This is a genomic window from Bacillus sp. AK128 (genome assembly GCF_053903075.1).
On sequence record NZ_CP096379.1, the window covers coordinates 2527501 to 2585171 of the forward strand.

A 57671-nucleotide genomic window follows, 5' to 3' on the forward strand; every position below is an offset into this window, starting at 1 on the left:
CGCTTCCAGTTGGGTTTACCTGCATCCAATACTTTTTCAATAATCTTTGTAATAGTAAAAGGAATTGCGAAGGCTAATGATGCGTAAAGTATATCTCTAGTATCCGGAATCATAATGTTCATTAATTCTCTCATTTTTCCTCCTACTCGAGAGTGGATTTAATTATTGCACCACTCCTAGTGATTGTTACATCAATGTTTAGATCAATTTCACTTTGAGAAAAATAATTTTCTCCGCTATCCCAATCGTCTTTTAAATCTATCCACTGGTCAGGATAGTTAATACTAACCTGTTTTGCAAATCCAAACACATCCGTTTTCAAATCCTTTTGTACTTCTTGTACAGCTAAATCAACAAATTCACGGATTCGATTTTCAACCCCTTCTTCAATTTTTTTAATAACCTTTTGATCTAGTAGATCTATTGGGGCATAAGATTCCGGGATGGAACCATTCGTTCTTATATCAACCTTGAAACTTATATCATCCTGATTATTTAACCTAGGTTCGATTTTTGTTTTCACTTGATCAATTTGGAATACAATATGCTCACCATCAACCTTTGCTTGAAGAAGTCCTCCTTTGATTTCTCCCGTAATAAAATTAACACCTTCCGTTGCCTCTTCTCGAATGAACCCGATTAGTTGATCTTCTTTTCCATTAATAACTGCATGACCTGTAATTTTAACTTCATCCTTATTGAATTTAGAAATCATCTGAATCATATAACTATTTGTTCCTAATAATTCTTCATGGAGATCCCCTATTCTAGTTGGTGGAATCATTCTAGAATTTTTATAATTATTTTTTGAAATAGATTGTATATACATAGCAGGCAGTCTTTCGTTTTTTGGTTTTAACTCTAAAATGTCTTTTGCTTTACCTGGTGTAATCATGACCTGTATCCCTCTTCTCATTTCAGGATAACGAAGAAAGAAATCTAAGACATCTGGGAATTTATCTGATTTTGCAACAGATTCAGAGATTACAATAAGTTTTATATGCTCATAAAACGGGGAGCGACTTGTTCTTGCAGCAACTGTTCTTACCATCTCAAATAGAGTGCTTCCTTCAGATTCAATATTTTCAAATGCGGATTCTGCTCCTTCCCCGCTACTAGACCCGCCTCCACTCATGGCACCTGGAACGACAAATTGCTGGGTTAATTTTAATTTTGTTTCACCGTCTATTTTCTCTCCATCTTCTAAATCAATCCCAACACCAATTACAAACCCACGTTGTTCAATTTCAATAGAGTCCCAGCAACCTGTATTAATTAGTAAAATGCTAAAAATCAAAACCAGTTTTATTTTAACCATTTTGATCGACCCCTTTTATTCGTTGGACCGTATATAAGAAAACTGGGAATATGACACCATAAAATAGCCCTATTGTTGCAATAAATTTGCCTAGTAGCTGAATTTGGTTTGTATTTTCTGGAGTCATAGCAATCAAATAAATAATTGGAGACAAAATAAAAATTAACTTGTTTTTATTAATGTTAAAAACTGAACGAAGTAAATGAATCACAATATCTAGTGCCATAGAAGCTGTATTAAATAGTGTCATAATCCAAACAGTGAAGAAAATAGATTCGAGTCGTTCAAGAAACCCACCAGGTGCCTCTATTTCCTTTGCCACTTCAATAGTAGGATATGTAATTTGGGCAGTTGCCATATTTCCAAAAACACCAACTGCTATAGTAAAGATAATCAGATAAAGTAGAACCGGAATACCAATCCCTATCATAGTCATTTTAGGTGCCACTTTAGGATTCTTCATTAAGCCAATGTAAACAAGAATAACGGTATAACCTATATAAGAAAAAACCGTTTCCTGAGCCGCCTGCAAATGTCCTGAAAGTGGCGTTGTAAATGTAGGTCGTAGATTATCGATATCAAATAACGTGATATTAAATGCCTGAACTAGTAAAGTAACGAACAGAACAATAGGCAAAAACATCATGTTTAAACGAATGATTGCAATTCTAGAACCGAGTACTGCGTATACAACCACTAAGATAAATACTAGAGCAACTGCTTCAATTGGTGTTTGATCAAACATATAGAGCTTTGAAATATTGGCAACCACTCTCGCTTCAAGTGAACAAGTAACTAAAAATGTGAATGCTAAAACGATGGTCAGAAAATATGCTACTGGTTTAGTAAGTGATACAGAGCAGTATTCAAAAAATGTTTTTTTACCGTAGATTGAAATCGTTTTTGCTAAAAGCCATCCAAAAATAATAAAGAAAACACCTGCTGATAGAATGGGAATCCAGCCATCAAAGGTTTTCGTATGAGTTGTAACTAATCGAGGTAAAGTTAAGATTCCAACCCCAATTGACATGGAAGAAATAATATAGACTAGTTCTTTCCCGCCAATGTCAGAATCCGCATACTCAAAGGGTTTCATACTTATTTCCTCCCTTTCATACGAATGTCATCTCCCGTTTGCATATATTTCGGCCTTTTATTAAAAAACGTGAGTGGTGCTCTAATTACAAGATCCTTCCAATCTCGGTAGAAGCTTGGGGCAAATGGAGCGGTGTAAGGAACCCCGAAAGATTTCAAATTTGCTAAATGAATATTAATCATAATATAAGTTAAGATGATTCCATAAAAACCAAATACTCCTGCTACTATAAGAAAAACAAAGCGCAGCATTCTAATTGAAATCGCAAAAGAATAAGTGGGGATCACAAATGTAGATATGGCGGTGACAGCCACAACAATAACCATAATGGGACTTACAATCCCTGCACTTACAGCAGCCTCGCCAATAACTAACCCACCAACAATCCCAACTGTTTGGCCAATTGGCTTCGGTAAACGAACCCCCGCTTCACGTAAAATCTCCATTGTAAGCTCCATAAAAAAGGCTTCAAATAAGGATGGGAATGGAACTCCTTCTCTTGTTGAAATAATAGAAAAAGCGAGTTTTGAAGGAATCATTCCTGGATGAAACGAGACAAGTGCAACATATAAGCTTGGTAAAAATAAAGCAATAAAAGCACAAAAATAACGCAACATTCTTATTAAAGATCCGATATACCAACGTTCATAATAGTCCTCAGGAGATTGTATGGTTTCACCAAAGGTTAAAGGAGCAAGGAGTACAAAAGGAGTACCATCAAGTAAAATAGCAATTTTCCCTTGAGTCAAAGCCGCTGAAACTTTATCGGGTCGTTCTGTATTTAACATCTGTGGAAACGGTGATAAAAAATTATCTTCAATCGCTTGTTCTACATAACCTGACTCTGGGACATCATCTAGATCAATTGACTGGATTCTTCTTTTTACTTCCTCTACAATTTCCGGATGAGCAATTCCAGCTATATAGGCAATGTTTAGATCTTTTTTAGAACGAGTTCCTACCTTAAATGATTCAAAACGAAGGTTAGGATCTCTAATTCTCCTTCTAACAAGCACGGTATTCGTTCGTATATTCTCTGTAAACCCATCTCTCGGTCCCCGTACCAATGCCTCTGTAATGGGCTCTTCAACTGATCGGCCTTCCCACCCCTTTGTTCCTATAATTATTGCCTGATCTATTCCCTCAACTAAGACAGCCGTATCTCCAGACAAAATATCTAACATGAGCTTGTCCATAGTAGAGACCAGCTTTATGTTAGAAATATTTAAAACTTCATTTTTTAAATGATTTAAAAATTGTTCAGAAGGTGATTCAGCTTCCTTTAATTTCCCGAGCTCAGTCTGTAAGTTTTTGATAATATATTCATTTACCGTCACTTTATCGATTAATCCGTCAAAGTACACAATTGATAGTTGATAATTTCCTACTGTCAACTTTCTAATAACCAAATCAGTGGGAGAATCCATTAGTTGGTCAATTGTGTTTAAATTATCTTCTAATATAGAAGTTAACCGGGGTTGATTTGGACTTTCTTGGTCAGTGTGGTTCTTATGTTGTTGCCATGATGACGGGTTCCTTCTTCTAAAAAAACCAAACAAGTAAAACACCTCATATTAGAAGAATTTATTACCACTACTATTTCCAAGATTATCAAGATTATGCACCTCTATTTTCAACTTAATAGAGTTAAATATAAGGCTCTATAAGGAGTTAGGTAGTCTTAATCATGGAAAGTAAGTCGAAAGATATACAAACAAAAAAGGTGTAGAAAATCATCCGGATTTTCTACACCTTTTTCAGTTATTTACAATTGAGCGAACTCATCCACAAGATCACTAAAAATAGCTAATGCATTTTGAATCGGCTCAGGCTTTGTTAAATCAACACCTGTTTTCTTCAAAAGCTCTAATGGATAGTCAGAACTACCACTTTTCAGGAAGGTAAGATAGTTTTCTAATACTTCCTGATCACCAGAGAGAATTTTATCGGCAATTTGAATAGCTGATACATAACCAGTTGCATATTTATATACATAGAATGGACGATAAAAGTGTGGGATTCTAGACCATCCATACTTAATCTCAGCATCTAGTTTAAGAGCGTCCCCGTTGTATACTTGGAATATTTCTTCATAAATTGAATTGAATACATCAACATTTAATGGCTCTTCTTTTTCTGCTTTTTCATGAGTTAGTTTTTCAAACTCAGCAAACATAACCTGTGTAAAGAATGTACCTTTGAAACTGTCCATGAAATAGTTTAATAAATATTTTTTCATTTGAATATCAGTTGTCGTTTTTAATAAATAACGAATCAGTAAAATCTCGTTTACAGTTGAGGCAACCTCTGCAACAAATATGGAATAACCTGCACTTATTTGAGGCTGATGCTTACTACTGTAATGCGAGTGCATGGCGTGACCGCATTCATGAGTTAGCGTAAATAGGCTACGAATATCGTCCTGATGATTTAATAATACATAAGGATGAACACCATATACTCCCATATTATAAGCACCCGAACGTTTAGCAGGTGTTTCTCTAACATCAAAATAGCGCTTTTCTCTAAAGCCTGCTAATGTAGAGACATAATCTTCACCTAGTGGCTCTAGGCTTTTTAACATGGTTTCATACGCTTCATCGTAAGAAATTTCTTTTTCAACACCTTGAACTAAAGGAACATTCAAATCGTATGGACTTAATTCGTCAAGGCCGAGTAACTGCTTTCTAATTTCTGTATATTTGTGCATAGGTGCGATATGAGCCTTTGTCACTTCAATTAGGTTCTCATAAACTTCCTTAGGAACAACATCAGCAAAAAGAGCCTTATCTAAAGCAGAAGGATATTCTCTTAGCTTGGTTGTTATAACATTATTTTTAATAGCAGAAGCAAGTGTTGCAGCTATCGTATTTTGCTGTTCAACATAAGGCTTATAATATGCTTTATAGGCTTCTTCACGCTTTTTTCGGTCTTCACCTTTAATGATTTTTGCGTACATACCACGAGTCAATTCTACTTTTTCACCCTCGTCATTTGTCACTTCACCAAACTTGATATCAGCGTTGTTGAGCATTCCATAAATCTTACTTGGTGCCGAGAGAGCTTCACCCATTAAGGCTAAAACTTCTTCCTTTTCTTTTGTTAGGACATGCTTCTTATAACGGTATGCCTCGTATAAATCTCTTTCGAAATAGTTTAGACCATCAGCTTCTTCTATGTATTTCTTTAAGGTTTCTTCATCTAGACTCAGTAAAAATGGCATAAAGAAAGAACGGGCAGCGCTAACCTGTTGACCTAATTGACTTGCTTTATCACGAAGAACCTGAGCCGAGGTGATACGGGTGTCTAAATCATTTTGAAGCATCCCATATGCAAAGAGCTTCCGATAAATAAAGCTAATTTCCTCTTCAAGTTTTAAGTAGCTTAACAATGACTCCCCATTTTGAATATTGCCATCGAACTCTTTAAGTTTTTTAGTTAAATTTACAACCTGATCATAGTCTGCTTGCCAAGCAGATGAATCCTCGTAAATGTCTTGGAGTCTCCAAGTTTCTTCTATTGGTACAGCTTCTCTTGTTTTGTATGTATTCATCTTTATTATCCTCCCTCTAGTTGAATTATTAACATTTTCTTATTATACGCCATTTTCAAGAATTTTGTATGAATTTAGAATTCATAGTTATCTGTTATTGAAATCTCATAGATTATCTGCTCTGCACCGAACCTTTCTATTTTTTCCTTAATCGTCATCCCTAAACCTTCCAAAAGTCTACAGGAAGCAATATTAGCCGATTGTGTTTCTGCTACTAATCTAGTAATCTTGAGTTCATTATACGCATAGGTCATCACTCTCTTAATCGTTTCACTTCCATATCCACTACCCCACCACTTTGGTAGAAGTTGATAAGACAGTTCTTTCGATTTACCATCATGATGTGTGTCTAATGAGAGTAAACCGATAAATTCAAAACTTTCCTTTTCTTTAATGATCAAGTAAACTTCATCTTTAGAAGCAGCCATAAGCTTTTCATACCTTTTTATGATTTCCTCTCTTTTTAAAGGCCCACCAAGATACTTTCTAACTTCTGGGTTTTCTTGAAGGTTTATTACACTCTCAACATCAGCTTGCTGTGGTTTTACTAGAATACAGCGTGTTGTCTGTAGCATATGATTCCTCCTATTAGACTAGTATTATTTTGTATAATTGATTCAGCATCATAACAAAAGCCATACTCCCTATATAGAGACTATGACTTGTCAATTATTCATTCTCTTTTGAGTCTACTTGATAATGCTCGTTTAAGTAAGGATTCTCAGTTGTTGCGAAATTCACCGATTGTAGACTCTGCTCCGGATCCATCCCGTAATATCCTTTTAATTGATCGTCTACAAGCTCTCCACTTTTAAACATTGGTTCCTTTTCCTTTTTCATAACTTCGCCACCCACTAAAGTTTTTATTAGTATGTGCCGTTATGTAGAAAAATAATGAATTTCCATAGAATTTAATTATGTCCTTTTCACAAGAGCAAGGTTATAACGAAAGGTCTCCTCTGCAGAGTAAATTTTGTAGCCGAGATTTGGACTATAATCTATATAGATGGTATCAGGTAGATGTTTTTCGCTCTCTTTTGAAACTAACACCTGAATTCCTTCTATTTGAAAAGAAGAATCATCGATGTGTTTTTTATCAATGAAAAGATGATACTCTACAAATACTGCGCAGCTCCCTATAAATATGGCTTCTATTCGGATTCCCTCATTTTCCTGTAAACTAACCGAGTTAAATTGTTGAATTGCTAAAGGCTTTAATACAACTTCCATCTCAATCAGTCCTCCTCCCATTTAAAGAGATGCTTTTGTTAAATGTTCAAATCCATTCCGATATTCTTTTATTTTATTTGAAAGCTTGGTAATTAATCCATTAAAACCTTCTGAAAGTTCGTGTGACACCGTTATGTCTACTGAATGGAGCAGCTTAGCGTACTGTACTAAGTGATGTAGTCTTAAGAAAACTGGAATTAACTTAATTTGATTATCGTCAATAATTTTAAACCTGGAGTAACCTCTTAGAAAAGCTATAAAGTCAGGGTGTTCAAGACTTACTTCATCAACAAATAGGTCTCGAAGTGCATAAGCAATATCGGCTGCGCTAAAACTAGTTATGCTATCATCAAAATCAAGTATGCTAATACCCTTTTCACTCCAACATAGGTTATCTAACTCAAAGTCATAATGTATTAGTCCAGAGCTTTCTTCGTTCGTTTGTAATTTAGTTAAAGTTTCGTTTAAAAAGTGCAACTCTTTTGTTGCAGCATCATCGTCTTCTAGAAGCGTGTGTTCAACAAATACTAATTGATCCCTCCAACTATGCCTTTCTACCTTTATGGAGTCGGGTACTGTTTGGAACGAAGAATGTAGTTTCCCAAGTGCTTCTCCCCATTTAACATAGTCATCTTCAGTTAATTCGTTCATTTCTTTATGCTCTCCAGGTAAAGCTTCAAACACAACTCCATAAAAAGTACCTTTTGAAGTGACGATCTCTTCCACAAAATTGCCATGATGAGATAGAACCGGAACTGCCACATCTATTGATTTTCTTTTTAAGTAGGTCAAAAGATTGATTTCTGATTGGATTTGCTTGAGACTTCGCTCACTAGAATCATTAAATCTCAAAAATCTTCTAACTCCATTTTCCTTAAAGATAAAGAGAAAGTTTGAGGAAGCACGATAATAGTAAACTGACCCGTTATCATATTTCCAATTTTTAATGATTTCTTCTTCGACAAAACGACTACGCCACTCAGAATCTACCGTTTCTAATATCTTGTTCATGACACTAAGCTTCATCATTATATTTCCCCCTCATTCTTTCTTAAAAGTGTTATGTAAATTGATTATAAAAATTAATTATAATTATTTTAAGAGAGAAAAGCCCTCTAACGGCAGTCAATCTCTGAGTAGATCGATGATGGCACAAACAGCTCGCCTTGAAATAGTCCGTTTATAATTTCATCCATAGAAATCGAGTAGGCATTTAAATATGTTTGATTATTCTCTGATTCATTAACTTGAACTGGACCTGTTACATAATAAGATTTCCCGCTTGGATCTTCAACTTGCAAAACCACACCTTGTTTACATGACTTTACTAAACTCAACTCATCCAACCAATACAAACCATCTGGAGATAAGTAGCTTGATACAAAGGCTGTGTCAAGAACAGTAAAGGTGGTAACTTCCTTTTCATCAATTATAGACTTTATCGCTTTTACTAGTTCCATTGAATCAGTATTATGTTTGTACTCCTTGGCAAAAGGATAAAGAGTGGAGCAAGCAGACATAAAGAATAATAATGAAAATATAATTCCTACAACCCTCTTCATCCTGTTAGTATTACGAACAATTAGGGTACATAACAGAACGGTAATGATTAAAACAAGGAGAAATAAAAAAGTAAACAGATTAGGCTCCTTAAATAAATAGATGATAAAGTCACCTACTCCAAAATTTGTTTTTTTAAATGGAAGACTATCAAACATTTATAACACTCATTTCTACTATTTTCTATGACCATAAAACAGCTGCCTAATTATCACGCTAGCTTACTACTATTCTTATAATTTATGATTACAGAAAAATGGAAAATTTTCAATAAACAAAATTGGTATTGAATAATTGTTTGATTTCATTAGGCTAAAATGAAGGAATGTTGAATAACCAAGCTTTTTTTGCTCACCTTGGCTAATTTCAATATTTACCCAATAAACGGCTCCTGCGTGATATTCTCTGCAAGATTATAGTCCTTCAACATTATTGTTGTGTATTTCACTTTTTATAAGAAAAAACCATACTCTTTTTAAAGAGTATGGCATATACAGTCAATGATTTGAATCAGGAACTTCAGTAAAGAATTTGTGTCTATTTGGAATATCTATAAAAGACTTTAGAAATCACAATGGCAATACTAACCCCTACTAAATAAAATAATAATAATTTTGGGTAAGACATAGTAGGTGCTAAATAAAATAATCCAATCTTTTCAAATAGGGGTTTGATCATAAAGGAGAAAATAATAGCAAGTCCTAGCATACCGATATAATAAATAATCCCTTTTTTATGAGTATATTGATGCATAAACATACAGGTGATTGGAAGCAAGGACCCGTCCAGTGAGAAATTGGATACAAGATAGGGTGTAACCTGATAAGGGTATCCCCATAAGCCCTCATTAATACCATATACATCTATATATATAGATATGGAGTGAATAGTAAACCCAAAGAATCCGATTTCAAATATTCTTTTTCTATCTATAAAAATTGCTAATAAAATTAGTGGAATAATGAGAATCGCTATGTTTACCCAAAACTCCCATGTGTGAAAGCTAGAGTATTTCTCCCAATATTGATGAAATAAACTTGAAAGCTCCATTCGCTTATCAACAATTTCATGAAAGGTTTCCTGTTGTTTCATCGATCTCACTCTTTTCTATAGGCACATTAATATCATCCAAAGTTATTCAAACATGTAATCCTATTTTGTTCAATCTAAGAAAAAATAACCAAACTAAAAGTTAGAAAAACCCTTCTACAAATACCAACAGATGCTCGATCCAACTATAAAAGGTATTAAAAGACCACTCCAGTTATTTACAATAGAGTGGTCTTAATTATTAATTTGCTATATGATAGACACTTCTTAGCAATAACTGATCCTTAAATTCCTGTGCAGTTAGCTCATGACTTAAGCTATCTTTATTAATAATAATTCGCTTTATATCCCCTGCTGATAAGTCAAAATAATTATCACTAAATTTACAATCCGCTTTTCTTAATTCGAGCTGAATATATTTCGTAAAATTTTTCGAATTTACGGTGAGTTCGAAGTTGTTTTCTTCTTCTATAAGTTCAAAGCTTAACTCAGGATCAAGGAATTCAAAATGCTTTGGTTTTATAAATAATATTGTGCTTGTACTAGTTAAATCCCCGCCTGTAAATAGCTGACATTCTAAATAAGTACTTTTCAAATCCCTTTCCGTTAACATTTCATCAAATGAGAGTTCTGTACACAACTCGGCTGATAAGGATTTAACTGTAACGTCTATACTTCCCTGATGAATGATCTCAGACGCATTTGAACGAAGCTTCCACTCGACTCGGCCATTCACATCTTCCATTGTATCATTTGTCAGATAGATTTCTGCCTGTTTGCCCATTTCTTTTATTGATAATAAAAGCGGCGAATAAAAACGTTTCGCAAAATAGTGGAGTGCTTTCCATCTCCCGTAATAATCAATGCTTGACCATGAAGCAACCGGCCAGCAATCATTTAACTGCCAATACAATGACCCCATGCAACGTCCACGATTTCTTCTCCAATGCTCTACACCATATTTAATTGCTTCTGCTTGAAGTAATTGTGAGGCATATAACAAGGAATCAAAGTCCTTTGGATATAAGAAATTTTCTGATAGGTAGAATAAAATCTTTCCGTTTGCAGCTCCGTTCTTTTGGTGTTTCTCCATTACATAAGAAAAGATATTACGATCCTCGGGAAGGGTAAAACTATTAATGGTCTTAAGAGAAGGAAACGACTGAAAACCAAATTCAGAACAAAAGCGGAAAAAGTAATCTTGGTATTCTGTAAATGGCTTTAAGCCATGCCAAACCTCCCAATAATGCATATCCCCTACATCTGGATTTCTTGGTGCATCAAAGCTTCCGCCTGAAGACGGAGAAGAAGACCAGTAAAAGGTTTGTGGATCCAGTTCTTTCATAAGAGCTGGGATAATATATTCAAATATTTTTATATAATCAGCTTTTCTATTAGGTTGATTGTTCGGAAAATCACCCCAATAAACCCAAGCTTCCTCTATTTCATTATTACCACACCACAACCCAAGACTTGCATGGTGTCGAATCCGTTTCACATTATCTATCACTTCACGCTTTATAGTCTCTTCAAAATCATCATTCAACTCATATACAGAACAAGCAAACATAAAATCCTGCCAAACAATGATTCCATACTGATCACAAAGGTCAAAGAAACGATCATCAGGATAATAGCCTCCACCCCAAACACGAATCATATTAAAGTTAGCTTCAACACAATCTCGGATTAGTTTTTCAGTCTTTTCATAAGTGACCCTTGCTAATATATTATCTTCAGGAATATAATTTGCACCCATTGCAAAGATGGAAATACCATTAACTACGAATTCAAACGATTTTCCCCATTGATCTGGTTCATGTCTCACTGTAATCGTACGAAGTCCTATGTTGTATTCCTTCTGATCAAGAACATGATCTCCATGTTTCATATACACTTCTATCTTATATAACGGTTGTTCTCCGTATCCATTGGGCCACCATAGTTTAGGATCTGTTATATGGATCGAAGCAGTCCCGAATTCATCCATTGTTTCAGTCCATATCTCCCCGTTCGGACTTATTACTTTTCCTTCAACTTTATAATTACCTTCATTGTATGTTTCAGTTGTAGCCCTTATATTTAGCCATACACTTTCACTTTCATGCTGCTGGGTGATATAGACATCATCTAGCCTTCCAACATTCCAAGCTTGTAAATAAACATTTCTCCAAATACCAAGGTCTGGAATTTTCGGCCCCCAATCCCACCCAAACATACTATGTGCCTTTCTGAGATGTGGATATCCATCTACTGCGTCTTTCACACCCCATAATGGTAATTCCTTTTGCTTTTCTTTTATGTAATGAAGTGGAGAGCCAAGTTCAACAACAAGTTCATTTTCTCCTACTTTCAAGAAATTTTTACAGTCAATTTCATATGTTCGGTGCATATTATCAGTTTCAGCTACCAAGTTCCCATTTACAGAAATTTTCGATAAGGTATCTATTCCTTCAAATAGGATGGCCACTTTATTATGTTTGAGCCACGTTCCGTCAACTTCAAACTTTCGAGAATAAATATAATCTTTAGAGGCAACTTCTAATCCAGTATCCTCATTTGCTCTATAAAAAGGATCGTCAATGATATTATGTGTTAAAAGGTCATTCATTACTGAACCAGGAACAACAGCCTTTTTCCAGACGTGTCCGTGTGCTTCTTTCATCTGCCATTCACCATTTAATATAAGTTTTTTCATAGAAACATCCTTTTTTGCATTATTTAAATTCTTTATCTAATTAGTAACACTTTTTACTACAAAAAATCAAAGGCTATCCAGTTTGGTTTTGTAAATAGTTGTCACCCATATGTTCTATATGATTTAATCTTCCTATAGGTCTTGTCCACCTATTACATGCTTCTTTGAGAGGAAATAACCCTATGCAAGTAAGTAATGATTTTTTAAAAAAATTTATAAAATATAGTGCAGTAGGAATCATTAGTACTACCATTTATTTTCTATCAGTTTTTATACTAGTAGAAGGGCTTTACTTAAACCCTGTCCATGGGGCTGCTCTTTCGTTTGTCATTATGACGATTGTCTCTTTTCTATTAAACAAGCGCTTTACCTTTGGAGGTCTATTTACTAAAACGCAGTTAATACGATTCTTTACAGTATCTATGATTGGTTTTATTCTTAACTACCTTATTATGTATACGGTTGTGAATATCCTTTCCCTACATTATTTTATTGGAGAATTGACGACAGTACTCATTATTCCGATTTTAAACTTTACACTGAATTATATGTGGACATTTAAATAGCTCAAATAAAAAGACTGACAATTATCTTAGTTGTCAGTCTTTTTTCCAAAGCTTTAATATCATTTTATAACTTACCATACTCATTTTCTGATGACAGCCACCTTGTCACTTCTTGTATCGGTTTCCTTTTACCTGGTGGAGCATCTCTTTTAGGATATCCAAGGTAAAGGAAACCCAACACGTCTCCCTTATCGCTTATCCCAAACAACTGTTTCATCAGTGGATCATAGGCTGTTTTACCTGTTCTCCAGATTCCAGCTAATCCCAGGGCATGTGCTGCTAATAACATGTTTTGTATGGAGGCGTATACAGCCCCATATTCCTCTTGGGCAATCACCTTGGAATCATCACTAGGCTCAACTCCGACAGTAATAATAAGCGGTGCACGAAGAGGTTTTCCTCTAGTACTGTTTAATTTCTTTTGGCTGGCCTCACTTAAAGGATCGTCCATAGATATCTCTGCAATTTTAGCAAGAACCTCTCCTAGAGGCTTCCTACCATCACCAGTTAGGACAAAAAACCTCCATGGCTCTGTTCGATGGTGATTAGGTGCCCAAGTTCCAGCTTCTAGGATTTGTTCAATTACTTCTTTCGGTACTGGGTCATCCGATACAAGCCCCGTGCTTCTTCTTGATTTAATAATATCTAAAAAATCCATTGTAGATACCTCCAGTTAAAGTTTTTTTCATTTCTTCATTTTGACTTTTAACTATTCAGGTATGGAAACAGCCTTTAACGCTCCTACATGGTTTCAAGATGCGATGATCATGTAACGATTACTTAAAAATATATGTTAAGAAATCAATGAAAATGCTACTTCAACTAGGCAAATAGCATTAAGTGTATGTTTATTTCAGACCTAAAGGTTTTTGTTTACTAAATCATGCTGAAAAGCATATACAACTGCTTGTGTACGATCCTGAACGTCTAACTTTGACAAAATATTACTCACATGGACTTTAACCGTTTTTATAGCGATAAATAATTGGTCAGCTATGTCTTGATTAGTCTTCCCTTCTGCAATCAATAAAAGAATTTCGAATTCACGCTCTGTTAACTGATCATGAAGGTGCTTTATAGGCTTTTGGCGCATTTTCGTCATAATTTTACCGGTTACCTCCGGTTCAAGAATCGTTTGTCCGGCAAAAGTGTCTCGTATGGCGTCAGCTATTCCACTCGCCTTTGACGTTTTTAACATATAGCTTGTTGCTCCAGCTTCAAGTGCTGGGTAGACTTTGTCGTCATCTAAGAAGCTGGTAACAATGATAATTTTAGCCTCTGGCCATAATTCAATAATTCTTTTCGTTGCTTCGATTCCATCCATTTTCTTCATGACGAGATCCATTAAAATAATATCAGGCTTTAGTTCGAGAGCTAATTCAACAGCTTCCCCTCCATCGGCAGCCTCTGCCACGACATCAATATCTGACTGAGCAGATAAATAAGCAGACACACCAATTCTTACCATCTCATGATCATCTGCAAACAACACCCTAATCATTGTTACCCACCCCTTTCTTTATGTATGGAACCTTGACCTCAAGCCTGGTTCCTTGATTTTCAAGACTTATAATCTTTAAGGAGCCACCAACCTCTAATGCTCTTTCTTGCATGTTTTGTAATCCGTAGGAGCTTGTTTTCTCCTCTTCAACTTTAAAACCAATTCCATCATCAGCAATCCTCAAAATGACATTATCATCCCGATTAATTAACATTACCTGTATCGAATTTGCTTTTGCGTGCCTGAGTGCGTTTGAAACTGATTCTTGAAGAATACGAAACAATTGATCTTCAACACCTTTATCCAATTCTATAGATTCAACCTTCGCCACAATATCCATTGGTACTTTTTGAGTAAGCTCAGATAATAATTCTTCAATTCCCTCTTTCAACGTTTTCCCCTTCAAAGCAACAGGTCTTAAATGAAGGAGAAGTGCTCTCATTTCCATTTGTGATTGATGAATCATATTTTCCACCATTAATAATTGTTTGCTTATTGGTCCTCTTAGTTCAATATTGGTTTCATTAATCGCTGACATCATCATGGAGGCAGCAAATAATTGCTGACTTACTGAGTCATGTAACTCACGGGCAAGTCTATTACGTTCCTGAACAACCACTTCCTGTAAACTTTTCTCTCGTTCATTTGCTCTTTCAGTTGCTAACCGCTGAGATAGCTCAGCCTGCTTTATGAATTTATCTTCAAGTTTCACAAGCTGTTCGTGAATCGACACTACTTCATAAGCAGTCTCTGAATTACTCCTTGAAACCTTTTGACCTCTGATAATCTCCTCGAGATTCCCCTTAATCTTTAGTAGTTTATCATTCCAATATAAACCCATTGAGAAACCGCTAATTAAGCCAATTGCAATAGTGATCGTACTTATTACCATCCAATATGGGATCCCATAAACATTTGCATTCCAAAGCTCTGTCCAATTCCAAAATGGAAAAGCAATAAAGGTGCCAGTTAACAACAAAATTGCGCAGATAGTTGAAATTGAAAGACCATACAAAACCTGTTTGAACACTAGTGTCATATTCTCTTCACCTCAATATCGCCTGACCAGATAGAGGTGAGTATTTTAACACGTGGTTTCTTGATGTTATAGCCTTCAGTTTGATAGATGATTGATTGATTCATTAGTCTTTCGTGATAGTTTCCAAATACATTAGCGCGCCCCATTAAAGAGCTGTGAACAATACATACTTCCACTTCATAGGGTACATAAATGGTCATATTTCCAACAAAATGTCTAATAGAAATGATAGATTCATCCGGAAGAACTGTATTGCTTAAATCGATAATCCGATTTCCAACTCCTCCATGGATATTAATATCACTCCATCTATAAGCTTCATCACTAGTTTTCAAATCTCCAAAAATACGTTGTTGTAAGAGTGGTTCAACTTTAAGTAATGGCTCATTGATTTCTTCTAGAGTTCCTTTATGATAGTTATCAAAATAAGGAATAATTTTTTCGGGTGTCTTTTGGGAACGAGTGTAGTGGATTAAGAATAAAATAATTGCTGCAATAAACAGAAAACGAAAAGCAACCATATTAAGAACAGTGATAAGCAATAGGATCAGACCACTCCAAAATAGGATCTTTGCCCATAGTTTTTGATATCTTTTCCATCCAAGATAAGTGAGTAGAGAAGAAAAAATTAGTGTTACAATAAGACCTCCATTTGAAAATGAAAGTTCAACAACTAGGAGGATGACCGCTATGATCAGTAACTTATTGATAGTTTCTGTTGTTAGTCTTTGTAGCATAAGGTGTCCTCCTTCTCTCAGATATAATAATAATCAACTAAAAGACGCAGCTCCCCTGCGTCTTTTCTTCTAATGTTAGAATACCATATTTTTAGTTCGTTGTTACTTCTTCTTTCTGTTGTCTTTCAAGTTGGGCAATTTTACTGTCAAAAGAAGAACGATAGTAGGCATTATTTACTTTTTGTTCCAAATTCTTAATGTACTGATCAATTTCATTGAATCGTGAATAGGGTTGATCTGCTGTTTGATCCATAACATGGTTAATCTGATAATGTGCTCTCGCCATATTCTCCCGACCCATTAATTCCATTCGTCTTAGCTGCATATCTTTTAGACGATGCTTCATTTCTTCATATTTTTGCTCTAGGATGGTCAGCTGAGCACTTGCTTCTTTGAGCATCTCCTTCATACGAACGGATCTTGCTTGATACTCTTCGTATTCTTTAATGGCAAAGTTATATAAGTCTTCCTCTCCTGCCTTTTGCGCAATTTCAGCTTGGTGCTTCCGTTTTGTTGTCATTTCTAAAGCCTGATTATATTCCTTTGTAAATTCCTCCTTTAATCGATGTTGTCTATCCACTAATTTCCGAACTTTCTCGGTTTCATGCTCACTTTGACGTAAATATTGGTTAAGTTTTGCAATTGGATTTTTTTCTTCCTTTTCATCGATTAATTCATGAAGATCTGCTGATACAGTTTCCTTTATTCTCTTAAAGATATTAGCCATTTTTATCTCTCCTCTGTTTTTACTTAGTTAATTCAGCCCATTGTTTTTCAAAGTTTGTAAAAGGATCTTCTTTACTCTCTCCTTGATGCAACTCATCATCTTGTTTCTTCTTTTTCCATTCTTTATAGATCATGTAAAGGACGTAAGCAGCTGCTATTCCTACTACAGCATAGATGTTTGAAACTACAATACTTACCACAATTAACCCTGTTATGATCCAAACAATTTTTTTGAAAGTTGACTCTGTTTTTCGAAACTGTTTGAAAATAACATAGAGTAACCATACACTTACTCCTAATAGAATCATTGGCCCTAAATTTGCAATTAGAATGGCAACTGCAATTAGAGCTGCTACGAATAATAAAAACTTCTTCATTGTTTTTTCCTCCTTTCTGTATCTCATGTTTACATTCTATCTCCTTCTAAGCTTCGCTATAATGAGCTAGAGCTATATTTCAACTAAGACTTGGGGCGTATTTTGAACTAAGCTTGAATGCTACAAGCTCAAAAAAAAAAGAACCGACACAAGTCGGCTCCAGATTTAATAATGAAAAAATTATAATTTAAACTTTCTGACCAAGCTATTTAGATCATCAGCTAGTTTTGAAAGCTGTCCTGCGTTTCCTGCGATTTCTTCCATGGAACTATTCGTCTGTTGAACAGAAGCAGAAGTTTGCTCAATACCTGCAGCCGATTCCTCTGACACAGCGGCAATATTTTCGATTGATTGATTCATCTTTGAACTGTTCTCCGTAATAGTAGACAAATTGCTTGTTACTGTTTGTATACGGCTAATCATCTCTGATAAAGAAGAATTAATTTCACCGAACGTTTTTCCAGTTAATTTAATCTGTTCAGCTCCTTTTTCCACCTCAGAATAACCTGATTGTAGAGATGTTACGACCTGACTCGATTCAGATTTAATACCATTTACAATATTTGTGATATCAGTAACTGAGCTTGATACCTGTTCCGCTAACTTACGAACCTCATCTGCTACTACTGCAAAGCCTTTCCCCTGCTCTCCAGCACGTGCTGCTTCAATTGCTGCATTCAAGGCTAATAGGTTCGTTTGTTCAGCAATCGCTTTAATAACAGCAATTAACTTAGAAATTTCTTGTGATTGCTCATCAAGACCTTGTACTTTCTTAACGGCTTCTTGGACAATTAAATCAATTGCTGACATCTGTTTAATAGAGGTTGTCATTAACTGATTACCATCATTCGTTAATTGTAAAACTTCATTTGAAGAGCTTGATATTTGTTCACTATTACTGTTTGCTTCCATGATTTTCGTCACTAAATCTGACATTGAATAAGAAAGCTCTGAAGCAGAATTAGCTTGAGTTTCAGAACCAGAAGTTAACTCTTGGATGGTGGAAGCGATTTGGTTACTTCCTTCTTTTACTTCACTTGATGATCTAAATAATTCATCACTATGACTCGTTACCTTTTCTGAGGCATTTACGATGTCAATCACGATCGACTTTAAATTGTGAACCATCTGATTTATATTAATCGCTAATTGACCGATTTCATCCTTTGAAGAAATCTTTAGTTCTTGAGCAGACAGATCATTGCTGGCTACTTGTTTCACATGTTCAGTAATATTGATGATGTCTTTAGATACTTTATTACTAAATGAGTAAGCAATAAAACCTGACAATAAAAGTAAGAGAGCAATAATAATTATTTGATTTCTTACGTCAGCTACCATTTCTTCCTTATACTCAATCTCTTTTGCTGAAACAAGTGCATCTATATCATCAATATAATTTCCTGTACTTATAATATATCCCCAAGGTTCAAATAGCTGAGAATACGCACGCTTAACCACAAGGTGATCTACACCCGGCTTTTCCCATACATATTCTGAAAAACCGTTATTCTCATTTTGAGTAGCTGCTGAAATGATATTTTGAATTAAGTATGTTCCATCTGGATCTTGAATATTTAAGCGATCATTTCCCTCTGTATCTGGTGCAACTGGATGAGCTATTAGTACCCCTTCTGTATCATCAATCCAAAAGTACCCTGATTCACCATACTTTAGTGCTTTTACTAGTTCAGCTCCTTGTTCTTTAGCCTCAGTCTCGGTAATTTCACCTGACTGATATCTTTGATAGGCATCATTTAGTAATGAATAAGCAGTTTCAACTTGATTTTTTATTTGTGTATCATAGTTTTGTAATAGATCCTGCTGGTAATCTTGGATTCTAGCTTGGTTTTGATTGAAGGAAGTAATGATGTTATAAGCCCCAATCACTCCTACTAGAATTAAAGCCAATACTGAAAAGATTAACAATAACTTGTGCTTAAATTTTTTCATTAGATCCAGTTCCCCTTGTATGTTTTTTCTAGTCTGTTTGTTTAACGCTTTCAGGATTAAACATTCATTACATTTCTCCTATTTCTTAGTATAGTAATAAACCTACAAAATAAAATAGGAATGAATTCCTATAGACGGATTGTTGTGTGCAAATAAAAAACGCCTCTAAGTAGAGACGTAATTAGGGATATAAATAGTTTAAGAATATGCTTTCTAAAAATGGCCCACTATTCATTATCATACGGACAATTTGTACCAATCAGTCTGACTGAATTGTCCACTTGACATCAAAACCTCCTTTAATCTCATTGCCTTTCAAGACAATCTTATATACCCCATCCTTTTCTGCTTTCATGCTATATTTGTCTTTACCTGTTTCATTCAATCCCATGAAATGATTATCTTCGTCAACTACTCTCATTCCATGTCCTCCTCCATAAATCTACTCCTTTCGACTCATCTGTTTTTATACAATCTTTATTAATCTTGATCCAAATCATCATCAAGGAAGGACTTTTTCGTTTCAGAAACTCCATATTTTTTCTCTAAATATCTACCAATAATAGAACTGTTAATACCTCTTCTCACAGCAGTCTCAATAACAATATATAAGATAAATAGTGAAATAATGTAAACAAATATAGCCTGACCTATTAACTCCATGCAAGGACCCCCAAACTAACCTTATAAAGCAGGCACCATCCAAATATAAGGATATACCTTACTTCATTTGCACTCTTATAAATTTGTCCTTACATATATTTCAACAAAAACATTATTACTCCTTCACTGAATCTTACTTTCTTAAGATTCATCAATACAATTCGGTTCATCATTTATATCTTGTTGTCTACTCGAAAGTTAAATTAACTGTTGGATTAAGTTTCTTTTTTTATCTGTAAAACAGAACAATCCACTAGTTATCTACTAACTAATGGATTGCCTAATTAAATGTTTATAGTTGTTCTAAATATTTTACAGGTAGATACCCTTCTTCATCGGTAGACTCAATTCTTACTCTTGCTTGTAAATAATCTCGTTCTAACACTTCTACCTCGGTTTGTTCTTCAATATATAAGACCTCACCATTTTCTCTCATTTGCTCTATGTTTTCATATTTAGACTCTTCTATATAACCGTACAGATTATCGTAACCTTCCTCATTTAAAGGTAATAGGACATCTCGGACAATGATGGCTTGTTCACCTTCATCAATATAAATTTCCTGTACTTGATTAGCTGCTTCATTAAGTTCTTGATTCATTTCATCAACCACTGAAATTAACTCAGAGCCAATTATTTCAGATGTTTGCTCCATTTCCTCTTCTATTTCCTTAGCCTCATCTTCTGTCACGTAACTGCAACCTGAGAGTAGTACGATTGCTAGAACAGTTAGTAGTGTATATTTCATTTCTTGTACCCCTCCTTACCTATCTATTTCACTGTTTGTCTCATTTCTAAACGTCAAACCTTTCAAATTGTTGTAAATGAAATTCGAAAAATTAACAAATACTTTAAGTAGCAGCTCTGTAACATATGCTAGCTTTCCTTGCATATGTGCTTAATAACATCTCATCTGCCTAGGTAATTCGACTAATTTTAAGGAGGAAAATATGAAGAAATTAATCGTTGTACTTTTATTTTTACATCTTTCTTTAACTGCTTGTGGAGTTGCAAATGAGAATAATCTAACGAATCAAGAGGAGGAAAATAACATTCAATACAATCCAGTTCGATATGAAGGAATAAATGGTGAAATGGATAATCCTAATGACGGCTTTGGAAATTTTTTGATGAGCGATCCTAACGATCCAGGAACAGATAATACAACCATTATTCCGGACCCCAATCCATTTGATGAAAATGAATAACAATTAACACTCTCTTATGTAAACAGCTAGTTATAATTTGTATTCGTTTTAAAATACGCTATCTAGGAAAGGAAAAATGGATTATAATACCAGTACACTTAACACGGGGGAATGTTGATGGATGTGATGATGATTTTATCGTTTTTAGGGGTAGCTATTATGTTAACACTAATGCCTGGACCTGATATTTTGTTTGTCATTGCACAAAGTATTTCACAAAATAAACGAGCAGGTATTGCAACTGCTTTAGGTCTTTGTACGGGACTTCTTGTTCATATTACGGCTGCTACTCTCGGAATATCCGCTATGATTTATCAATCAGCTATTGCTTTTACGCTTGTAAAATATGCAGGTGCTGCCTACTTATTATATTTAGCTTGGCAAGCCATTAAAGATAAAGAATCCAACCTATTAATCGGAAACCAGAAAACCCTCAATTATTTTAACTTATATAAAAAAGGGATTTTAATGAATATCTTAAATCCAAAGGTTTCCTTATTCTTTCTTTCCCTTTTACCACAATTTATAAATAAAACGATCGGACCTGTCCCTTACCAAATGCTTTTTCTCGGCGTACTTTTTATGGTTCAAGCCTTTTTAATTTTTACATTTGTAAGCTTATTCTCAGATAAGGTTCGCGACATACTATTAGGTAAACCATGGATTTCCAATAGAATGAACGTAATAAAAGGTGTAATTCTTTGTTTTATAGGGTTGCAAATTGCTTTTAGTCAAAAGTAGTAGAAGTTGGGACATAAGTATTTCAGCCAGTGATAAACCCGAACTATTAGGTGATATTTTGATGTATCTTTCACCTACTAGTTCGGGTCTTTATTTGTGACTTTCAATTGGTTTGTTGATATTGCATTCTATTTTTTAATTACTAGTGGAATGGAGCGGAAGACACTCGACTCCTGCGGGAGATAGAGGAAAGGCTGAGACCCCGCAGGCGTAGCTTGTCTAGTTGCAGTGCCCAGCTCCTCGAGGTCAAATAACCCTACATCAAGAAATGGGAAAGAGCACCCTTTTCTTGATGTAGGAACATTTGCTTGTCGGAGCTAACCGGGGCACTTCCACTTTTCAATGAGGAGGCTCAGATTCCTCCCCGCGGAAAGCGAGTGTTTGCAGCGCAATGGAACAACCATGTTCATCTAGCTTAACTAGTTTATTAGTAATAAAGTAAACGAAAACAGTATAAATTTGATAGTAAACTAATTTAGAGATTGTTCGGCTTTGAGACCGGTGTATCAGGTTTTGTCCCAGCCCCTTTCCAATTTAAATACAGAATAATTAATTCAAGTCTTCATTTGAGTTTGAATTCTTTTCACCATTCAAACACCAGGCTCTTTTTAGTAGTTGGATTCCCTCTTTAATTTTTTCCTCACTAAGTCCACCAAACCCCATTAATATTCTCGGGCTCATATCACCTTTTAGTTCATGATAATAAATGGAAGTTGGAAAAACCTTTACCTTGAATTCCTTTGCACTCTGAATCAACTCATCTTCTGACATATTATTATTGATTTGGACAAGAAAATGTAACCCCGAATCTTCACCGATAATTTTAATTTTATTTCCAAAATTCTCTTCTATATTTGTTAGGATCGCTTTTTGTCTTCTTCGGTAAATTGTCCTCATTCGATTTAAATGAGATTCCCAATGGCCTTTCTTCATAAAATAATATAATGTTTGCTGATGAAATCTTGAGACTGTTTGTTTATAGATTGAGAAATGTTCATGATATCTAGTTAGTAAGTCGTTAGGCAAAACTGCATAGCTTATCCGAATAGAAGGGATTAAGGACTTTGAAAAGGTTCCTAAGTATACAACTCGATTATGATGATCCAATCCTTGTAAGGAAGGTATTGGCTTTCCTTTATAACGGAATTCCCCGTCATAGTCATCTTCAATAATATAGCCCTTGTTCTCTTGTGCCCATTTTAAAAGCTCCATTCGCCTTGTGATGGGCATTATTATCCCAGTTGGGAATTGATGAGAGGGAGTTACATAAGTAATCGTAGCTTTACTTTCTACTAATTTATTAATATCTAACCCATTGCTATCAAGTGGAATTGGTTTAAGGTCTACACCTTGATCCTTAAATACTTCTCTAGTGCGGTGAAAACCTGGGTCCTCCATTGAGTATGTAGCATCTCTTCCAATGATCAATGTCATTAAACTTATTAAATATTGGGTCCCCGCTCCAATAATAATTTGGTCGGCAGAGCAGCTTACACCACGTGATTGATACAAATATTTCTTTATCTCTTCTCTTAACACATATTCACCTTGGTCATCTCCACTAGATAAAAGCTGACTCTGTTCTTCATATAGAGACTCAACGGTTAGTTTTCTCCAGGTTGTATATGGAAAATATTCAACAGCAATTTTACCATGACTAAATTCGACCGAATACTCGTCTAGTCTTTCCTCCCTATTTCTTGAATTCGGAAAAACGTCTCCTTGAATGTTCGAAGATAGGTGCTCCTCTAACTCCACTACAAACAACCCAACTCTTGGTTTGCTTTCTATATACCCCTCTGCAAGTAATTGCATATAGGTCGTTTCAACAGTATGTTGACTAATGGATAGGTGATTTGAAAGCTTTCGTTTGGAAGGTAGCTTCATCCCAGGTTTAATTCTTCCATGATGAATCTCTTGTTTTATATATGTATAGAGCTGCAAATAGAGTGGTTCCGGTTTTGAGTGATCTAGTACTGGTGTTATTTCATTCATTTAACCCTCTCCCTTTTATTTAAACTGGCATGGTTATTTTAACTAAAACTGGCACTTTTTCACCGGTCAGTCATCTTCTATAATCAATTTATTAGAAAAACTTGGTAACCGTCAAGCCAATTTTTTCAAGAGTAGGAGGAATTCAACATGACAGAAATTATTTATAAAAAAAGCAAGATTACCAGTCAGGAACTTGGAGACCTTTTTAAGCAATCTGGACTCAATCGACCCTACGAGGATTTAACCCGTTTGGAGAAGATGATCGACAACGCTGACCTGCTCATAACAGCTTGGGATCAGAACAAATTAGTGGGTGTAGCTAGAGCACTTACAGATTTTTGTTATAGTTGTTACCTATCTGACTTAGCTGTTCATAAAGAATACCAACACCAAGGTATTGGTCGGAAGCTCGTAGAACTGGTGAAAAAAGATATTAGCGAAGAGGCTACACTACTTTTACTAGCCTCATCAATTGCTATGGAATATTATCCTCATATCGGATTTTCCAAAGTGGAAAATGGATTTTTTATTCCGAGAAGTAGGTAACGCTATTTTTTGCTCTCCCACATCCGTACGTATTGTGTATAAAAAAGGGAATCCCCCTTTTTTATATACTTTTTATGGAAGCATGAACAGGCATATTTAGTTGTTAGTTCATTCTTGAAATTGGTTCCACTATATCCTTAAAGAAAAAATGAAAACACTTACAGACAAATTATTTTAACTATTTACAATATTCGCCAAAGTGGGTACTATGTCATTATACCTATTAAACATGACGGAGTGGTCAATTTGAATGAAATCCAAAGGATGAATGCCAAAACATTAAAGCAAAAGAATAATATTATGTTTTACTCTTTCTTATTTTCAAGTCTAGTTGCAATCCTTTACACAATTTTAACTAACGATATCTTAACTACTATCATTTACTCTACTCAAATTACACTTTTTATTGCTAGTTTTGTCCTATTAAGATATTCATTAAAAAAAGAAGAATGGTTTCCCTTCATAAGTTTGGTTTTAATGCTAACCGGAACATTTATGATAATAATTTTAAAGGGTGGAAGCCCTAATCAATACCAAATCCTTTCCTTCTTTTTAGTTTATTTTGCTATTCCTTTCAACCGAAAGTTATTCTTAATTGGTTTCTCTTTAGGATTGGTAGCATTTATTTCTAATTTCCTTCTAACTAGTGACCCTTATACAAAAGAAGCCTTTCCTACTGGATTGTTAACCTATCTCCTTGCAGGCCTTGCGCTTTGGTACTTAATTAAAATTAGTGGTGGCCAACAAAGAACGGTCGAAGATTTACTCAAGAATGCTGAAGAAAGCGCGATTGAAAAACAGGAACAAAAGAGATTATTAGAGGTAGAAGTAGCTAGTATAACTGAAAAAATCAATAAAATTAATAGACAAATGCAACAAAATTCAGAGTCTCAAAAGGAAATGAATGTTGCCATACAAGAGGTCGCTGCAGGCAGTCAGACTCAAAATGTCCAGGTCTCACTTATCTCTGAGCATGCTACTTCCAATGTTGTTGCCATGAGTAAAATGGAGATCGTAACAAAAGAGCTTTATTCTGATTCCGAGTACACTCAAAATATCGCTAAAAATGGTACCGAAAAAATGAAAAGCTTTCAGGAAGAAATGAATGTTCTAACAATGCTTATTAATGAACTTAATATTACCTTTGAAACTTTAACCCACAAAATTCATGAGACAAATAATTTGGCTGTAACCATTAAGGATATTACTGCTCAAACTAACTTACTTGCTTTAAATGCAAGTATAGAAGCTGCAAGAGCTGGGGATGCAGGAAAAGGATTTTCCGTTGTAGCTGAAGAAATTCGAAAATTAGCAGAAACAACTAAATTAACAACTGAAAATATTACCCGAAACCTTTCAGATGTTAATGAAACGAATTCTATTGCACTAGAGAAAGTATCAAGTAGCTCTAAAAAGTTTAACGAAAGTATCAAAACGACAAATGAGATTGCCTCTTACTTTGGTGAACTAAATGAAACTGTAAACCATTTAAATCAAAAATTTGCTAGCTTTGAACATTTTATGAATGATGTTAAAGTTAAATCAACGGATGTTGAAGCATCTACCTCTGAGCTTGCTTCCATTATTGAGGAGGCTTCAGCTGGTCTTCAAGAGATGAGCTCAACGATCGAGACAATCAGTAGTGATCATGTTCAGATTGCTAGCTACATTGAAGAATTAGCTTCAAGTGCTGAAAAAATAAAAGTTAGCTTTAACAAATAATAAGGCTAGTTTCTTAACCCACATGAAAAGATCACCTTTTACTTAAAGAAAGGTGATCTTTTTCTAGGCTCTTTTCTAACTTTGTTGCTTTCGTGACATTTAGTTTGGGTATACTACTCCCGTTAAACTCTATGTGAGTGAAATCTATAAGATCGTCACCAATATTGTTAGCACTCCCGTAACGATAACAGAGGGTGAAACGAATAATCTTTTAAATCTTATCGAAACTTCCAATTCTACATCCTCATTAGTTGAAACCACTGAAAAAAAAGGACTCGCTAACAGCTTATGATACAGGGCATTCATCCATACATTCATAAACAGGATAAAAAGAATCAAGACTACCCATTTAAGCCATAAAGGTAGAATGAGAATAGCTGAGCATGTTAAAAAGGTAAGCTGTAAATAAGTAAATAACAATGTTCGATCCCGAAAAAAACCTTTAATTAAGAATTCTAGCAAACCATTTTGCTGGTTTCTCTTCTTAAATATCTTACCTGATTGTCTCCAAAGAATTAGTGGTTTTTTAGAATGATAGGAAGGTACCTTTTCTACTTCTGTTGAAAAGTTCAAAATTAGCTTCATATACTTAACCTTCTCGAGCTCTTCTATCTCTATTTCTCTCATAAACCAATGTTTTTTACTTACGATGTATAGCATATGGAAAACAATGATTACTATGGTAAACAACATGCTCATGTAAAAAGGTACAAAAGGGTAAATCACAATAGATACAGTCAAAATAACTGCTAAGCAAATCCACTTCACAATGCCTTGATTCATCACCTTTTTTATAGTTAAGAATACAAGCGAACTTGCCATTACATACACAGCTATATCCACAATTTCTTGAGGGGAAAGATCATAAATCCCTTTTAGGATTGGTAAAACAATAACCATCAAACAAGATACTGTAAGTAATTTCTGTATGAAAGTATACCAAAACCCTAACATTTTGAGTGTTTTTAGGGTTTTGGGCCTTTGAATTAAAAATAATAAATCTGCATTCATTATAAATGTCCTAAAATTACCCATGAAAGAAACTAAAAGTAATAGGATGATAATCATCATTGCTGGTAATTCTTTACTCCAATATAGGTGTACATTCTCCCAAAGATCTTTATAGAAAAGACAGCCAAATATAATAGAAGGTATAGCCATATAAAGGATAACTGTCCAATCCAGTACAGAATGAATAACTCCCCACTGTTCCCTCCAAGAGTTGATTATTCTTTTAAAAAATAGTCTTTTACTTGACATAGAAATCACGCTCTGTACAGACATCAAAGCAATCAAATAAAGAACCTGTAGATAAGCCACTTCCTTTACGAATTTCTTCTAAGGTGCCTTGCATGATGAGCTGTCCATTCGATACCATGACAAATCGGTCACAAACCTTTTCAGCTGTATCTAAAACATGAGTAGACATTAAAATCCCTGCTCCTCTAGCTTTTTCTTTATTTATTAATTGTAATAAGTGTTTGACGGCTTTTGGATCAAGTCCCATAAATGGCTCATCAATAATGTACAAATTCGGTTGCTTTAAGAAGGCTAAAATAATCATGCACTTTTGCTGCATTCCTTTAGAAAAGCTATCTGGAAAATGATGAATAACATGAGAAAGCTGAAACTCTTCCAGTAACTCATTTGTTTTTTGATAAAATCCTTCCTCTTTGACAGTCATTGTTGATAATAAAAACTCAATATGCTCCCACAAAGTGAGTCTGTCATAAAAAATAGGCCTTTCTGGGATATAAGCAAAATCCTCAGCGTTCACCGTACCCTTGACATGACTCATAATTCCTAATATGGTTTTTATGGTTGAACTTTTACCCGCACCATTAGGTCCTATTAAGCCGACCAATTCACCTGGTTTAATCGAAAAGTCAATATTTCTTATTACTGGTTGTTCATTTTGATAACCTGCTTCCTCAATCTTGACCTTTAATAACAAACTCTTCTCCCCCGTTTTGGTAGATATGTACATATACGTTTGTAAGAAGAAACCGTTTCAAATTTTTTTATATAGACCTGGTTTATGTGTGTTGTAGTTCTTATAGGAAATCAATTTGTTTCCAACCAAATGCTATTTCCTTAAGAATTTTTCCATCCATTTCAATATTCATCTTGTCTATGATTTGACCACCTAAAGCTTGATAAAACAAAGTAGATGGATTATCTTCAAGAACCCAAATGATCATCGAATAAATCTGTTTTTTATGTAAATCTTGTACAACCGCCTGTATTAACTTTCTACCTATTCCTTTTCTTTGAGCATGCTCAAGCAAATAGATCGCGTATACTTCCCCATCATAACCAGCATATTCTTTGGACCTTTCTTTCCCACCAGAAGCAAACCCAACGATCTCTTTAGAATCATTCAAGGCCACAAAAACGCCCCCACCTGGAATTACTGTTTTCCAAAGATCTTCACGACTTCCGTAAGATAAGTTGCTTAAGTACTCAGCACTCATGATATCTTTATAGGTAGATTTCCAGCTATCTACATGAACTTTGGCAATAGCCGGAGCATCTTCTACTGTTGCAGGTCTAATCTCCATTTTACTCTCCCCTTTTTTGTATAATATTACCATAAAAACAGAAAACTATTAATATATTATAAAGGAACCTTATCACCTTCTATAGAATTACTATAATAAAAAACTATTAAAATTTCCAAAGGAGGTTTTCCGTTGAACCATACCCTTTTGTCCGAACAATTTAAAAAGTTTGCCCAAACTGAATGTAGAGGATCAAGTCCTCTTTATGAGCATCTTGCCATTGAAATATCAAATGATCAAGAAATACTTAAACTATGTGAAAATGCTAGGTCAAAACCCATTCCTAACTTATTGTTCGCTGCTGTCCATTACTTATTGTTTAAAGGTAATCAACACCCATTACGTAGGTTTTACCCAAGTTTACAGCAACAACCTATAGATTTAGCCTCGTCGTATCTACCATTCAAGGATTTTTGTAGCATGTACAAAGAAGAAATAACGATGATTTTAAAGTCTAAACTTGTCCAAACAAATGAAGTTAGACGTTGCACCTACCTATATCCTAGCTTCTGTCACATCTATTCTATTATTAATAAGCCGTTAGCTTTAATTGAAATAGGTACAAGTGCAGGATTTCAGCTTTTATGGGATAAATATCGATATCGTTACGGAACTGATCACGTTTATGGAAATAAGGATGCTATGCTTGAACTTACAGCAGATATAAAAGGTGATATTTCTCCGGCTTTATTTCCTGTAAGCCCTCCAGTTGGTTTGAGGATTGGAGTTGATTTACATTTAAATGACGTTAGAAATAATGAAGACTTTTTATGGTTAAAAGCACTTATATGGCCTGAACACGCTGAGAGAATTAGATTGTTAGAGCAGGCTGCTTCTTGTATAAAAGAGACTCCTGTAAATTTAATTGAGGGCGATGGAATTGATTTACTATCTAAAATAGCAGCTGAAATCCCTAGCGAGTATACCATTTGTATCTTCCATACCCATGTTGCAAACCAATTCTCTGTAGAAAGTAAACATAAGCTACTCCAAACTATTAAGGAGATTGGTAGTTCCCGTGAAGTCTTCCATCTCTATAATAATATTTGGGACCAAAGGCTACACCTAGATTATATAGTAGACCAAATTGAATACGAAAATATCATTGGTAACACTGAAGGTCACGGTCGTTGGTTTACTTGGGAACTATCAAAAAGCGAGATGTAAAATTCTCGTTTTTTTAATTGCCATATGTATTTAAATTTTGGATCTTAGACCTAAGCTTTGATTTGTATCAGAATGTGAATTTTATAATCAATAACAGGATTTAAAACCCGCTGCCATCCATTTTTCATCATTATAATACTTGGACAATCACCTACTCAACGCTTTTGAATACACTATTAAAGCGTCTAGGAGGTGAAAAAAGTAATGGGCTTATTAACAGACATTCAACTGGAAAATCTTGAACCACACTCTTGGCAGAATAAAGCTTATCAAGAATTTAAAACAAAGTTGGAGAACAAAGAAAAACCCTTTCCGTGTATTCCAGCCACTCAAGGACATTCTCTTCAACATTTTAGGTATGGATTTATTGGAGATCCACGTGAACCTTCTACTTTATGTGAGCTTGCATTACTATTAAAAGAATATACAAAAACATCAAGGAGCTACGGGAAATATACCTCCCTGATTGTATTTTATAAAACACCTGAAGCTTTAAAGGCTTCATATAGTGTAGAACAGTTCGAAGAGATATTTTGGGAACATTTGAACGAAATTAGTAAACTGGATGAAATGGATTGGCCTACACATATTCCTTTGGATCCGAATGATCCATTATGGGAATTCTGCTTTCATAATGAACAATATTTTATGTATTGCGGTACACCTTCACACCAAAATAGACAAAGTAGACACTCTTCTTACTTTATGTTAGCTATAACACCTCGATGGGTACTTGAAGAATTCCATGCAAAACCTGCGTTGGCTAACAAAATAAAGCCGCAAATAAGAAAAAGACTTGAAAACTATGACTCTATTTCAATTCATCCTGACTTAAACAGTTATGGTCAAGAGAATAACTTTGAGTGGAAGCAATATTTTTTACATGATGATCACTCATCTCTGTCCAAATGTCCTTTTCATAAAGCATTGGGTTCTTTTGATATGAAGGATAAAAAATAGAGCTCTTCTGTGGGAAGGCTCTATTTTCGTTTCTGCGATTGACTAAAGCAATTACTTATACAAAGCTGTATTTTAATGTACCCATTAAACAAGTCATGGATTGGTTAATCACAAGCTTTTATCTTCTCTTTCGAAAGCCTTCTTCCTCTAAGTATTGTTTTGCTTCATTATAGGATGGGAATGTACCATCCAAGTTTCTACCTGCATAAACATTCCACATATCTTCCTCCAGTATTACAGTTAGAGAGTGTTTGTCCGCATTCATCCATGTCTCTTCTTCAAATTCAGTAGTAATTGTTGCTTCTGGTTCGACATGTATAGATAATGATTCAATCGATTTTTCTATGACTGTACGCAGTTCATCTTCAGTGAAGTCTCTGATGTTAGTCATACCTTTATCGTCCATCTCATAACCATCAATTAATTCTGTATAAACATAGCCATTTCCGTTTGGATGTAAATGATAGACTACATTCTTTCTGTCACTACCACTTTCTTCAAAGTGAAAATTCACCCTTTTTAATGACACATCCTTACGAACTAATTCTGAGAATGATTCTATTACGCTTAGTTTTTGTTCAAATGTTAACATAATTCCTCCGATGGTTTATAAATTTACCTTTAAATATTATAGCATTATACAGGAATACTCCAAAATGAATTGAAGCTCTACATACTCTTTCCTTCTTAAAAGAACCATAAAAACCTCTCAAATTATGAATTAGTGGATAACTACTGCTTCTCTACACTGGTCTACTTAAGAGTCGCATTATTAATTAGAACGATTTATTTTCCGTAAACTTAAACAAATTCCCTCCACCATCCCGAGGAGACACTTTCTTTTTCGTTTAGAAGAACAGTTTCACCTATCTTGGGGGTAATCAATTCAACGTCCTCTATTGTTGCTTTTATACAGGCACGCTCTATTGGATCTTTCCATCCATGGAAAGCAAGTGTAAATGCTCCCCAATGTGAAAGGAACATCTTTTTACCTTTAACATCCAAGTGAGCTTGTACTGAATCTTCTGGGACCATATGAATAGATGACCATCGATGATCATATTGCCCCCCTTCAATTAGAGTTAAATCAAAAGGACCATACTTCTCTCCGATTTGTTTAAAATGTTCCCCATATCCTCCATCACCACTAGTGTATAACCTTGAACCATTACCGAGTATCACCCAACCAGTCCATAGAGTAGATTCTCGGTTCAGCATTCCTCTTCCAGAAAAGTGTTGAGAAGGAACAGCAGCAATCGTTAATCCCTCAAAGCTATGTTCATCCCACCAATTCATCTCAGTGAACTTGTCACTTGTAACTCCCCAACGCAATAGATGTGCTCCCACCCCGTATGGAACAAAGAAATGTTTCACTTTTTCTTTAAGTTTAAGTATGGATGGATAATCCAGATGATCATAATGATCGTGAGTAATAAGGACAGCATCAATAAAAGGTAGTTCATCGATAATTGGTAATAAATCTTGACTATAGCGTTTGCTTCCAACAATTGATAGTGGTGAAGGTGAAGGACCGAACATTGGGTCAATCAATATCTTTTTACTATCTATACTAATTAAAAATGATGAATGTCCAAACCATGTAATGCTATCTTCATCTAGCATTACCTGCTCCCAATTTATAGGTGATATCGGGATTATTTTACTGGGCTTACGTTTCTTTTTTCCTATCATTGAATCTTTCATAAGCGACATGATTGTATGAACGCTCATTTTCATGTCTGTTGGGGCTTGATTGATAAACTTACCGTTTCGATAGTTTTTAAAACGATGGTAAGTCTGCCGATCCTCTTTACTAATCTTTCCACCAAAGGTTGGATGGTTTAGAAATAGTATTGTTCCGACCATTAATATGAGTAAAAATAATATAAACAGCATGGCAAGTACCCCTCAAGTAATGTTTTTATACAAATTATACTCTTTCTAAAAGGGAATCAGTTACTATTATGCAAGTTATTTATCTTCAATATAATAAGTACGGAATGGTTACATGATTGTCCGATTAGGAAAGAAATAAAAAAACCCTTGAACTGTTAATCGAGGGTTGTCGGTTCTTAATAATTTGTAGTCACTGAAATGAATTTAATACTCACTTTCTTTTTCGAAATACGGCTTATTTACAAAATAGTACATCCAACCCATAAACACACTTCCACCAATTAAATTCCCAATTGTAACAGGTACCAAATTGTATATGACTCCATTGAATGAGATTGTCCCTGGATGATCTAAAACAAGAGCAATCGCGAAGGTACACATATTGGCAATGCTATGTTCATAACCCGAGATAAAAAAGCAAAATACAAATAGAATCATGACAAAAAGCTTTGCTCCTTCTCCTTTTAGACTCATTGGAATAAAGAATGCAAGGCAAACGAGCCAATTACAAAGGATCCCTCGGAAAAATAATTCTGATATAGGGGTTTGCATTTTTTTCTCAACTACCGTTAATAAAAAACTATTGACTGTAGTTGCAGAAAAAAGTCCTGTTGTATATATAAGGAAGGCGAAAACAATTGCCCCTATAATATTTCCTATATAGCTAACCGTCCATAACTTTACAACCATAGACCAGTTCATTTTCTTCCGATAGGCAGCATAGGACATATAAAAAGTGTTACCAGTGAACAAGTCTCCTCCTCCATAGGCAATCAAAATGATTGCTGTACCAAAGGTGAGCGCTGCAATTGGGTAGGCAAATGGAGAATGTTCGGTATAAAAATAACCACCACTCCTGAAAGCCACAATAACACCAATCCCAACAAACATACTTGCAAGTGCAGATCTAAGAATATAGTGAAGTGGATTGGTTTGATATAGGTTTTCCTTTTTTTTCGCAAGCTTTTCAACCTCGGATAAAGCATTAATCTCCATAGTAAGTGACCAATCTCCCTGCTTATAGATATCTATTGGTTTACTTCATTAAAATGTGGACTTAATATATCCTTTAAAACCGTTGAACTATGTTTAAACTTTTGATGTTCTTCTTCACTTAATTCTAATTCGATAATTTCACGGATTCCTGATCGATTTATAATGGCAGGGACACCGATGTAAACATTCTTTTGACCATATTCTCCGTCAAGATGAGCTGACACTGTTAACACGCTATTTTCATTATGTAAAATTGCTTTCGTAATTCGAACAAGCCCCATTGCAATACCATAATAGGTAGCACCTTTTCCTTCAATAATCTGATAGGCTGCATCCCTGACATTGATAAATATCTCATCTAGATCTTCTTTTTTATACCTGTCATTGCGATTCATTAATTTAAGAACAGGTATGCCTCCAACATCTGCTGCACTGTAAACGGGTAACTCACTATCACCATGTTCCCCGATAATATAAGCATGAACATTTTGAGGGGCAACTTTAAAGTAATCTCCAAGTAAAAATCTAAACCTAGCCGTATCTAGGATGGTACCAGAACCAATCACTCGTCCTTTTGGCAAACCACTGTATTTCCATGTGGCATAGGTTAAGATATCGACTGGATTTGTAGCAACTAGGAAGATTCCATCAAATCCACTTTCCATGACATGTTCAACGATTTCTTTAAATATTTTTAAGTTTTTATCAACTAATTGGAGACGAGTTTCACCTGGCTTTTGATTAGCTCCTGCACAAATAACAACTAAATCAACATCTCCACAATCTTTGTACTCACCAAAGCGGATACTAAGTGGATGAGGAGCAAATACCTTTCCATGATTTAGATCCATCACATCGCCCTTTGCTTTTCCTTTATTAACATCGATCATAATCAGCTCATCGCCAATCCCTTGATTCATAAGGGCAAATGCATAGCTTGACCCAACAAATCCAGTACCAATTAAAGCAACCTTATTGATTCTTTCCCTTGTCAATATGTTCATCCTCTCGAGTAAGAATTAATCTGTAAAGTAATAGAGAACATCAATATGTTTACCTATTGTTATAAAAACATGCTTTGGTAAAAATTTTTTAGTTATTTTTTTTGCAACAAAAAAAGATAGTAGGATCCTTTTTAATCCTACTATCTTTTTTATTTATGAGTGAATTGCTTTTACTAGGGTTCGACTAAATTGTTTCTTTTGTATATATATAAGTCGTCCTGATAACCCAATACCTGCAGCTAATAACCCAACCGTTAAACCAATCCAATATCCTGCAGCATCAAGACTTGTGTAATTGGCTAAAAGATATCCAACTGGTAGGCAGATCAGCCAATATGAGATTAACGTCATGATAAAAGCAATATTCACATCCTTATATCCTCTTAACGCGGCCTGCGCAGTAGCTTGGAGTGCATCTGCCATTTGGAAGAATAATGCATAAATCAAGAAGCTTGCAATTAATGTGATAACCTCTGGTTCATTTGAGTATAAACCTGCCACCTGATATCTAAAAATGACGACTAACAGACCTGTAACTAAGGCGACTATAATGGATAAATTGATTCCCAACCAACTATATGTCTTCGCATCTTTGTAACGTCCTGCCCCAACCTCAAAACCAACGAGCACCGTTAGGGCCATAGATATACTAATCGGGATCATATATAGAAATGAGACAATATTAAGAGCTGATTGATAGGCTGCAATTGTGGAAATAGCGTACTGACTAATTAATATGGTCACTATTGCAAACATGCTCGTTTCAAAAAAACTCGATAGCCCCATTGGGACTCCAATTTTTAAAATTTCTTTACTCTTTTTCCATGTAAATGATTTTAAATCTGTTAAAGATAAATAAAGAGAGAATGGTTCCTTTGTTTTGACGATAAGAGCAGTAATAAAAGCGATCATCCAGTACGTAATCGAGGTTGCATATCCTGCACCAGCACCACCAAGTTCAGGAAATCCCCACTCCCCAAAAATTAACACATAATTTAAGATAAAATTTACGGGTAGCGAAAGTAACATAATAATCATGACTACTCTTGTTTCACCAAGAGCATAAATAAAGGACCTAAGTACGTTAAAAATAAACAATGGAATAATTCCATAGCTAAGACCCACTAAGTAATCAAAAGCAATCGTTTGAACCTCTGGAGCAGCATCCATTAATCCGAGTAAACCATCTAAAAAGAGATAACCGAGTAATATAATGATAGATGCAATAATGAGTGCAAGGTAAATTCCGTGAGAAACAATGGAAGAAACCTCCCTTTTCTTTTTCTCTCCAAAACGCTGTGCTGCAATAGGTGAAACCGCTAGTAAAATGCCACTTAACCCTATAAACACTGGACTCCAGATTGCAGAGCCAATTGCTACTCCTGCCAAATCAGAAGGGTTATATTTTCCGGACATGATTGTATTAAAGAAGACCATTGAAAACATTCCGAGCTGTGTAATTAAAATTGGGATTAGCAAGAATGTAATTTGGTTTATTTTCCCCCTTAGGGTGTCTGTTTGTTTCATGGATGATAAACTCCTAGTTTATTAGATTGAAAACTTCATTATAGTCTATAAATAATAATATTGCTTGCTATAAGATTTTTCCAACTCTCTTTTTTTATTGCGCCGTATAACCTCCATCTATTGTACAAGCTTGCCCTGTGATTCCCCCTGCTTGATTACTTGCCAAAAACATAACATAATTTGAGATTTCTTCAACTTGTAACAATCTCTTTTGTGGAACTAATGGATAAATGACCTCCTCCACTACCTTTTCTAATGGCACCCCTCTGGTTTTCGATAAATCCTCTAGTTGGTTACGAACAAGTGGTGTGTCTACATAACCTGGACAAACCGCGTTCACCGTGATTCCATGCTCAGCTCCTTCTAAAGCCGCAACCTTTGTTAATCCAATCACACCATGCTTTGCACTATTGTAGGCAGCTTTTCCCGCGAATCCGACTAGTCCGTTAATTGAAGCCATATTTATTATACGCCCAAATTTTTGCTTCTTCATAATCGGAAATACATGCTTAATAGCCATGAATGGTGCAGTTAGCATGATAGAAAGCATAGATTCAAATTTCTCAGTTGGAAAGTCTTCAATATTGGAAACATATTGCAATCCTGCATTATTAATCACACATTGTATGGATCCAAAATGAGCAACTGTTTCATCGAGCGCAGACTTAAGCTCATGTTCAACGGTAACATTACATTTAATACCTATTACATGGAATCCCTCATGTCGAAGACTTGAAGCAGCTTCTTTTACTTTTTCCTCGTTTATATCTGATAAAGCAACCTTTGCCCCATTTTGTGCAAATGCTTTTGCCATTTCAAGTCCAATCCCGCTTGCAGCTCCTGTTATAAACACCACTTGATTTTCAAGCATTCAATAACCCCCTTTATTTATGAAAACGATTTCATTTTTTAACATACTCCCCCTTTACACTTTTTTGGTGTAAGTACTATGCATTTACTATATTACAACTTATTACATTTTTGCAAAATTAAGTTTATAATTATTAAAAGATGTATAAGGGAGGTAGAAACAAACTCTAATGAATAGAAAGCTTCGTTTACTAATTTGTTCTTTCCTCTTTCTTACAATAATCTATATTTTAGTTGTTCATTACCAGATTTCCGCAACTGCAAAGCAAATACCGCCCAAAGATGCAGATTATTTAGTAGTACTTGGAGCAAAAATTAATGGTGAGGAGATGTCTCTCGCACTACATTATCGAGTATTGATCGCAACCCAATATCTAAAGGAAAATCCTACAACTCAAGTTGTCGTCTCAGGTGGTCAAGGTCCTGGTGAAAGTATAACAGAAGCTGAGGCTATGAAAAGGTACCTACTAAATGAGGGCATAGAAGAGCAACGGATCCTAACTGAGGATCAATCAACCACCACCTTTGAGAACCTATCGTTTTCTAAAGAATTACTGGATTCAACTAAACAAGTGATCATCGTAAGCAGTGATTTTCATTTATATCGTTCTACAATTATTGCAAATAGACTGGGCTATGAACAGATATATACACTTCCTGCCAAGACACCATGGGTTGTAAAACCAAAACTCTGGATTCGAGAATATGCAGCCGTGCTAAAAACATTAATGGTTGATCGATAAGCTAAGGAGTGTTTAATATGAAGTATTTTAATGAAAAGGAAATTCGATCCATTATCTCTATGAAAGGTTTGATTGATGAATTAGAACGTTTTTATCTAAATAAAAAAGAAGTCAATATTCCAGATCGCCTTCATATAGATGACAAGGATAATACAATACTAATTATGCCTGCATTCGATCCTGACTATTACGCTATTAAACTTGTAGGAGTTGCACCTCGAAACAAGGAATTAAATAAACCTTCTATTCATGGTACTGTTATTCTGCATGATCGTCATACACTTGAACCACTAGTCTTTTATGATGGAAGTGCTGTTACTGGTATCAGAACAGGAGCAATTGGCGGATTGGGGATGAAGCACCTTTCCAGTAAAACAGCAGATTCAATTGGAATTATCGGAACAGGCATTCAGGGTTGGAGTCATCTTGAGGCATCTTTAACTGTACGAGATATTAAAAAGGTTTATTTGTATAATAGAAGCAAGTCATCCCTACATAGTTTTCAGGAACGTGTTCAAAATGTTTACCCACATTTAAGTGTCTTCGTAGCTACTAACGTTGAAGAACTAGTTTTATCATCAGACATCGTTGTAACAACTACTACTTCCTCTAGTCCTGTGATTTCCGAATTATCCCCGGTATCGTTTGAAAATAAGTTATTTGTAGCTGTAGGCTCGTTCAAGCCTTCTATGCAGGAATTACCTAATAGCCTATTAAAAAATATAAACCCTATTTACGTTGATACTAAAACCGCATTAGTTGAATCGGGAGATATGCTTAAGGCACAGGAGCTTCAAAAGGAGCAGCTACAGGTTCTGACTCTAGATGACTTGATTAATAATAAATCAAAACAGCCTTCCAAAAACTCTTATACTATTTTTAAATCTGTTGGAATGTCACTCTTTGATTTGTTAACTGTAAAATTCATTTATGAGCAGAGTCAGTAAATGCAAAAAGGAGCCTTTATGAGGCTCTCTCTGTAATGGATTTTAGGTTTATGATAGATTTCCACACGTGCTTTCTATCTAAATCCTAAGTCTATGCGTTTACATTCCCCAAAACACCATTGGTTGCAGTCATGGCAATAATGACACATCCCCACATATGTTTGTATGCAGTTACCATGTCTTCACATGTAAATGTTATGGTCTTTGGATCTAGTAAGGTTACCGATGGAATTGTTGTTGTCATTAAAGCTTGATTTGGACCTTTGAATTGGATTTCAAATGTGATGGGACCTTCTACTGTTAATGGTTTAAACTGTTCAATCCTTTTTACTGCTACTTCTACATTTTCTTTTATTAGCTGCTGCGCTTTTTTAGGGTGAAGCAATTCTGCAGAAAAACGATCGATTCCCCTTTTTACGACAGCTGCTTCAACGTCCGGAATGGTCTCCTTTACTTCTGAAACATAAGCATCATCACCAGAGATGAAAATGGTAGGCACGTTAAACTGTCCCGCAACCATTGCATTCATTTCTGTTTCGCCGACTACTTTACCGTTGATTCTCATCTCATTCACACAAATTCCAGCTAAAGTATGACTAATAACCGTTCTTTCTGACCCACCTTCACGTCCATGATGTCCAACAAACAGGATTCCATCAAAGCTATCATCTAATCCTTCTAACTGGCACATGACGCGGTTACTTCCTTGGACTAAAGTTGCTCTTTGGTCAAGATCCTCAATAAATATATTGGACATATTTCCATGTCCATCTGCCACAACTACTTCTGTTGCACCTCCATTAAATGCACCTTCAATCGCTGCATTCACATCTTGAGTCATTAGCTTTCGAAAGCGTTGATATTCACTTGGAGTTTTTAGTTGTTGACCAGTCGCTACACCAGAAATACCTTCAATATCGGCTGAAATAAAAAGTTTCATATATAAGTCTCCTTTTTCGGGTAATTTATCTAATCTAATATGTACTTAGTTTAATAATAGAAGGATTTTAGGATTCCTGCAAGAAAGGTTCCCTTATTATGAGATTATAGAGTAGCGGAGTACTTATCATATTCTTTCTAACAAAAAAAGCCAAACATTATATAATAAATGTGTTTGGCTTACGCAGGAATCTGCTATATTTTTTATTCCTTATGGATAGACGGTAATGAGATCGTAAAGGTTGTTCCTTTTCCCAGCTCACTTTCACAGTTAAGAGAGCCATGATGATTTCTAATAATTCGCTGGGTAATCATCAAACCCAATCCATTCCCTTTAGTTTTCGTTGTATAGAAGGGTTCTCCAATTGTCTTAATCTTCTCATTTGAAATACCACAGCCTTCATCCATAACTTTAATTATCACTTCTGAATCGGTTTGGTAACAGCTTATTTGGACTTTACCTTTTAAATTTGATTCCATGGCCTCTATAGAATTTTTAACTAAGTTCAAGAATACTTGTTTAATTTGATTTTGATCGCCATTTATGTAGAATGAAGAATTAGTTGGCTCTAATTCAAGGGTGACTCCTTGTGTAAATGCCTGTGATTCCATTAAAAATATGACATCTTTTAATACTGAAACGATATTAAATTTATTTGTTTGGAAAGCTTGGGGTTTAGCTAGCATCATCAACTCTCCGGCGATTCGATCAATACTTTCTACTTCCGCGTTAATGACATCAATAAACTCAGGCTTAATATGAATGGGATCTTCTTTCATCATCTTTAGAAAGCCTTTAATAGTCGTAAGGGGATTTCTGATTTCATGGCCAATCCCAGCTGATAGTTCCCCTAATAAGGAAAGCTTTTCTTTCTTCACTAGTGCTTCTTCTGCTTTTCTTTTTTCACTTATATCAATGGTAGAACCAATTATACTAACTGTTTGACCCTTTACTACAACGGGATTTATAACAGTTAATAAGACTAAGTCATTCCGTTCTCTTTCTTCAAACACTACTTTCTCTTTCATTTCCCAACAATGATGATACTTTTCTATTACTCCAACTGCAATACTTAAGTCCATGATATCCTGAGGTCTTTTTCCAACAACTTGCTCTGGAAGATTATCAAACTCGTTAATAAGCTGGCCGTCAAAGAGTGTATAAACGTAATCAAGTCCCTGTTTTTCTATACTAAATATTAAACCTTGTTGGTGATGGATCACTTTTTGAAACTTTTCTTTTGTTTGGAGAATCTCTACCTGGTAATTTTTTCTTGCACTAATATCTCGAGCAATACCGATGATATGATGACAACGTTCATCATCCTCAAAAACTGGGACGATGGTCGTTTCAAAAGTAATCATCACACCATTAAGTGTTAAAGTTTCTTCATAGGTTAACGAGCTTTTAGATGAAATTGCTCCGCTATACCTCTTGAAAATTTCAACAGATTCTGCTGGCGTTACAATCTCATCAATACGTTTATTGATGAGTTGTGACTTCTTCATACCCGTTCCTTTAAGGTAGGCATGATTCACTTCAATACAACGGTATCCCTCATTTTCTTCCACTTTTATAACAAAAACCATATCCTCTAAATAATTGACTAGAGTTTTAAAATTGATTGTTTTATTTTCTAGTAGTCTACTAATGATCATGAGTATACCTCAGTATTTTTTGGATTTACCTTTATTATATTTAACTATGTAAATATTTGCTATATATCATTTTAAAATTTTAATAGGCTGATTATACAGTGAACATGGCAAGTGAAGATCAGTATTATGCCATAACTTTATTTTACGTCCTTCTTTAACAATTTCCACTTGTAATATATGTCCATAACTGATCGGATTTTGTGGCCAATACTTTTTCACCAAGTGCGTAAGCCCAGGTTGTTTCGTTGCCAAATTCTTCCCTCCATGACCAAACTCGTCTTGTGCTTTGATGAAGAGGATGTTCATCCGTAAAGCCCATAGCGGCATGAACTTGATGGGCAATTCGCGTTACCACTTCTGTTGCATCTCCAAGTTGAATTTTAGCCATAGCCACTTCATCTATATTTATGTTGTCATCTACCCTATTGACGATATAATCAGCAACGGCCATAGATGCTGTTGTTTCTCCAGCTAAAATAGCTAACTGCTGCTGAATCGCTTGAAATTTACTAATAGGTCTTCCAAATTGGATTCGTTCTTTTGAATAGGTTACGGTTAATTCTAATATTCTTTCTAATGCACCAGTCATTAGTAGAACACGTGATAAAGTTGCCATATAAAGAAGCTTCTCTACCTGTTCTAATTCAATCTTTGTTACTGATTCCTTAGCAACCCTAAGATTAGAAAATACGACTTCATCCCTTGGTTCTCCAGCTAGGCTATTCTTTTCTTTAACCTCACAGTCTGATAACCGAAGGCTTGTAAGTAACAGAGCCTCTTCTACAGTCTTCCCTACAACTACAACAAAATCTGAATTTCTTGCCCATGGAACAAAGCTTGCTCTTCCAGAAACCCGCCAAGTCTCTCCGTCCTCCGTAAAGGTTATAACATCCTTCATTATTGCCTGAGAGAATGTAGCTATTTTAGGAGTTACAGGTAACCCTGCTGTAGATAAAAATCTATTAGCAAGTATGTGTTCAGCTATTGGTATTGGTGCTGCATAATAGCCGGCAATTTTTAAAAGTGACAGGAAATCTCCAAGATCACCACCAGCACCTCCTTGTTCTTCGTCAACACCAACCATTGTCACACCTAGTTCATCTAGTTTTTTCCATAAGGATTTTGGGAACGTCCCTTTTTCCGCTTCTGTAATCAATTCTTTCGAACAATGGTCCTTTAGTAATTTTCCAACTGTATCTTCTAGCATGGATCGAATTTCACTCATCGTACTCCTAACCCCCTAGCGATAATTCCACGTAAAATTTCTGTCGTTCCACCTCGTAAGGTAAACCCAGGCGAGTGAAGTATTGCTTGAGCTAATAATGTATCAAATGAAGAACCTGAGGAAACGGAAGGTTGGCTTTGAATTAGCAACCGAGCAACCTTAATTACCTCGTTCTCATACTCTGTTCCTAAATCCTTCACAAGGGCTGCTGCTACTTCTGGTGTGGTTCCCTTTTCTAATAATCCCGCTACCCCTAATGACATTTGTCGCAAAGTCCATAATCTAGCAACTAACCGACCAACTTCTATCTTTGCATGGTCGGAAGTAGAATTTGCAAGTCGTTTTACTAATTCAGCTAGTAATGGATATGTACTCATAATTCTCTCCGGACCACTACGTTCATAGGCTAGCTCAGCCAGACTCTGCTTCCACCCTTGCCCCTCTTCACCAATGATCATATCTTCAGTAATCTCCACATCCTCCATGATGATTTCATTGAAATGGTGTTCGCCTGTCATTAAATGAATAGGACGAATCGTAACACCTGGTGCATGTAGATCGAGTAAGATTTGACTTAAGCCTTCATGCTTTTTCTCTCCTAACGCCTCTGTACGACAAAGTGTAATCATGTAATGACAATGATGTGCACCACTAGACCAAATCTTAGTGCCGTTTAGTAACCATTTATCACCAACCTTCTTTGCTCGGGTAGACACAGAGGCAAGGTCTGACCCTGAATTTGGTTCACTCAATCCAATCGCAAAGTATATTTCTCCTTTAGCAATGCCAGGAAGAATTTTCTGTCTTTGTTCTTCAGTTCCATATTTTAATAGGAGCGGCCCAGTTTGACGGTCAGCAAACCAATGAGCAGCAACTGGTGCTCCACTTGCTAAAAGCTCTTCTGTAACGACAAATCTTTCTAAGGCAGATCGTTCATGTCCACCATATTCCTTCGGCCAAGTTAATCCAAGCCAGCCTCTTTCACCAATTTTGCGGCTAAATTCAGCTGAGTAGCCTCCTAGCCACGAGTCACATTTAGGATCGAAATTTCCTAATTCTTTTTCCTTTATTAAGAATTCTCTTACCTCTTGCTGAAGTGCTAATGCAGATTCCGGTAAATTAATGCTTGGAAGCTTTAACTGTTTCAAGCTCTTTCCTCCCTATACTTATTTTTTTATAACAGCTCTTTACTTTAACCAATTATTTTAACAATATATTGGGATGATTAGGATAATCCTTTGTTCCTGAGCACAGGTGGTATACTTGTAAAATTTCTTCTAGTTGTTTCGTGACTTTAACCTTGATAAGTCACTAGCATAGAAGTTTCCTTAAAAATAAACGGCACTAGAGAGCGCTTACATTACAGTCTATTTTTTACTTTTTGTTTTCATCTCTTCTAGTAATGTCATGTATTCATGTGTATCTGTTACAACAGCCATATGAGAAGACACCATATCAAGATGAGTTCGTAAGCTTAGTTTATCGTGGTTCTTTACTAATCTTTTAATCATCCGTAATGCATTTTGCGGTTTTGAACACAAGACTTGAGCGAATTGTAGCGTTTTATCTAATACCTGATCTGCTGGATATACATAATCGACCATACCGATTTGTTTTGCTTCATTTGCTTTAATTCTTTCACCTGTCCATAAAAGCTCTAGAGCCTTGGGTTCCCCTACAATCTTTGGTAAAAAATAGCTTCCTCCGTCACCAGGTACAAGACCTAAATGGATATATCCTTCACCTAACCTTGCAGATTCCGAACAAAAACGGAGATCACACATTAATGCCATGTCAAGTCCTGCACCAATTGCATCACCATTCATACACGCAATTACGGGTTTGTCAATTTCCTCTAATAATAAGGGGATTTTTTGGATATTATCCCAAAGTGCGGACTTTCTTTTCACCGCATCACTCCATAAATCTTCCTCAGGCTCGCCAATGAATCCCTCACCCTTTGATAATGCTTTAATATCTCCACCAGCTGAAAAAGCTTTACCAGTAGCAGTAACAATTAACACCTTCATATTTTTGTCATTCTTGAATTCTTGCAAAGCTTCGTACCAGCCTTGAATCATGTTATGGCTAAATGAATTTAAAGAATCAGGTCTATTTAGCGTTAAGACGGCAATCCCATCATTCCTTTTTTCCAACACAATGTGATTTATTGTTGTCATTCTATCCACCTCTTATTTTCATTTTATATTTCTAATCTTCTGACTATTAACTATTTCTCTACTGAATCGTATATTCCTCTAAAAATATATATGCAAGACCTGTCCTGAAAAACATAAAAAATCCCTGATTACTAAAAACCAAGGGATTTCCTTAAGACGAGCTTATTCTTTTTTGTCCTGTTAACAATAAAAGCTACTACTACTAATTCTATTAATAAACCGATCGAAACAGCAAAAGCTCCAATTAAACCATTCCATTCAGAGGCAAAGGAAACTCCAATTATGAGTATGATCGTAGTCATAACTAGATTGGCAGATTGAGAGATGATCGTCACTTTTGTTTGTTTTTGAATCATTAATAGTCCGTTAAAAAAGTCAACAAATGGAAACACAAGGGCCATAATTAAAAAGATTTGTAGAGTTTGAAGACTTGCATCAAGAAGCCGTCCTGTTACACCCATGAAATGCTCCATCATAAATCGGCCCAATCCTGTATAACAAAATAAACTCAGTAGAAATAAAGGAATGAAACTAATCATTAATGTAAACCTCTTAACCTTCTCTTCATGGTTTTTATAAAAATTAATGACAATTTGGTGTGTATAAGAGAAAAAGCTTAAAAATAAATGAGTAATACTTAAGGCAATCGTAAAGCTTGCTATCGCTAATGCAATATCACCTGTTTTGCCTAGAAAAATGTTGGTAATCGGACCAATTAATACGGTAATTATAGACGAAAGCATAAGTGGACTATAGAACCTAAAGATTTCAGACTTGGACTTGATCTTGTCAATTGAACTTGTAGTAGGCATTTTACGTGCCAGTGATTTAGCCTCAATCAAACTCACAACACACTCGATGATCATCCCCACTAAGAACACGACTGCACCTGTTTTACCAGAAATATTACCTGTTTGAATGAAGTAAATGGATAAGGCATACATCGCAGTTAATCGTATCATCATACCAATTGTCAGCCACTTTGTTTGGCGATTAAAAATGATAATACCCTGTGCTAAACAACGAAGACCTGAGAAGATTGTTACAAATATAAGTACTTGATAGATTCCCTTAATCTGTTCCACCATACCAGCCTGTGCCCCAAATATCGTCGAAAACACAAAATCACCAATAGATGTATAGGCAATGATTAAAGAAACTGCTAACAAACTCAAAATAATATAAACGGCAAAAGTAGTCATCTTTTTAAAGGATTCTTGGTCGCGCACTAAGGTAGTACAGGTTTGCCTTAGAATAACAGCAAGCCGTTCCGTAATCCCAAATAGGCTCATGGCAATTGCATAACTTGCAATAACAACCTCTGAATCTATGGCTCTAGCTAAAGTACTATTTATTATAATATGCGAAAGGGTAACGAGACTCGCTGATACACCAAGTGGAATAAAGAAAAATAATAAGGTTCTAAGGGTAAGGTCGTCTTGTTTTGTTGTTATTCCCATCTGTTTTTACCACCTTTTGTTTCGTAATCCGAAATTTATATTCTCCATTTTATAGAAAGTGTGTTCATATCACAAGGAAAATTTTATAATATTACTAATAACCTACTGGAAATCATGAGGTACTTTAAATGAACAATTTAGCAAGCTTTTTATCTAAAAGATTACCTGTTTTTATTTTATTGGTAGCGGTTGGTACTTACTTCTCTCCATATTACTGGGACGTCTCTGCGTGGGTCCCAAGCATGCTACTTGGTACCGTGATTTACTTTACGGGATTATCAATAGATATTGATTCTTTAAAACAAATTGGCAATAAGAAGAAGGAACTTGCCATCATTTTATTATTAAAATGGACCTTTACCGTTTTATTATCGATTGCCCTATCCTTGATTTTTTTTACTAAACACCCAGGAATTGCTGCAGGATTAATCCTTGCAGGAACCGTACCAAGTGCAACAGCCGCAACAGTTTACACATTCTTAGCTAGCGGAAATGCCTCCTTAGTGGTAGCGGCTTCGCTTTTAGATGTTGCCATAAGCCCTATTATTACTCCCCTCTCGATGATGACTTTATCCAATCAAGAGGTAACCATTTCTTTTTGGGTTTTACTGCAATCCTTTTTAGTCATTGTACTACTCCCACTTATATGTGGAATGATCACCCAAAAGCTTGCTCCGAAATTAGTGGCTCATTCTAAAGATGTAACAAAAATAGGATCTTCATTTGCTCTTCTAATGGTGATCCATACTATTGTCGGGAGCGGTAAAACTGCCATTTCAAATGAACTATCATTATTACCAACTGTAGTTGTCGCAACTATAATACAGGTAGTGCTACCAATGATTGTAGCTTATTTTATCTGTAGGAAATTGAAAATGGAGGAAGCGGATTGTCGTGCCGCTCTCTTTCAGGTAAGCTTGTGTAATACAGCACTTGCCGCCATTTTAGCTTACCAATTTATAGGTGATTTAGGCGTTATCGCTCCCATTTTAAACTTGATTTTTAATTTATCAATTGGAGCATTTATGGCCAATTATTTTGCTAGAAATATAGTAGCAAAACCTTTGAAAGAGGTCATTTAATGTGGAAAGGTCCACCTTTAGATGAAAGGTGGACCTTTTTACATAGATTTATCATTAATTTTGTTTAAAGCTGCTCTACTAAGCTAATAGATTAAGAGAGTTAGAGAATTTCATAGATAAAATTTATGTATTTATAAAGAATTCCACGTTTTTTCTGATAATTCCACACCTTTTAAGATTTATTCCAGCTTTTAGGAAACTATTTTCACGAAAAAATAGAGTAATTCCGAAATCCCCAAATTTAGTATCAATAAGAACTTTTTCAAACCGCATTCGTGACTATACTTTTCTAAGTAGATCCTTATTCAGTTCTGCAACACTCGATTTTCCAGACAATGCCAATGTTAAATCAAAATCTGCAATTAAGTTTCGGAGTACTTGCTTTACTCCCTCTTCGCCAGCAAGAGCTAAACCATACATATAAGGTCGTCCAACTAACACAGCTTTCGCACCTAAAGCTAATGCTTTTACAATATCTGAACCTCTTCTAATTCCACTATCTAGTAATACCGGAATTTGCTCCTGGATCACATTACAAATTTCAGGTAATGCTTCAATACTAGTAATTGCCCCATCAACCTGTCTTCCTCCATGATTGCTAACGATGATTCCATCTACTCCATGCTCTAAGGCAAGTTTAGCATCGTCAGGATGTAGAATTCCTTTTAGTAAAATGGGAAGATTGGTTTGCATGCGAATATATTCTAAGTCCTTCCAAGTCAGAGCAGGGTTTCCAAATATCTTTGCCCAAAGCATTATAGCTGAAGTCATATCTTCCTTAGGAGAGTGTTCTAATCTTGAACAAAACACTGGATCCTCTAAATAGTTCCCAATCCCCTCCCCCTGTAAAAATGGCAGATATTTATGTTCAATATCCTTTTCTCGCCATGCCATCATAGGGGTATCTAATGTAATAACAATCGCACTATAACCTGCCAACTCTGCTCTTTTCACCATACTTGCAGCAATTTCTCGATCACTGCTCCAATACAGCTGGAACCATTTATCTCCATTCGGACTTTCTTCTGCAAGCTTTTCTAAGCTATAGGTCGAAGCCGTACTCGCAACAAAAGGAACCTCCATTGCTTCTGCTGCACGCGCACTACCTAGTTCACCATCAGGATGGATAATCGATTGAACCCCAACAGGTGCACAAAGTATCGGATACTTATACTTTTTCCCGTATAACTCTACACTCAAATCTCTTTTTGACGTATCACATAGCATTCTAGGGACGATTTGCCAGTTCTCAAACGCTCGGTTATTATTCCTTGCTGTTACCTCTGCTCCAGCAGAAGCTGCAACATAATAAAACGGCTCCTTATTTAAATGAGCCTTTGCCTTCGCTTCTAATTCTTCATAAGTAACTGGAATGATATTTTCCTCAAGTTGTTGATATACCTTCAGTTGGACTTGATTTCCATACGTCATTTTATTTACCTTCTCCCTATGTAAATTTATTCCACTTTAAATTATAAGCGCTTACAAAAGAATAGGTCAAACTATTGTTAGAATATTCTAAACTTCTACAAAAACTGTACATATTTTTAATGATTAGTCTACATCCGCTGATCCTTATTAACCCGATTCCTAACCTCATCCATCTTCTGATACAACGTTTCCTCAAGATCCACCTCAAAATAATTAGCAAACTTAACAAGATAGGCAATACAATCTACTATTTCTTTCCCAACGTTTTCTTTATGTAATTCTTTTGCTTCCTTAAAAGCCAGTTCTTCGCCTTGCTCATCCTTGTTTTTATAAACTACATTAAACATAGCACGAAATTCTTCAGCTAGTTCACTAACCTCTGTAGTTAGTAACATATAATTATTTAATAAAGAGTCTCTTGTCTCTTTATAATTTTCTTCAGAAATTTCCCAATTCATATCTTTTTGAACAAAAAATTAGCACCGCATTCCCCTTCAAAATCTTTGATTTAGTGGGGGTTAGGCGCTAAGGTCTTAATTTCCTTGTTCTTCAATGTATTTCTTAACCACGTCAATTGTTGCTCCGCCAGTGCCTCTAATGATTTACAACTAATTTCACATATGGTACACTCCAACATAGAACATGTGTTCCGGTGAGGGGGGGTTTGGTTGTGAAAGTTTCTAAAACATTGCGCCATAAAATAAAAAATCAATCTAGAATCTTCGATGCTACGGTAAAAATTTATAATGAAGCGTTAGGCTTTATTATAAATGTGATAGATAAAGAGTTTGATGATGTAAATAACATCTCCACTAAGTCTGTTGTACCTGCTGTCGAGAAGCTCATACATATCACGAAATCAAACCCTCTTCCAAAACACAAAGAATTTAATGAAAGATTTTATAAGTTTCCTTCTTACTTTAGAAGAAGTGCGATTGCTGCTGCTTTCGGGAAAGTAAAAAGTTATCGTTCGAACTATCGAAATTGGGAAGCCGAAAAAGAAATAGTTCTTTCCGAAGGGAAGAAATTTAAAAAGAAAACACCTATCTTACAGTTGGAACATAAAGAGTTTCCTGTGTTTTATAAGGATAATATGTTCAATAAAACGAGTGATTCAACTGCTCAAATCAAGGTGTTTCATGATAATGATTGGGTTTGGGTAGATATTCAATTTAAAGAACAAGATCACTATAAGCGTGATGTATGGGATTGGAAGGAACATAATCCAAAACTTGTTAAGGTTGGCAAAAAGTACTTTCTGAATATCACATATACTCATAAGGTAGAGTTATCGAAAACACCCATAGATGAACAAAAAGTATGTGCGGTTGACCTGGGGATCACAAACTCTGCGGTTTGTTCTGTGATGGATGCAAATGGAACTGTCTTGGATCGGAAGTTTATTAATCAACCAATGGAAAAAGACCGTTTGTATCGAATGACGAACAAATTACGTAAAGTGCAATGTATCTCAGGGTGGGTTGCTGCCCCTAACTACTGGCGACAAATTAATGGATTACAAAAACACATCATCAATCACACCTCTCATGCGATTGTGGAGTTTGCAAAGGAGAACAATTGTAATGTCATTGTTTTTGAGTACCTCAATAAAATGAGAGTACCTAAAGGGTTTTGGGGAGCCAAGAGACTTCGTTTCAAATTAAGGTATTGGCGTAAAACGGCGATTCAAAACAAAGTAGAGGAAATGGCTCACTACGTAGGAATGCGGATTTCTAGAGTCACTGCACGAAATACGAGTGCTTTGGCCTATGACGGTTCTGGTGAAGTAGAACGTAACCATAAAAAAGACCTTGCTGTATTCAGTACAGGCAAGGTGTATCATGCTGACCTATCGGCTAGTTACAATATAGGAGCTCGGTATTTTATACGAGCTTACCAAAAATCCATTTCTGAAAAGAAATGGTTGTCCTTGCAGGCAAAAGTTCCTGTTTTGGCAAAAAGAACATCTCAAACCTTGTCTTCATTAATTAGTCTTATTCAGGCACTAAAGGCACCGAAGGTGGCTTAATTGCTTGGGTTGTACTGTATCTAAGATAAGGGATGCTCCATCAAAATCTCTGATTTAGTTGGAGAGGTTCACAGGTCATTAAAAACTGCTGTATATCTTTCATTCTACTAACTCCTTAATGTTCTCTTCTATTTTCTTAATTTTATCATTCGGGGAATTTGACGACAATGTAATTAAAAAGCCGGCATTCGTATTATGAATTCATTTAAATTTACGGTATACTTTGAAATAGAAAATAGATAGATCAAGGTGGGTTAACTTTGAGAATTAATAAATACATAAGTGAAACTGGAATATGTTCTAGACGAGAAGCGGATAAGTGGGTAGCAGATCACAGGGTAACGATTAACGGAAAGCTTGCTGAACCGGGTAGTCAGGTAGAAGAAGGTGACGAGGTCCGAGTTGACAACAAACCGATAAAAAGTAAACCGAAGTTAGTTTATATTGCGCTAAACAAACCTGTAGGGATTACTTCTACAACAGAAAAACATATAAAAGGAAATATTGTTGATTTTGTTAATCATCCCTTACGTATATTCCCGATTGGCAGGCTTGATAAAGATTCGGACGGTTTGATTTTAATGACAAATGATGGTGATATTGTTAATAAAATTCTTCGTGCTGAAGGAAAACATGAAAAGGAGTATATCGTCACAGTAGACAAGCCCATTACTCCACAATTCTTAAAAGGGATGGCCGAGGGTGTTGAAATACTTGATACAAGGACACTTCCTTGTAAGCTTTATAAAGAGTCTAAGTATGTGTTCAGAATCATTTTAACGCAAGGACTAAACCGCCAGATTCGTAGGATGTGTGCCGCCTTTGACTATAATGTGAAAAGGCTTCAACGGACTAGAATTATGAATATTCAATTAGGCAATCTACCTATTGGTAAGTGGAGAGACCTTACAAACGAAGAGTTAGCTCAACTCTTCAAGGATACCAATTATGAACCGAATCGAGATACAATGTAAAAAGCTCCCTTTCACTTTGAAGGGAGCTTTTACCTTATTTTAAACTAAGATCATCCATAAAATCATAGTAGTGATAATTGCTGTCACGCCCTGTACTAAGGTCGCCATTGTTTGTGCTTTATAAGCATCTGTAACCTTCATACCACTAAACTCTTTAACCACCCAGAAATAGCTATCATTTACATGACTAACTGCCATTGCCCCTGCTCCAATCGCCATTACCACTAATGCCAAAGGAAGTGCTCCTTCGATTCCCATTTGCGGTAATAATGGTGCCACTAAAGTTGAGGTGACCACAAGTGCTGCTGTAGATGAACCTTGAGCAGTTTTAAGTGCAGCTGCGATAATAAAAGGGATAATTAAAACAAGTGCCCCTGTTAATAAACCACCATCTGCAAATCCTTTAATTAATTCTGCAACAGGTGTTGACTTAATGACTTGACCAAATGCTCCACCTGCGCCAGTTATTAATAGGATTGTTGACGCATCCTTTAAGCCATCGCCAACCCAGCCTGACAACGTTTCTTCATTCCATTTTGGCATTAAGAAGAATGAAGCTAATACCCCAATTAGTAAAGCCACTAACGGAGAACCTAAGAATAACAAAAAGTTAGCAAATGAACCTTCAAGCTTCAAGAAACTGATGAATGACCCTAGACCTATTAATACAATTGGAAGAACAATTGGTGCAAACGATTTTACTGTAGAAGGAAGTGCCCCAAATGATTTAACGATTTCATCATAATCAAGCTGTAACTCACCTTCTCCCTCAACCTCAATCTTTGTACCTACTTTCATTGCCCAAATATAACCAGCAATAATCGTTGGAATGGCTACAATTAAACCGATTAAAATAATCGTTCCTAAATAATCGCTCGCTCCAATATTACCCGCTGCGGCAATAGGCCCTGGAGTTGGTGGAACAAGTGTATGTGTTGCATAAAGCCCTGTTGCAAGTGCCACTGACATAGAGGCTACAGCAACTTTAGCTCTTCTTGCTAATGATTTTTTTAGGCTTGATAAAATAACATAACCTGAATCACAAAATACTGGAATACTTACTATTGCTCCAATAAGAGACATTGCTAGCTGAGGTCGTTTTTCCCCAACGATACGAAGCACTACCTCTGCCATTCGAAGGGCAGCACCAGACTTTTCTAAAACAGTTCCAATAATTGTCCCTGCTACAATGACGATCCCAATATAACCCATCAATCCACCGAAGCCACCATTAACAGCTTCTACAATTGTAGCTAATGGCAAGCCAGCTAAAATACCGACTAGAAAGGCAGCAAATAATAAAGATAAAAACGGATGTAGCTTTAGCTTTGCTGTTGCAAACACGATAAACGCAACACCTATTAATATGACTAAAAACAATAATGGACCTTCCATGACTATTCCCCCTATTTACCTTTTGGCTAGTAATCTAGCTATATTTTTTGCTTTTTTATATAAAAGTTCTTCTGCATGTAGCATACATTCTTGTAAAGACATCGGGCCTGTTGCAATTGAATCACAGCTTAGGAAATATTCGTATAATGGCTCATAACCTTTTCCAAGACTTCCAGAGATTAATATAGCGTTTACATTTTGTTCAGATGCAAGTTTGCCTATATATCCAGGTACTTTACCAAGGAGAGTCTGTTCATCGCTTTGTCCCTCTCCTGTTATCACTAAATCAGCTTTAGAGATTTTAGTTTTCAGATCTGTTGCTTCCCCGATTAGCTTTGCGCCGGAGATCATCTCTCCACCAATCGTTAAGAAGGCAAAACCAAGTCCACCCGCTGCCCCTGCTCCTTCTTGGTTCTGATATGAAGATTTAAGCTCTTTTTCAACTAAACTTGCAAACTTAGATAACGCAGCATCAAGCTCTTCTATCATTTCTTCCCCCGCACCCTTTTGCGGTCCGAAAACAGCAGTTGCTCCGTTTGGACCACAAAGCGGATTTTCGACATCACTTGCAATTTGAAAGTGACAATCTTTTACTCTAGCATCAAGAGTCGAGAAGTCGACGATTGCGACATCTTTTACTGATTCTCCAAAAGGGCTAACCCGATTTCCATATTCATCGAGAAAAGTTACTCCAAGTGCCTGGAGCATTCCAAGTCCTCCATCATTGGTTGCACTTCCACCTAGACCAATAATGAACTTTCGATAATCAGAGTTAATCGCCTCTTGGATGACTTCTCCAATTCCGTAAGTTGTTGTATTTAGTGGGTTACGTTTTTCCTCAGGTACCATTGGTAATCCAGAAATTAGAGCCATTTCAATGACAACCGTCTCCTTGTCTCCTAAAACTCCATACTGAGCTTCTACTCTCTCACCAAGTGGGCCCATCGTATTAACTTGAAAGCGTTTACCATTTGTACCAAATAAAAGAGTTTCGAGAGTACCTTCACCTCCGTCGGCCATTGGAATCACTTCAACATTAGCGTTCGATATTTCACTAAGGATTCCTTTTTTAATAGATGAGCCTGCTTCTAATGATGATAAACTTCCCTTAAAGGAATCTGGTGCAACAATAATATTCATAATCAACACCTTTTCTGTTTATATATACTATCTAATATTTAACAATATTTCGAAAATAAAATCATTGGAAATCGAGTCAAAAAAAAACAGCCTTTTTGGTCATTCCATTGTGCAAATGACCAAATTAGCTAGTTTTTGTTTCTGATAATTTTTGAAGAATCATAAGTGTATAGATTATTGATAAATCATTTCCTGATTTGGGGTTAAGTTTTATTATTTGACGTATGCTATCCAATCGGTAAGACAATGTATTTCTATGAACATGAAGTTTTTTTGCGGTTTCAGTTAGGTTATGATCACATTCAAACAATACGTCTAGTGTTTCTGAAAGCTCCGGTCCAAGTTTATCAAATGGATATTGCCTTAAATATTCTTCTCTTATCTCAACTGGCACCTGATCTAACAGTCTAATCATTCCCCACTCATTAACTTGGCTTGTACTAGATTGCCTATTGAATTTATTCATAAGATTTAACGCTTGTCTTGCCTCATCATATGACTTTTGAATTCCTCTAATAGAATGATTTCGGTTTCCAATAGCTAGTTTTGCTTGACTGAATAGCTGCTGATTTTGATTGGATAATCTCGTGAATATTTTATTAGCTGCATCAATTTCAGTTGTTAATGAATCAAGTGCAATTCCAATTACTATATCATGATCAAGCGTTGTCCCATAAAAAACAAGGTTTAAATCTTGCTTGCATTGACCTAGTACTCTATATATTGATTCCTTGCTTTCCGTTCTTTTAATAAAGCCTTCTAAATTGTTTTGCAAAAATAAATCAGGAACCCTTAATAGACAAACAACTAAAGTATTATTAACATTAATATCAAGGTAATGTTGGGCATGTTTTGCTAATTTCTTCTCATCTACTTCATTTGAACCAATTAGCTCAGTAATCCACGATTCCATAAGTTGTTGTTCGATATGAGCCTGTCTTCTTATATAATTTTGCTGTAGCATGAGCTCTACAGTAATTTTCGTCATTTCTGCAATCTGGATTAATTGAGCAGGATTACCAGTGATTCCAACCACTCCAATAATTTCATCCATAAACTCAATCGGTAGATTAACCCCTTCTTTAGTTCCTAAAAATTTGCAAGTCTGCTCTTTTTCAATAATAAGGGATTCCCTCGTCTCTAATACCTTTTGTGCACCTTCATGAATGGCGTGGAGTCGAGTTGGATCAGTACTAGCAATAATGACGCCTTGATGATCAATAATATTAAGATTGTGTTTAACTGTTCGAGCCAGTCTTTGAATAATTGGATATGCTAACTCCTGTGTAATATTCATATATAATACTCCACCACATTTTTCTTCTAGTTTACCATTCCCTAAGTATTTGTTTGACTATTTTATCAATCTATTACAAAATTTTATAAAAGAGAGTGTTCAAAAAGGAGGATGACCATGTCGATTACATTCGATCATCTTGTACATTTCACTGACCAACCTGATCAAGCTAGAAAAGAGTTTCAAAAGCTAGGATTCCAAGCTATCAAAGGCGGAAACCACCCGAACTGGGGGACATATAATTCACTTTGTTATTTTCAAAACCTTCGCTATATTGAATGGATTGGGTTTACGGACCAAAGTATTGCTCAAACGTCTGAGAATGTATTAATTCAACAGATTGTTGAGGATTCATCATTGGATGGATTTTCACAATTGGCATTTCGAACCGATAACATTGACAAATTGAAGAACTCCTTACAGGAAAAAGGAATTAACACAATTGGACCTGTGGAAGGAAGTCGCAAGAAAGAGGACGGCACGGTTCTTAGTTGGGCAATGCTATTTATTAAAGGTGAAGATGAACAATTACTTCGTTCGCCCTTCTTTATTCAATGGGGAAAAGATGATCAAATGAGAACTGAAGAAATGAGTAATTTGATGGTACACTCAAATAAAGCCTCCACTATTTCTTATATTGGCTTCGTTGTTAAGGATGGAAACTCAGCTATTCACAAATATGCAACGCTATTAGATATACCTGTCTCTGTTCAATTATTAGAAGACAGCTCTGGCTTTTTTTATGAACTTGTTCTGAAGGATTTTAGTTTGAGATTTTACGAACCTACTAGCCCGGAATTACAGAAAATTATGGAAGCAAGAGGAGAAAGGCCATTTATATGTGGAATAACAAGCGTAGATCAGGATCAAGTCTTAGAGATAAACGGTGGACTTTATTCAATTTAACATTATATTATCTTTGTACTTTAGTTAAGCATAATCAAGCCCAATAGGTTGATTATGCTTCAACATTTATAATCTATCTAGCTGTATCCCTTATGTGATCTTGGTGTTTTATAGCAAAAAAATAGGAACTGCCACAACGACAATCCCTTAGTTTTCTAACTACATATACGTTATGAATAATATGAGTGATCCAACCACAAAACAATAATACGCAAAATATTTCAAATTGCCCCGTTCCATTAGACCCATAAACCATTTCAGTGAGAAGTATGATAATACAAATGAAAAAATAAACGCAATTATATATGGAATCAATAAGTCTCCAACATTCATATCGCTTATCTTTAACACGATGGTTCCTAAACTTACAGGGATATATAGTAAAAATGAATATCGTAACGCTGTCTCCCTTTTCATTCCGATTCCCATCGCAGCAACGATGGTTGCTCCTGATCTACTTATTCCTGGTATTAACGCGACAGCTTGAGCTAAACCTACGATTACTGCATCCTTTAAGGTGAGGTTTCGATCACCTTTTCGTCCTTTTAAATTTCTAATCAACCACAACGCTAAACCAGTAACTAGTAGGGCCCCTCCAATCGGAGCAATCCCTCTAAATGATGCAGAAATTTGATCTTCAAACAATAATCCGATTACAGCAGCAGGTATCGTACCAACTACAAGGAAAATAATAAACATAAAATCATTTTTATAGACTGCATCTCTTTTAGTCATGTACTTAAGACCATTTTCTGTTAACCTTACTAAATCACTTCGGTAAATAAGAACTACTGCAAGTAATGATGCAAAATTCATTAAAACTTCAAAACTAAAATCATCCTCGGCCACACTTAGTCCTAAAAACTCTTGTGCTAAGACCAAATGACCACTTGAGGATATAGGGATTGGTTCCGTAAATCCTTGTAACGCACCCAAAAAAGCATATTTAAGTATTGTGATTAGCTCTTCCATTGAGGCCTCCTAAATTCGTTTTCTTTCTGTCT

57 protein-coding genes and 1 pseudogene (1 of these 58 running past the window's edge) are annotated in these 57671 nt (G+C 35.6%); 13 read left to right on the forward strand and 45 right to left on the reverse strand.

Annotated elements, in window-relative coordinates; all coding sequences use genetic code 11:
• The 12 genes from M1D60_RS12550 to M1D60_RS12605 form a co-directional block, all read right to left on the reverse strand.
• A protein-coding gene (locus M1D60_RS12550) for a hypothetical protein (protein WP_456275215.1) crosses the window boundary here: on the reverse strand, positions 1-134 show its 5' portion. The gene continues 31 nt to the left of window position 1, outside the view; only the first 134 of its 165 coding nucleotides appear in the window; the start codon lies at positions 132-134; its stop codon lies beyond the left edge, outside the window.
• 8 nt (positions 135-142) lie between these two features.
• Positions 143-1318: a Ger(x)C family spore germination protein gene (locus M1D60_RS12555; RefSeq protein WP_456275216.1), complete on the reverse strand. Its 1176-nt coding sequence runs from the start codon at positions 1316-1318 to the stop codon at positions 143-145.
• The gene (locus M1D60_RS12560; RefSeq protein ID WP_456275217.1) at positions 1311-2414 is read right to left on the reverse strand and encodes a GerAB/ArcD/ProY family transporter; all 1104 of its coding nucleotides are present in this window, start codon (positions 2412-2414) and stop codon (positions 1311-1313) included. The genes M1D60_RS12555 and M1D60_RS12560 overlap by 8 nt, the downstream gene beginning before the upstream one ends.
• 2 nt (positions 2415-2416) lie before the next feature.
• Complete coding sequence (locus tag M1D60_RS12565; protein ID WP_456275218.1) at positions 2417-3982, reverse strand: spore germination protein; 1566 nt, start codon at positions 3980-3982, stop codon at positions 2417-2419.
• A gap of 197 nt (positions 3983-4179) precedes the next feature.
• Positions 4180-5967 carry an oligoendopeptidase F gene (gene pepF, locus M1D60_RS12570; RefSeq protein WP_456275219.1) on the reverse strand — a complete coding sequence of 596 codons (1788 nt, stop codon included), beginning with the start codon at positions 5965-5967 and terminating at the stop codon, positions 4180-4182.
• Positions 5968-6041: 74 nt separating this feature from the next.
• Complete coding sequence (locus M1D60_RS12575) at positions 6042-6542, reverse strand: GNAT family N-acetyltransferase (protein WP_456275220.1); 501 nt, start codon at positions 6540-6542, stop codon at positions 6042-6044.
• A 94-nt stretch (positions 6543-6636) separates the two neighbouring features.
• Positions 6637-6807, reverse strand: a complete 171-nt coding sequence (locus tag M1D60_RS12580; RefSeq protein WP_456275221.1) for a hypothetical protein — start codon at positions 6805-6807, stop codon at positions 6637-6639.
• A gap of 75 nt (positions 6808-6882) precedes the next feature.
• Positions 6883-7197 (reverse strand): iron-sulfur cluster biosynthesis family protein, encoded by a 315-nt coding sequence (locus M1D60_RS12585; protein ID WP_456275222.1) that lies wholly within the window; start codon positions 7195-7197, stop codon positions 6883-6885.
• 21 nt (positions 7198-7218) lie between these two features.
• Positions 7219-8226: a phosphotransferase enzyme family protein gene (locus tag M1D60_RS12590; protein WP_456275223.1), complete on the reverse strand. Its 1008-nt coding sequence runs from the start codon at positions 8224-8226 to the stop codon at positions 7219-7221.
• 86 nt (positions 8227-8312) lie between these two features.
• Entirely contained in the window at positions 8313-8915 is a 603-nt protein-coding gene (locus tag M1D60_RS12595; RefSeq protein ID WP_456275224.1) for a hypothetical protein, read from the reverse strand.
• Between the two features lie 379 nt (positions 8916-9294).
• Positions 9295-9849, reverse strand: coding sequence for a CBO0543 family protein (locus M1D60_RS12600; protein WP_456275225.1), 555 nt, complete (start codon positions 9847-9849; stop codon positions 9295-9297).
• A gap of 199 nt (positions 9850-10048) precedes the next feature.
• Positions 10049-12505, reverse strand: coding sequence for a beta-mannosidase (locus tag M1D60_RS12605; protein ID WP_456275226.1), 2457 nt, complete (start codon positions 12503-12505; stop codon positions 10049-10051).
• 182 nt (positions 12506-12687) lie between these two features.
• On the opposite strand from M1D60_RS12605, the gene M1D60_RS12610 reads away from it, so the two are divergent.
• Entirely contained in the window at positions 12688-13071 is a 384-nt protein-coding gene (locus M1D60_RS12610) for a GtrA family protein (RefSeq protein ID WP_456275227.1), read from the forward strand.
• A 64-nt stretch (positions 13072-13135) separates the two neighbouring features.
• On the opposite strand, the gene M1D60_RS12615 is transcribed toward M1D60_RS12610, so the two are convergent.
• The 11 genes and pseudogenes from M1D60_RS12615 to M1D60_RS12665 form a co-directional block, all read right to left on the reverse strand.
• Complete coding sequence (locus M1D60_RS12615) at positions 13136-13729, reverse strand: nitroreductase family protein (protein WP_456275228.1); 594 nt, start codon at positions 13727-13729, stop codon at positions 13136-13138.
• Between the two features lie 201 nt (positions 13730-13930).
• The gene (locus M1D60_RS12620; protein WP_456275229.1) at positions 13931-14572 is read right to left on the reverse strand and encodes a response regulator; all 642 of its coding nucleotides are present in this window, start codon (positions 14570-14572) and stop codon (positions 13931-13933) included.
• Complete coding sequence (locus M1D60_RS12625; RefSeq protein ID WP_456275230.1) at positions 14565-15611, reverse strand: sensor histidine kinase; 1047 nt, start codon at positions 15609-15611, stop codon at positions 14565-14567. The genes M1D60_RS12620 and M1D60_RS12625 overlap by 8 nt, the downstream gene beginning before the upstream one ends.
• Entirely contained in the window at positions 15608-16348 is a 741-nt protein-coding gene (gene liaF, locus M1D60_RS12630) for a cell wall-active antibiotics response protein LiaF (protein ID WP_456275231.1), read from the reverse strand. The genes M1D60_RS12625 and liaF overlap by 4 nt, the downstream gene beginning before the upstream one ends.
• Before the next feature lie 91 nt (positions 16349-16439).
• Positions 16440-17075: a PspA/IM30 family protein gene (locus tag M1D60_RS12635; protein ID WP_456275232.1), complete on the reverse strand. Its 636-nt coding sequence runs from the start codon at positions 17073-17075 to the stop codon at positions 16440-16442.
• A 19-nt stretch (positions 17076-17094) separates the two neighbouring features.
• On the reverse strand, positions 17095-17451 hold the full coding sequence (locus M1D60_RS12640; RefSeq protein WP_456275233.1) for a lmo0954 family membrane protein: 357 nt from the start codon (positions 17449-17451) through the stop codon (positions 17095-17097).
• A 180-nt stretch (positions 17452-17631) separates the two neighbouring features.
• Positions 17632-18579 (reverse strand): methyl-accepting chemotaxis protein, encoded by a 948-nt coding sequence (locus M1D60_RS12645; protein WP_456279438.1) that lies wholly within the window; start codon positions 18577-18579, stop codon positions 17632-17634.
• A pseudogene (locus tag M1D60_RS12650) lies at positions 18574-19404 on the reverse strand (cache domain-containing protein); the annotation flags it as partial. The gene M1D60_RS12645 and the pseudogene M1D60_RS12650, both read right to left, overlap by 6 nt.
• Before the next feature lie 259 nt (positions 19405-19663).
• Positions 19664-19825 (reverse strand): hypothetical protein, encoded by a 162-nt coding sequence (locus M1D60_RS12655; protein ID WP_456275234.1) that lies wholly within the window; start codon positions 19823-19825, stop codon positions 19664-19666.
• Between the two features lie 59 nt (positions 19826-19884).
• Positions 19885-20067, reverse strand: a complete 183-nt coding sequence (locus M1D60_RS12660) for a hypothetical protein (protein WP_456275235.1) — start codon at positions 20065-20067, stop codon at positions 19885-19887.
• A gap of 292 nt (positions 20068-20359) precedes the next feature.
• Positions 20360-20815, reverse strand: a complete 456-nt coding sequence (locus M1D60_RS12665; protein WP_456275236.1) for a hypothetical protein — start codon at positions 20813-20815, stop codon at positions 20360-20362.
• Between the two features lie 202 nt (positions 20816-21017).
• Between M1D60_RS12665 and M1D60_RS12670 the strand changes: the two genes are divergently transcribed.
• Positions 21018-21275: a hypothetical protein gene (locus M1D60_RS12670; RefSeq protein ID WP_456275237.1), complete on the forward strand. Its 258-nt coding sequence runs from the start codon at positions 21018-21020 to the stop codon at positions 21273-21275.
• A 117-nt stretch (positions 21276-21392) separates the two neighbouring features.
• Entirely contained in the window at positions 21393-22016 is a 624-nt protein-coding gene (locus M1D60_RS12675) for a LysE family translocator (RefSeq protein ID WP_456275238.1), read from the forward strand.
• Positions 22017-22565: 549 nt separating this feature from the next.
• Here M1D60_RS12675 and pdxR read toward each other — a convergent pair.
• Positions 22566-24011, reverse strand: a complete 1446-nt coding sequence (gene pdxR, locus M1D60_RS12680; RefSeq protein WP_456275239.1) for a MocR-like pyridoxine biosynthesis transcription factor PdxR — start codon at positions 24009-24011, stop codon at positions 22566-22568.
• Between the two features lie 147 nt (positions 24012-24158).
• Here pdxR and M1D60_RS12685 point away from each other — a divergent pair, with 147 nt between their 5' ends.
• Together M1D60_RS12685 and M1D60_RS12690 are read left to right on the forward strand one after the other, a co-directional pair.
• Positions 24159-24557, forward strand: a complete 399-nt coding sequence (locus M1D60_RS12685) for a GNAT family N-acetyltransferase (protein ID WP_456275240.1) — start codon at positions 24159-24161, stop codon at positions 24555-24557.
• 1101 nt (positions 24558-25658) lie between these two features.
• The gene (locus M1D60_RS12690) at positions 25659-26279 is read left to right on the forward strand and encodes a methyl-accepting chemotaxis protein (RefSeq protein ID WP_456279439.1); all 621 of its coding nucleotides are present in this window, start codon (positions 25659-25661) and stop codon (positions 26277-26279) included.
• Positions 26280-26423: 144 nt separating this feature from the next.
• On the opposite strand, the gene M1D60_RS12695 is transcribed toward M1D60_RS12690, so the two are convergent.
• From M1D60_RS12695 to M1D60_RS12705, 3 genes are all read right to left on the reverse strand, one after another.
• The gene (locus M1D60_RS12695; RefSeq protein ID WP_456275241.1) at positions 26424-27539 is read right to left on the reverse strand and encodes an ABC transporter permease; all 1116 of its coding nucleotides are present in this window, start codon (positions 27537-27539) and stop codon (positions 26424-26426) included.
• Positions 27529-28233: an ABC transporter ATP-binding protein gene (locus tag M1D60_RS12700; protein WP_456275242.1), complete on the reverse strand. Its 705-nt coding sequence runs from the start codon at positions 28231-28233 to the stop codon at positions 27529-27531. Before M1D60_RS12700 ends, M1D60_RS12695 begins: the two co-directional genes overlap by 11 nt.
• 100 nt (positions 28234-28333) lie before the next feature.
• On the reverse strand, positions 28334-28840 hold the full coding sequence (locus M1D60_RS12705; RefSeq protein ID WP_456275243.1) for an N-acetyltransferase family protein: 507 nt from the start codon (positions 28838-28840) through the stop codon (positions 28334-28336).
• A gap of 132 nt (positions 28841-28972) precedes the next feature.
• Between M1D60_RS12705 and M1D60_RS12710 the strand changes: the two genes are divergently transcribed.
• Both M1D60_RS12710 and M1D60_RS12715 read left to right on the forward strand, forming a co-directional pair.
• The gene (locus M1D60_RS12710) at positions 28973-30007 is read left to right on the forward strand and encodes a DUF2332 domain-containing protein (RefSeq protein ID WP_456275244.1); all 1035 of its coding nucleotides are present in this window, start codon (positions 28973-28975) and stop codon (positions 30005-30007) included.
• 204 nt (positions 30008-30211) lie between these two features.
• The gene (locus tag M1D60_RS12715; protein ID WP_456275245.1) at positions 30212-30967 is read left to right on the forward strand and encodes a YqcI/YcgG family protein; all 756 of its coding nucleotides are present in this window, start codon (positions 30212-30214) and stop codon (positions 30965-30967) included.
• 118 nt (positions 30968-31085) lie between these two features.
• Here the strand turns inward: M1D60_RS12715 and M1D60_RS12720 are convergent, their stop codons facing one another.
• The 6 genes from M1D60_RS12720 to M1D60_RS12745 all read right to left on the reverse strand — a co-directional run bounded on the left by M1D60_RS12720 (position 31086) and on the right by M1D60_RS12745 (position 37261).
• Positions 31086-31559, reverse strand: a complete 474-nt coding sequence (locus M1D60_RS12720) for a hypothetical protein (RefSeq protein WP_456275246.1) — start codon at positions 31557-31559, stop codon at positions 31086-31088.
• 209 nt (positions 31560-31768) lie between these two features.
• Complete coding sequence (locus M1D60_RS12725) at positions 31769-32863, reverse strand: MBL fold metallo-hydrolase (protein WP_456275247.1); 1095 nt, start codon at positions 32861-32863, stop codon at positions 31769-31771.
• Positions 32864-33067: 204 nt separating this feature from the next.
• Complete coding sequence (locus M1D60_RS12730) at positions 33068-33859, reverse strand: formate/nitrite transporter family protein (protein ID WP_456275248.1); 792 nt, start codon at positions 33857-33859, stop codon at positions 33068-33070.
• Positions 33860-33891: 32 nt separating this feature from the next.
• Entirely contained in the window at positions 33892-34854 is a 963-nt protein-coding gene (locus M1D60_RS12735; RefSeq protein ID WP_456275249.1) for an L-lactate dehydrogenase, read from the reverse strand.
• Between the two features lie 162 nt (positions 34855-35016).
• The gene (locus tag M1D60_RS12740; RefSeq protein WP_456275250.1) at positions 35017-36390 is read right to left on the reverse strand and encodes an MATE family efflux transporter; all 1374 of its coding nucleotides are present in this window, start codon (positions 36388-36390) and stop codon (positions 35017-35019) included.
• Positions 36391-36484: 94 nt separating this feature from the next.
• Entirely contained in the window at positions 36485-37261 is a 777-nt protein-coding gene (locus M1D60_RS12745) for a 3-hydroxybutyrate dehydrogenase (RefSeq protein WP_456275251.1), read from the reverse strand.
• Between the two features lie 169 nt (positions 37262-37430).
• Here M1D60_RS12745 and M1D60_RS12750 point away from each other — a divergent pair, with 169 nt between their 5' ends.
• Both M1D60_RS12750 and M1D60_RS12755 read left to right on the forward strand, forming a co-directional pair.
• Positions 37431-38003, forward strand: a complete 573-nt coding sequence (locus M1D60_RS12750) for a YdcF family protein (RefSeq protein ID WP_456275252.1) — start codon at positions 37431-37433, stop codon at positions 38001-38003.
• Positions 38004-38020: 17 nt separating this feature from the next.
• On the forward strand, positions 38021-38950 hold the full coding sequence (locus M1D60_RS12755) for an ornithine cyclodeaminase family protein (RefSeq protein WP_456275253.1): 930 nt from the start codon (positions 38021-38023) through the stop codon (positions 38948-38950).
• 91 nt (positions 38951-39041) lie between these two features.
• Here the strand turns inward: M1D60_RS12755 and M1D60_RS12760 are convergent, their stop codons facing one another.
• The 6 genes from M1D60_RS12760 to M1D60_RS12785 all read right to left on the reverse strand — a co-directional run bounded on the left by M1D60_RS12760 (position 39042) and on the right by M1D60_RS12785 (position 46413).
• Positions 39042-39890 (reverse strand): M55 family metallopeptidase, encoded by an 849-nt coding sequence (locus M1D60_RS12760; protein ID WP_456275254.1) that lies wholly within the window; start codon positions 39888-39890, stop codon positions 39042-39044.
• A 203-nt stretch (positions 39891-40093) separates the two neighbouring features.
• Positions 40094-41548 carry an ATP-binding protein gene (locus M1D60_RS12765; RefSeq protein ID WP_456275255.1) on the reverse strand — a complete coding sequence of 485 codons (1455 nt, stop codon included), beginning with the start codon at positions 41546-41548 and terminating at the stop codon, positions 40094-40096.
• Between the two features lie 154 nt (positions 41549-41702).
• Positions 41703-42773: an acyl-CoA dehydrogenase family protein gene (locus tag M1D60_RS12770; protein ID WP_456275256.1), complete on the reverse strand. Its 1071-nt coding sequence runs from the start codon at positions 42771-42773 to the stop codon at positions 41703-41705.
• A complete protein-coding gene (locus M1D60_RS12775; protein WP_456275257.1) occupies positions 42770-43921 on the reverse strand; it encodes an acyl-CoA dehydrogenase family protein in 1152 nt (383 codons plus the stop codon). The genes M1D60_RS12770 and M1D60_RS12775 overlap by 4 nt, the downstream gene beginning before the upstream one ends.
• Before the next feature lie 219 nt (positions 43922-44140).
• Entirely contained in the window at positions 44141-44953 is an 813-nt protein-coding gene (locus M1D60_RS12780) for an enoyl-CoA hydratase/isomerase family protein (protein WP_456275258.1), read from the reverse strand.
• Between the two features lie 131 nt (positions 44954-45084).
• The gene (locus M1D60_RS12785) at positions 45085-46413 is read right to left on the reverse strand and encodes a multi antimicrobial extrusion protein MatE (RefSeq protein ID WP_456275259.1); all 1329 of its coding nucleotides are present in this window, start codon (positions 46411-46413) and stop codon (positions 45085-45087) included.
• Positions 46414-46541: 128 nt separating this feature from the next.
• Between M1D60_RS12785 and M1D60_RS12790 the strand changes: the two genes are divergently transcribed.
• A complete protein-coding gene (locus tag M1D60_RS12790; RefSeq protein WP_456275260.1) occupies positions 46542-47495 on the forward strand; it encodes a bile acid:sodium symporter family protein in 954 nt (317 codons plus the stop codon).
• Between the two features lie 279 nt (positions 47496-47774).
• Here M1D60_RS12790 and M1D60_RS12795 read toward each other — a convergent pair whose 3' ends face one another.
• Positions 47775-48926, reverse strand: a complete 1152-nt coding sequence (locus M1D60_RS12795; RefSeq protein ID WP_456275261.1) for a lactate 2-monooxygenase — start codon at positions 48924-48926, stop codon at positions 47775-47777.
• Between the two features lie 128 nt (positions 48927-49054).
• Positions 49055-49384 carry a hypothetical protein gene (locus M1D60_RS12800; protein ID WP_456275262.1) on the reverse strand — a complete coding sequence of 110 codons (330 nt, stop codon included), beginning with the start codon at positions 49382-49384 and terminating at the stop codon, positions 49055-49057.
• 212 nt (positions 49385-49596) lie between these two features.
• Here M1D60_RS12800 and M1D60_RS12805 point away from each other — a divergent pair, with 212 nt between their 5' ends.
• Both M1D60_RS12805 and rluF read left to right on the forward strand, forming a co-directional pair.
• Positions 49597-50955 (forward strand): RNA-guided endonuclease TnpB family protein, encoded by a 1359-nt coding sequence (locus M1D60_RS12805; protein ID WP_456275263.1) that lies wholly within the window; start codon positions 49597-49599, stop codon positions 50953-50955.
• 260 nt (positions 50956-51215) lie between these two features.
• The gene (gene rluF / locus M1D60_RS12810) at positions 51216-51929 is read left to right on the forward strand and encodes a 23S rRNA pseudouridine(2604) synthase RluF (protein ID WP_456275264.1); all 714 of its coding nucleotides are present in this window, start codon (positions 51216-51218) and stop codon (positions 51927-51929) included.
• Between the two features lie 39 nt (positions 51930-51968).
• On the opposite strand, the gene M1D60_RS12815 is transcribed toward rluF, so the two are convergent.
• From M1D60_RS12815 to M1D60_RS12825, 3 genes are all read right to left on the reverse strand, one after another.
• Positions 51969-53324 (reverse strand): GntP family permease, encoded by a 1356-nt coding sequence (locus M1D60_RS12815; protein WP_456275265.1) that lies wholly within the window; start codon positions 53322-53324, stop codon positions 51969-51971.
• Between the two features lie 15 nt (positions 53325-53339).
• Entirely contained in the window at positions 53340-54464 is a 1125-nt protein-coding gene (locus tag M1D60_RS12820; RefSeq protein WP_456275266.1) for a glycerate kinase family protein, read from the reverse strand.
• A 124-nt stretch (positions 54465-54588) separates the two neighbouring features.
• The gene (locus M1D60_RS12825; RefSeq protein ID WP_456275267.1) at positions 54589-55761 is read right to left on the reverse strand and encodes a CdaR family transcriptional regulator; all 1173 of its coding nucleotides are present in this window, start codon (positions 55759-55761) and stop codon (positions 54589-54591) included.
• Positions 55762-55878: 117 nt separating this feature from the next.
• Here M1D60_RS12825 and M1D60_RS12830 point away from each other — a divergent pair, with 117 nt between their 5' ends.
• Positions 55879-56667, forward strand: coding sequence for a VOC family protein (locus M1D60_RS12830; protein WP_456275268.1), 789 nt, complete (start codon positions 55879-55881; stop codon positions 56665-56667).
• A 159-nt stretch (positions 56668-56826) separates the two neighbouring features.
• Here M1D60_RS12830 and M1D60_RS12835 read toward each other — a convergent pair whose 3' ends face one another.
• Complete coding sequence (locus tag M1D60_RS12835) at positions 56827-57639, reverse strand: undecaprenyl-diphosphate phosphatase (RefSeq protein WP_456275269.1); 813 nt, start codon at positions 57637-57639, stop codon at positions 56827-56829.
• Between the last annotated feature and the right edge of the window lie 32 nt (positions 57640-57671).

What these genes read in the sequence shown, in the direction of transcription:
- M1D60_RS12555 (WP_456275216.1), bottom strand. Translation starts at nt 1,318, where the DNA reads ATGGTTAAAATAAAACTGGTTTTGATTTTTAGCATTTTACTAATTAAT.
- M1D60_RS12560 (WP_456275217.1), bottom strand. Translation starts at nt 2,414, where the DNA reads ATGAAACCCTTTGAGTATGCGGATTCTGACATTGGCGGGAAAGAACTA.
- pepF (WP_456275219.1), bottom strand. Translation starts at nt 5,967, where the DNA reads ATGAATACATACAAAACAAGAGAAGCTGTACCAATAGAAGAAACTTGG.
- M1D60_RS12575 (WP_456275220.1), bottom strand. Translation starts at nt 6,542, where the DNA reads ATGCTACAGACAACACGCTGTATTCTAGTAAAACCACAGCAAGCTGAT.
- M1D60_RS12580 (WP_456275221.1), bottom strand. Translation starts at nt 6,807, where the DNA reads ATGAAAAAGGAAAAGGAACCAATGTTTAAAAGTGGAGAGCTTGTAGAC.
- M1D60_RS12585 (WP_456275222.1), bottom strand. Translation starts at nt 7,197, where the DNA reads ATGGAAGTTGTATTAAAGCCTTTAGCAATTCAACAATTTAACTCGGTT.
- M1D60_RS12590 (WP_456275223.1), bottom strand. Translation starts at nt 8,226, where the DNA reads ATGATGAAGCTTAGTGTCATGAACAAGATATTAGAAACGGTAGATTCT.
- M1D60_RS12595 (WP_456275224.1), bottom strand. Translation starts at nt 8,915, where the DNA reads ATGTTTGATAGTCTTCCATTTAAAAAAACAAATTTTGGAGTAGGTGAC.
- M1D60_RS12600 (WP_456275225.1), bottom strand. Translation starts at nt 9,849, where the DNA reads ATGAAACAACAGGAAACCTTTCATGAAATTGTTGATAAGCGAATGGAG.
- M1D60_RS12605 (WP_456275226.1), bottom strand. Translation starts at nt 12,505, where the DNA reads ATGAAAAAACTTATATTAAATGGTGAATGGCAGATGAAAGAAGCACAC.
- M1D60_RS12610 (WP_456275227.1), top strand. Translation starts at nt 12,688, where the DNA reads ATGCAAGTAAGTAATGATTTTTTAAAAAAATTTATAAAATATAGTGCA.
- M1D60_RS12615 (WP_456275228.1), bottom strand. Translation starts at nt 13,729, where the DNA reads ATGGATTTTTTAGATATTATTAAATCAAGAAGAAGCACGGGGCTTGTA.
- M1D60_RS12620 (WP_456275229.1), bottom strand. Translation starts at nt 14,572, where the DNA reads ATGATTAGGGTGTTGTTTGCAGATGATCATGAGATGGTAAGAATTGGT.
- M1D60_RS12625 (WP_456275230.1), bottom strand. Translation starts at nt 15,611, where the DNA reads ATGACACTAGTGTTCAAACAGGTTTTGTATGGTCTTTCAATTTCAACT.
- liaF (WP_456275231.1), bottom strand. Translation starts at nt 16,348, where the DNA reads ATGCTACAAAGACTAACAACAGAAACTATCAATAAGTTACTGATCATA.
- M1D60_RS12635 (WP_456275232.1), bottom strand. Translation starts at nt 17,075, where the DNA reads ATGGCTAATATCTTTAAGAGAATAAAGGAAACTGTATCAGCAGATCTT.
- M1D60_RS12640 (WP_456275233.1), bottom strand. Translation starts at nt 17,451, where the DNA reads ATGAAGAAGTTTTTATTATTCGTAGCAGCTCTAATTGCAGTTGCCATT.
- M1D60_RS12645 (WP_456279438.1), bottom strand. Translation starts at nt 18,579, where the DNA reads ATGGTTCACAATTTAAAGTCGATCGTGATTGACATCGTAAATGCCTCA.
- M1D60_RS12655 (WP_456275234.1), bottom strand. Translation starts at nt 19,825, where the DNA reads ATGAGAGTAGTTGACGAAGATAATCATTTCATGGGATTGAATGAAACA.
- M1D60_RS12660 (WP_456275235.1), bottom strand. Translation starts at nt 20,067, where the DNA reads ATGGAGTTAATAGGTCAGGCTATATTTGTTTACATTATTTCACTATTT.
- M1D60_RS12665 (WP_456275236.1), bottom strand. Translation starts at nt 20,815, where the DNA reads ATGAAATATACACTACTAACTGTTCTAGCAATCGTACTACTCTCAGGT.
- M1D60_RS12670 (WP_456275237.1), top strand. Translation starts at nt 21,018, where the DNA reads ATGAAGAAATTAATCGTTGTACTTTTATTTTTACATCTTTCTTTAACT.
- M1D60_RS12675 (WP_456275238.1), top strand. Translation starts at nt 21,393, where the DNA reads ATGGATGTGATGATGATTTTATCGTTTTTAGGGGTAGCTATTATGTTA.
- pdxR (WP_456275239.1), bottom strand. Translation starts at nt 24,011, where the DNA reads ATGAATGAAATAACACCAGTACTAGATCACTCAAAACCGGAACCACTC.
- M1D60_RS12685 (WP_456275240.1), top strand. Translation starts at nt 24,159, where the DNA reads ATGACAGAAATTATTTATAAAAAAAGCAAGATTACCAGTCAGGAACTT.
- M1D60_RS12690 (WP_456279439.1), top strand. Translation starts at nt 25,659, where the DNA reads ATGAATGTTCTAACAATGCTTATTAATGAACTTAATATTACCTTTGAA.
- M1D60_RS12695 (WP_456275241.1), bottom strand. Translation starts at nt 27,539, where the DNA reads ATGTCAAGTAAAAGACTATTTTTTAAAAGAATAATCAACTCTTGGAGG.
- M1D60_RS12705 (WP_456275243.1), bottom strand. Translation starts at nt 28,840, where the DNA reads ATGGAGATTAGACCTGCAACAGTAGAAGATGCTCCGGCTATTGCCAAA.
- M1D60_RS12715 (WP_456275245.1), top strand. Translation starts at nt 30,212, where the DNA reads ATGGGCTTATTAACAGACATTCAACTGGAAAATCTTGAACCACACTCT.
- M1D60_RS12720 (WP_456275246.1), bottom strand. Translation starts at nt 31,559, where the DNA reads ATGTTAACATTTGAACAAAAACTAAGCGTAATAGAATCATTCTCAGAA.
- M1D60_RS12725 (WP_456275247.1), bottom strand. Translation starts at nt 32,863, where the DNA reads ATGCTGTTTATATTATTTTTACTCATATTAATGGTCGGAACAATACTA.
- M1D60_RS12730 (WP_456275248.1), bottom strand. Translation starts at nt 33,859, where the DNA reads ATGGAGATTAATGCTTTATCCGAGGTTGAAAAGCTTGCGAAAAAAAAG.
- M1D60_RS12740 (WP_456275250.1), bottom strand. Translation starts at nt 36,390, where the DNA reads ATGAAACAAACAGACACCCTAAGGGGGAAAATAAACCAAATTACATTC.
- M1D60_RS12745 (WP_456275251.1), bottom strand. Translation starts at nt 37,261, where the DNA reads ATGCTTGAAAATCAAGTGGTGTTTATAACAGGAGCTGCAAGCGGGATT.
- M1D60_RS12750 (WP_456275252.1), top strand. Translation starts at nt 37,431, where the DNA reads ATGAATAGAAAGCTTCGTTTACTAATTTGTTCTTTCCTCTTTCTTACA.
- M1D60_RS12755 (WP_456275253.1), top strand. Translation starts at nt 38,021, where the DNA reads ATGAAGTATTTTAATGAAAAGGAAATTCGATCCATTATCTCTATGAAA.
- M1D60_RS12760 (WP_456275254.1), bottom strand. Translation starts at nt 39,890, where the DNA reads ATGAAACTTTTTATTTCAGCCGATATTGAAGGTATTTCTGGTGTAGCG.
- M1D60_RS12765 (WP_456275255.1), bottom strand. Translation starts at nt 41,548, where the DNA reads ATGATCATTAGTAGACTACTAGAAAATAAAACAATCAATTTTAAAACT.
- M1D60_RS12770 (WP_456275256.1), bottom strand. Translation starts at nt 42,773, where the DNA reads ATGAGTGAAATTCGATCCATGCTAGAAGATACAGTTGGAAAATTACTA.
- M1D60_RS12780 (WP_456275258.1), bottom strand. Translation starts at nt 44,953, where the DNA reads ATGACAACAATAAATCACATTGTGTTGGAAAAAAGGAATGATGGGATT.
- M1D60_RS12785 (WP_456275259.1), bottom strand. Translation starts at nt 46,413, where the DNA reads ATGGGAATAACAACAAAACAAGACGACCTTACCCTTAGAACCTTATTA.
- M1D60_RS12790 (WP_456275260.1), top strand. Translation starts at nt 46,542, where the DNA reads ATGAACAATTTAGCAAGCTTTTTATCTAAAAGATTACCTGTTTTTATT.
- M1D60_RS12795 (WP_456275261.1), bottom strand. Translation starts at nt 48,926, where the DNA reads ATGACGTATGGAAATCAAGTCCAACTGAAGGTATATCAACAACTTGAG.
- M1D60_RS12800 (WP_456275262.1), bottom strand. Translation starts at nt 49,384, where the DNA reads ATGAATTGGGAAATTTCTGAAGAAAATTATAAAGAGACAAGAGACTCT.
- M1D60_RS12815 (WP_456275265.1), bottom strand. Translation starts at nt 53,324, where the DNA reads ATGGAAGGTCCATTATTGTTTTTAGTCATATTAATAGGTGTTGCGTTT.
- M1D60_RS12820 (WP_456275266.1), bottom strand. Translation starts at nt 54,464, where the DNA reads ATGAATATTATTGTTGCACCAGATTCCTTTAAGGGAAGTTTATCATCA.
- M1D60_RS12825 (WP_456275267.1), bottom strand. Translation starts at nt 55,761, where the DNA reads ATGAATATTACACAGGAGTTAGCATATCCAATTATTCAAAGACTGGCT.
- M1D60_RS12830 (WP_456275268.1), top strand. Translation starts at nt 55,879, where the DNA reads ATGTCGATTACATTCGATCATCTTGTACATTTCACTGACCAACCTGAT.
- M1D60_RS12835 (WP_456275269.1), bottom strand. Translation starts at nt 57,639, where the DNA reads ATGGAAGAGCTAATCACAATACTTAAATATGCTTTTTTGGGTGCGTTA.